This is a genomic window from Streptomyces sp. NPDC012888, from assembly GCF_042900645.1.
GTDB lineage: Bacteria > Actinomycetota > Actinomycetes > Streptomycetales > Streptomycetaceae > Streptomyces.
In genome coordinates this window covers 114,990-171,867 of the sequence record NZ_JBIBBM010000016.1, presented here as the reverse complement: position 1 = coordinate 171,867, position 56,878 = coordinate 114,990, and the positions used below count along the sequence as shown (strand labels likewise).

52 protein-coding genes, 5 tRNA genes and 1 pseudogene (2 of these 58 only partly in view) are annotated in these 56,878 nt (G+C 72.0%); 39 read left to right on the top strand and 19 right to left on the bottom strand.

Annotated features, from left to right (window positions below; translation table 11 throughout):
* On the top strand, positions 1–346 hold the 3' end of the coding sequence (gene cimA, locus ACFY61_RS25965; RefSeq protein WP_389475587.1) for a citramalate synthase. The gene continues 1,277 nt to the left of window position 1, outside the view; only the last 346 of its 1,623 coding nucleotides appear in the window; the start codon falls outside the window, past its left edge; it ends in the stop codon at positions 344–346.
* A gap of 246 nt (positions 347–592) precedes the next feature.
* Entirely contained in the window at positions 593–1,918 is a 1,326-nt protein-coding gene (locus ACFY61_RS25960) for a hypothetical protein (RefSeq protein WP_389475585.1), read from the top strand.
* A 113-nt stretch (positions 1,919–2,031) separates the two neighbouring features.
* On the opposite strand, the gene ACFY61_RS25955 is transcribed toward ACFY61_RS25960, so the two are convergent.
* Complete coding sequence (locus ACFY61_RS25955; protein ID WP_389475584.1) at positions 2,032–2,655, bottom strand: YceI family protein; 624 nt, start codon at positions 2,653–2,655, stop codon at positions 2,032–2,034.
* Positions 2,656–2,903: 248 nt separating this feature from the next.
* Between ACFY61_RS25955 and ACFY61_RS25950 the strand changes: the two genes are divergently transcribed.
* Together ACFY61_RS25950 and ACFY61_RS25945 are read left to right on the top strand one after the other, a co-directional pair.
* Entirely contained in the window at positions 2,904–4,487 is a 1,584-nt protein-coding gene (locus ACFY61_RS25950) for an acyl-CoA carboxylase subunit beta (protein ID WP_389475582.1), read from the top strand.
* Between the two features lie 15 nt (positions 4,488–4,502).
* Entirely contained in the window at positions 4,503–4,703 is a 201-nt protein-coding gene (locus ACFY61_RS25945; protein WP_389475580.1) for an acyl-CoA carboxylase subunit epsilon, read from the top strand.
* Between the two features lie 209 nt (positions 4,704–4,912).
* Here ACFY61_RS25945 and ACFY61_RS25940 read toward each other — a convergent pair whose 3' ends face one another.
* The 8 genes from ACFY61_RS25940 to ACFY61_RS25905 all read right to left on the bottom strand — a co-directional run bounded on the left by ACFY61_RS25940 (position 4,913) and on the right by ACFY61_RS25905 (position 15,351).
* Positions 4,913–5,494, bottom strand: a complete 582-nt coding sequence (locus ACFY61_RS25940; RefSeq protein WP_037792108.1) for an ATP/GTP-binding protein — start codon at positions 5,492–5,494, stop codon at positions 4,913–4,915.
* On the bottom strand, positions 5,475–6,047 hold the full coding sequence (locus tag ACFY61_RS25935; RefSeq protein ID WP_389475578.1) for a DUF742 domain-containing protein: 573 nt from the start codon (positions 6,045–6,047) through the stop codon (positions 5,475–5,477). The genes ACFY61_RS25940 and ACFY61_RS25935 overlap by 20 nt, the downstream gene beginning before the upstream one ends.
* A gap of 92 nt (positions 6,048–6,139) precedes the next feature.
* Positions 6,140–6,553, bottom strand: coding sequence for a roadblock/LC7 domain-containing protein (locus ACFY61_RS25930; RefSeq protein WP_389475576.1), 414 nt, complete (start codon positions 6,551–6,553; stop codon positions 6,140–6,142).
* 10 nt (positions 6,554–6,563) lie between these two features.
* On the bottom strand, positions 6,564–9,728 hold the full coding sequence (locus ACFY61_RS25925) for a nitrate- and nitrite sensing domain-containing protein (RefSeq protein ID WP_389475574.1): 3,165 nt from the start codon (positions 9,726–9,728) through the stop codon (positions 6,564–6,566).
* 297 nt (positions 9,729–10,025) lie between these two features.
* Positions 10,026–10,607 (bottom strand): ATP/GTP-binding protein, encoded by a 582-nt coding sequence (locus ACFY61_RS25920; RefSeq protein ID WP_114054330.1) that lies wholly within the window; start codon positions 10,605–10,607, stop codon positions 10,026–10,028.
* Positions 10,588–10,983, bottom strand: coding sequence for a DUF742 domain-containing protein (locus ACFY61_RS25915; RefSeq protein WP_389475572.1), 396 nt, complete (start codon positions 10,981–10,983; stop codon positions 10,588–10,590). The genes ACFY61_RS25920 and ACFY61_RS25915 overlap by 20 nt, the downstream gene beginning before the upstream one ends.
* 150 nt (positions 10,984–11,133) lie before the next feature.
* Positions 11,134–11,556, bottom strand: coding sequence for a roadblock/LC7 domain-containing protein (locus tag ACFY61_RS25910; protein ID WP_389475570.1), 423 nt, complete (start codon positions 11,554–11,556; stop codon positions 11,134–11,136).
* Positions 11,557–15,351 (bottom strand): nitrate- and nitrite sensing domain-containing protein, encoded by a 3,795-nt coding sequence (locus tag ACFY61_RS25905; RefSeq protein WP_389475568.1) that lies wholly within the window; start codon positions 15,349–15,351, stop codon positions 11,557–11,559.
* 504 nt (positions 15,352–15,855) lie between these two features.
* On the opposite strand from ACFY61_RS25905, the gene ACFY61_RS25900 reads away from it, so the two are divergent.
* From ACFY61_RS25900 to ACFY61_RS25860, 9 genes are all read left to right on the top strand, one after another.
* Positions 15,856–16,026, top strand: a complete 171-nt coding sequence (locus ACFY61_RS25900) for a hypothetical protein (protein ID WP_389475665.1) — start codon at positions 15,856–15,858, stop codon at positions 16,024–16,026.
* A gap of 89 nt (positions 16,027–16,115) precedes the next feature.
* A complete protein-coding gene (locus tag ACFY61_RS25895) occupies positions 16,116–16,892 on the top strand; it encodes a fumarylacetoacetate hydrolase family protein (RefSeq protein ID WP_389475566.1) in 777 nt (258 codons plus the stop codon).
* Positions 16,885–18,360 (top strand): glutamate--tRNA ligase, encoded by a 1,476-nt coding sequence (gltX, locus tag ACFY61_RS25890; protein WP_389475564.1) that lies wholly within the window; start codon positions 16,885–16,887, stop codon positions 18,358–18,360. The genes ACFY61_RS25895 and gltX overlap by 8 nt, the downstream gene beginning before the upstream one ends.
* A 98-nt stretch (positions 18,361–18,458) precedes the next feature.
* Complete coding sequence (locus tag ACFY61_RS25885; protein ID WP_389475562.1) at positions 18,459–19,187, top strand: HAD family hydrolase; 729 nt, start codon at positions 18,459–18,461, stop codon at positions 19,185–19,187.
* A 90-nt stretch (positions 19,188–19,277) separates the two neighbouring features.
* Positions 19,278–19,349: transfer RNA gene (locus ACFY61_RS25880), tRNA-Gln, on the top strand.
* A gap of 21 nt (positions 19,350–19,370) precedes the next feature.
* Positions 19,371–19,443, top strand: a tRNA-Glu gene (locus ACFY61_RS25875).
* 61 nt (positions 19,444–19,504) lie between these two features.
* Positions 19,505–19,580, top strand: a tRNA-Glu gene (locus tag ACFY61_RS25870).
* Between the two features lie 18 nt (positions 19,581–19,598).
* Positions 19,599–19,670: transfer RNA gene (locus tag ACFY61_RS25865), tRNA-Gln, on the top strand.
* A gap of 21 nt (positions 19,671–19,691) precedes the next feature.
* Positions 19,692–19,764, top strand: a tRNA-Glu gene (locus ACFY61_RS25860).
* A 173-nt stretch (positions 19,765–19,937) separates the two neighbouring features.
* Here the strand turns inward: ACFY61_RS25860 and ndgR are convergent.
* A complete protein-coding gene (gene ndgR / locus ACFY61_RS25855; protein ID WP_030304142.1) occupies positions 19,938–20,654 on the bottom strand; it encodes an IclR family transcriptional regulator NdgR in 717 nt (238 codons plus the stop codon).
* Between the two features lie 142 nt (positions 20,655–20,796).
* Between ndgR and leuC the strand changes: the two genes are divergently transcribed.
* The 4 genes from leuC to ACFY61_RS25835 all read left to right on the top strand — a co-directional run bounded on the left by leuC (position 20,797) and on the right by ACFY61_RS25835 (position 24,036).
* Positions 20,797–22,233 (top strand): 3-isopropylmalate dehydratase large subunit, encoded by a 1,437-nt coding sequence (gene leuC, locus ACFY61_RS25850; RefSeq protein ID WP_389475560.1) that lies wholly within the window; start codon positions 20,797–20,799, stop codon positions 22,231–22,233.
* Between the two features lie 2 nt (positions 22,234–22,235).
* Positions 22,236–22,829: a 3-isopropylmalate dehydratase small subunit gene (leuD, locus tag ACFY61_RS25845; protein ID WP_389475558.1), complete on the top strand. Its 594-nt coding sequence runs from the start codon at positions 22,236–22,238 to the stop codon at positions 22,827–22,829.
* Between the two features lie 137 nt (positions 22,830–22,966).
* On the top strand, positions 22,967–23,194 hold the full coding sequence (locus ACFY61_RS25840) for a hypothetical protein (protein WP_150207156.1): 228 nt from the start codon (positions 22,967–22,969) through the stop codon (positions 23,192–23,194).
* A gap of 143 nt (positions 23,195–23,337) precedes the next feature.
* Positions 23,338–24,036, top strand: coding sequence for an HU family DNA-binding protein (locus ACFY61_RS25835; RefSeq protein ID WP_389475556.1), 699 nt, complete (start codon positions 23,338–23,340; stop codon positions 24,034–24,036).
* A 306-nt stretch (positions 24,037–24,342) separates the two neighbouring features.
* Here ACFY61_RS25835 and cofC read toward each other — a convergent pair.
* Positions 24,343–24,961: pseudogene (gene cofC, locus ACFY61_RS25830) on the bottom strand (2-phospho-L-lactate guanylyltransferase); the annotation flags it as partial.
* 180 nt (positions 24,962–25,141) lie between these two features.
* Here cofC and ACFY61_RS25825 point away from each other — a divergent pair.
* The 3 genes from ACFY61_RS25825 to ACFY61_RS25815 are packed head-to-tail and all read left to right on the top strand — an operon-like array spanning position 25,142 to position 28,098.
* Positions 25,142–25,894, top strand: coding sequence for a lysophospholipid acyltransferase family protein (locus tag ACFY61_RS25825; protein WP_389475554.1), 753 nt, complete (start codon positions 25,142–25,144; stop codon positions 25,892–25,894).
* Positions 25,891–26,901, top strand: coding sequence for an NAD(P)H-dependent glycerol-3-phosphate dehydrogenase (locus tag ACFY61_RS25820; protein WP_389475552.1), 1,011 nt, complete (start codon positions 25,891–25,893; stop codon positions 26,899–26,901). The genes ACFY61_RS25825 and ACFY61_RS25820 overlap by 4 nt, the downstream gene beginning before the upstream one ends.
* A 39-nt stretch (positions 26,902–26,940) precedes the next feature.
* Positions 26,941–28,098, top strand: a complete 1,158-nt coding sequence (locus tag ACFY61_RS25815; protein ID WP_389475550.1) for a D-alanine--D-alanine ligase family protein — start codon at positions 26,941–26,943, stop codon at positions 28,096–28,098.
* 67 nt (positions 28,099–28,165) lie between these two features.
* On the opposite strand, the gene ACFY61_RS25810 is transcribed toward ACFY61_RS25815, so the two are convergent.
* Together ACFY61_RS25810 and ACFY61_RS25805 are read right to left on the bottom strand one after the other, a co-directional pair.
* Entirely contained in the window at positions 28,166–28,669 is a 504-nt protein-coding gene (locus ACFY61_RS25810) for a DUF3515 family protein (protein WP_389475548.1), read from the bottom strand.
* Between the two features lie 20 nt (positions 28,670–28,689).
* A complete protein-coding gene (locus ACFY61_RS25805; protein ID WP_366478019.1) occupies positions 28,690–28,923 on the bottom strand; it encodes an Lrp/AsnC ligand binding domain-containing protein in 234 nt (77 codons plus the stop codon).
* Positions 28,924–29,162: 239 nt separating this feature from the next.
* Here ACFY61_RS25805 and ACFY61_RS25800 point away from each other — a divergent pair, with 239 nt between their 5' ends.
* Entirely contained in the window at positions 29,163–30,143 is a 981-nt protein-coding gene (locus ACFY61_RS25800) for a thiamine-phosphate kinase (RefSeq protein ID WP_389475546.1), read from the top strand.
* Complete coding sequence (gene thiD, locus ACFY61_RS25795; RefSeq protein ID WP_389475544.1) at positions 30,140–30,955, top strand: bifunctional hydroxymethylpyrimidine kinase/phosphomethylpyrimidine kinase; 816 nt, start codon at positions 30,140–30,142, stop codon at positions 30,953–30,955. The genes ACFY61_RS25800 and thiD overlap by 4 nt, the downstream gene beginning before the upstream one ends.
* 165 nt (positions 30,956–31,120) lie before the next feature.
* Here the strand turns inward: thiD and rpmB are convergent, their stop codons facing one another.
* Positions 31,121–31,306, bottom strand: coding sequence for a 50S ribosomal protein L28 (gene rpmB / locus ACFY61_RS25790; protein ID WP_064070327.1), 186 nt, complete (start codon positions 31,304–31,306; stop codon positions 31,121–31,123).
* A gap of 221 nt (positions 31,307–31,527) precedes the next feature.
* Here rpmB and ACFY61_RS25785 point away from each other — a divergent pair, with 221 nt between their 5' ends.
* From ACFY61_RS25785 to mutM, 9 genes are all read left to right on the top strand, one after another.
* On the top strand, positions 31,528–33,171 hold the full coding sequence (locus ACFY61_RS25785; RefSeq protein WP_389475657.1) for a DAK2 domain-containing protein: 1,644 nt from the start codon (positions 31,528–31,530) through the stop codon (positions 33,169–33,171).
* Positions 33,172–33,223: 52 nt separating this feature from the next.
* Positions 33,224–35,476 (top strand): ATP-dependent DNA helicase RecG, encoded by a 2,253-nt coding sequence (gene recG, locus ACFY61_RS25780; RefSeq protein WP_389475541.1) that lies wholly within the window; start codon positions 33,224–33,226, stop codon positions 35,474–35,476.
* A 59-nt stretch (positions 35,477–35,535) separates the two neighbouring features.
* Entirely contained in the window at positions 35,536–36,114 is a 579-nt protein-coding gene (gene rsmD / locus ACFY61_RS25775; protein ID WP_389475539.1) for a 16S rRNA (guanine(966)-N(2))-methyltransferase RsmD, read from the top strand.
* A gap of 14 nt (positions 36,115–36,128) precedes the next feature.
* Positions 36,129–36,608, top strand: a complete 480-nt coding sequence (gene coaD, locus ACFY61_RS25770) for a pantetheine-phosphate adenylyltransferase (RefSeq protein WP_389475655.1) — start codon at positions 36,129–36,131, stop codon at positions 36,606–36,608.
* Positions 36,609–36,712: 104 nt separating this feature from the next.
* Positions 36,713–37,732, top strand: coding sequence for a cell division initiation protein (locus ACFY61_RS25765; protein WP_389475537.1), 1,020 nt, complete (start codon positions 36,713–36,715; stop codon positions 37,730–37,732).
* A gap of 106 nt (positions 37,733–37,838) precedes the next feature.
* On the top strand, positions 37,839–38,501 hold the full coding sequence (locus ACFY61_RS25760) for a YceD family protein (RefSeq protein ID WP_389475653.1): 663 nt from the start codon (positions 37,839–37,841) through the stop codon (positions 38,499–38,501).
* 2 nt (positions 38,502–38,503) lie between these two features.
* Positions 38,504–38,677 (top strand): 50S ribosomal protein L32, encoded by a 174-nt coding sequence (rpmF, locus tag ACFY61_RS25755; protein WP_030676011.1) that lies wholly within the window; start codon positions 38,504–38,506, stop codon positions 38,675–38,677.
* Positions 38,678–38,696: 19 nt separating this feature from the next.
* The gene (gene rnc / locus ACFY61_RS25750; RefSeq protein ID WP_389475535.1) at positions 38,697–39,521 is read left to right on the top strand and encodes a ribonuclease III; all 825 of its coding nucleotides are present in this window, start codon (positions 38,697–38,699) and stop codon (positions 39,519–39,521) included.
* 141 nt (positions 39,522–39,662) lie between these two features.
* A complete protein-coding gene (gene mutM / locus ACFY61_RS25745) occupies positions 39,663–40,532 on the top strand; it encodes a bifunctional DNA-formamidopyrimidine glycosylase/DNA-(apurinic or apyrimidinic site) lyase (protein WP_389475533.1) in 870 nt (289 codons plus the stop codon).
* Here the strand turns inward: mutM and ACFY61_RS25740 are convergent.
* Positions 40,505–40,909, bottom strand: coding sequence for a winged helix-turn-helix transcriptional regulator (locus ACFY61_RS25740; protein ID WP_389475531.1), 405 nt, complete (start codon positions 40,907–40,909; stop codon positions 40,505–40,507). The two genes, mutM and ACFY61_RS25740, sit on opposite strands and share 28 nt — an antisense overlap.
* A 139-nt stretch (positions 40,910–41,048) precedes the next feature.
* Between ACFY61_RS25740 and ACFY61_RS25735 the strand changes: the two genes are divergently transcribed.
* Positions 41,049–41,648: a flavodoxin family protein gene (locus ACFY61_RS25735; protein WP_389475529.1), complete on the top strand. Its 600-nt coding sequence runs from the start codon at positions 41,049–41,051 to the stop codon at positions 41,646–41,648.
* 401 nt (positions 41,649–42,049) lie between these two features.
* Here ACFY61_RS25735 and ACFY61_RS25730 read toward each other — a convergent pair whose 3' ends face one another.
* Positions 42,050–42,988 carry a CAP domain-containing protein gene (locus ACFY61_RS25730; protein ID WP_389475527.1) on the bottom strand — a complete coding sequence of 313 codons (939 nt, stop codon included), beginning with the start codon at positions 42,986–42,988 and terminating at the stop codon, positions 42,050–42,052.
* 125 nt (positions 42,989–43,113) lie between these two features.
* On the opposite strand from ACFY61_RS25730, the gene ACFY61_RS25725 reads away from it, so the two are divergent.
* The 4 genes from ACFY61_RS25725 (at position 43,114) to ACFY61_RS25710 (ending at position 49,540) form a co-directional block, all read left to right on the top strand.
* Positions 43,114–43,395 (top strand): acylphosphatase, encoded by a 282-nt coding sequence (locus tag ACFY61_RS25725; RefSeq protein ID WP_389475526.1) that lies wholly within the window; start codon positions 43,114–43,116, stop codon positions 43,393–43,395.
* 305 nt (positions 43,396–43,700) lie between these two features.
* The gene (locus tag ACFY61_RS25720; protein ID WP_389475524.1) at positions 43,701–43,913 is read left to right on the top strand and encodes a hypothetical protein; all 213 of its coding nucleotides are present in this window, start codon (positions 43,701–43,703) and stop codon (positions 43,911–43,913) included.
* A 205-nt stretch (positions 43,914–44,118) separates the two neighbouring features.
* Entirely contained in the window at positions 44,119–47,943 is a 3,825-nt protein-coding gene (locus ACFY61_RS25715; RefSeq protein WP_389475522.1) for an AAA family ATPase, read from the top strand.
* A gap of 169 nt (positions 47,944–48,112) precedes the next feature.
* The gene (locus ACFY61_RS25710) at positions 48,113–49,540 is read left to right on the top strand and encodes a sugar porter family MFS transporter (RefSeq protein ID WP_389475520.1); all 1,428 of its coding nucleotides are present in this window, start codon (positions 48,113–48,115) and stop codon (positions 49,538–49,540) included.
* A 57-nt stretch (positions 49,541–49,597) separates the two neighbouring features.
* Here the strand turns inward: ACFY61_RS25710 and ACFY61_RS25705 are convergent, their stop codons facing one another.
* Positions 49,598–50,587 carry an LLM class flavin-dependent oxidoreductase gene (locus tag ACFY61_RS25705; RefSeq protein WP_389475518.1) on the bottom strand — a complete coding sequence of 330 codons (990 nt, stop codon included), beginning with the start codon at positions 50,585–50,587 and terminating at the stop codon, positions 49,598–49,600.
* Positions 50,588–50,645: 58 nt separating this feature from the next.
* Positions 50,646–52,118: a cytosine permease gene (locus ACFY61_RS25700; protein ID WP_389475516.1), complete on the bottom strand. Its 1,473-nt coding sequence runs from the start codon at positions 52,116–52,118 to the stop codon at positions 50,646–50,648.
* Between the two features lie 177 nt (positions 52,119–52,295).
* Between ACFY61_RS25700 and ftsY the strand changes: the two genes are divergently transcribed.
* Entirely contained in the window at positions 52,296–53,522 is a 1,227-nt protein-coding gene (gene ftsY / locus ACFY61_RS25695; protein ID WP_389475514.1) for a signal recognition particle-docking protein FtsY, read from the top strand.
* Positions 53,523–53,605: 83 nt separating this feature from the next.
* Here ftsY and ACFY61_RS25690 read toward each other — a convergent pair whose 3' ends face one another.
* Positions 53,606–54,274 (bottom strand): bifunctional DNA primase/polymerase, encoded by a 669-nt coding sequence (locus ACFY61_RS25690; RefSeq protein ID WP_389475512.1) that lies wholly within the window; start codon positions 54,272–54,274, stop codon positions 53,606–53,608.
* A gap of 340 nt (positions 54,275–54,614) precedes the next feature.
* Between ACFY61_RS25690 and ACFY61_RS25685 the strand changes: the two genes are divergently transcribed.
* Both ACFY61_RS25685 and ACFY61_RS25680 read left to right on the top strand, forming a co-directional pair.
* Complete coding sequence (locus tag ACFY61_RS25685) at positions 54,615–56,114, top strand: hypothetical protein (protein WP_389475510.1); 1,500 nt, start codon at positions 54,615–54,617, stop codon at positions 56,112–56,114.
* Positions 56,115–56,424: 310 nt separating this feature from the next.
* A protein-coding gene (locus tag ACFY61_RS25680; RefSeq protein ID WP_389475508.1) for an ammonium transporter crosses the window boundary here: on the top strand, positions 56,425–56,878 show its 5' portion. Its footprint extends 893 nt past the window's final position; 454 of the gene's 1,347 nt are visible here — the first part of the coding sequence; it begins with the start codon at positions 56,425–56,427; its stop codon lies beyond the right edge, outside the window.

Sequence of the window (56,878 nt, the reverse complement as noted above, 5' to 3'; positions counted from 1 at the left end):
GCACGCCAACGAGGCCACGGTGAAGCTGTGGGCCAAGGGCGAGCGCATCGTGGCCACCGCCGAGGGCAACGGCCCGGTGAACGCCCTGGACCGGGCCCTGCGCGTGGCCCTGGAGCGGTTCTACCCGCAGCTGGCCAAGTTCGAGCTGGTGGACTACAAGGTCCGCATCCTGGAGGGCGCCCACGGCACCTCGTCCACCACCCGCGTCCTCGTCACCACCACCGACGGCGAACGCGACTGGAACACGGTCGGCGTGGCCGCGAACGTCATCGCCGCCTCCTGGCAGGCCCTGGAGGACGCCTTCACCTACGGCCTCCTCCACGCCGGAGTCCAGCCCGCCGAGTAACCGTTCCGCGGCCGGCAGCAGGCCTCCGCGCGATGCTGCCGGAGCTCCTTCCGGGACATCGCCCGGCGACCGGCCGTTCCAAGTCACCGGCCGCCGGCACCCGACCCGTCCGCGTCGGCGTTTCTCTCGCCCTTCACGAGCTCCACCCCCTCCGCCGGAGCACAGGCGCGCGGGGCGGAAGATGTCGGTGGATTGCTTTATGCACCCTTAACGCCGGAATTAGCCCGTTCGGGTAGCGTCGTAGACATGAGGACCAGGCTGATATCCGCACTTTCCGGTCTGCTGTTGGCGCTTTCCGCGTCCGCCCTCGTCGTGGCGCCGCAGGCGGCGGCCGCCACCGGGACCGCGGCCGTGGCCGAGGCGCTGAAGGAGGGGCCGGTCTACGTCGATCCGCGGGCCGAGGGGCAGCTGTCCGAGGGGGAGGCCAAGGCGCTGGCCAAGAAGATCACGGACGCCGGGAAGCCGGTGTTCGTGGCCGTGCTGCCGAACTCGCCGGAGTTCCCGCCCGAGACCCTCCTGCGGACCCTGCGCACCGAGACCGGCATCACCGGCCTCTACGCCGTCCGGCTGGGCGAGGGCTTCGACGCCGGCGCGGACCGGTCCGTGATGCCCGTCAACGCGGTGCGCAACCTGAGCGACTCGGTCAAGGCGGGCGGCCCTGTGGACGCCGCCACGCAGCTGAACAACTTCGTCGACCAGGCCCTGCCCCAGGTCAAGGGCGGCGCCCCGGCCTCCTGGGGCACCACCGGCGCCGGGGACGGCGTCCCGGTCGGCGGCCTGGTCACCCTCGGCGCGCTGGCCGCGCTCGGCGGGGGCGGCGCGTACGCCCTCGTGCGGCGCAACCGCAAGAGGAGGGAAGAGGCCGAACGAGAGGCCATCGAGAAGCTCCGGGTGGTCGTCGACGAGGACATCACCGCGTTCGGCGAGGAGCTGGAGCGGCTGGACTTCCACCCCGGCGAGCCCGGCGCCGACGACGCCATGCGCGGGGACTACGAGCAGGCCCTGGACTCGTACGACAAAGCCAAGCAGATCATGGGGAACGTGCAGCACCCCCATGAGGTCCAGGGCGTCACCCAGGCCCTGGAGGACGGCCGCTTCTCGCTCGCCGTGCTGGCCGCCCGGCGGGAGGGCCGGCCGCTGCCCGAGCGGCGCTCGCCGTGCTTCTTCGACCCCCGTCACGGGCCCAGTACCGAGGACGCCGCGTGGGCTCCGGCCGGCGGGACCGCCCGTACCGTGCCGGTCTGCGCGGCGGACGCGGTCCGGCTGCGCGAGGGCCGGGAGCCGATGGTGCGTACGGTCGACACCGAGACCGGGCCCCGCCCGTACTACGACGCCGGCCCGGCGTACGGCCCGTGGGCCGGCGGGTACTTCGGCGGCGGCATCCTGCCCGGCCTGCTGATGGGCACCATGCTCGGCTCGATGATGTCCGGCCCGGCCTACGCCGCCGGCTACGGCGGCGACCTCGGCGGGTTCGAGGGCGGGGACTTCTCCGGCGCCGACTTCGACGCCTCCGGCTTCGGCGGCGGCGACTTCGGCGGGGGTGGCGGCTTCGACGGCGGGGGCGGCTTCTAGGCGAGCCCGAGCCCGAGCCCGAGTCAGGCCCCGAGCCCGAGTCAGGCCCCGAGTCCGGGTCACGGCCCGAGCCGTAGCCCGCCCCGCACCGCCCCGCCCTGCCGGCATCCGCTTCAGCCCTGCTTGACGGCCGAGATGTCGAAGGTGAGCTTCACCTTGTCGCTGACCATCACACCGCCGGCCTCCAGGGCCGCGTTCCAGGTCAGACCCCAGTCGGAGCGCAGGATGTCGGCGCTGCCCTCGAAGCCGACCCGCTCGCTGCCGTAGACGTCGGTGGCCGCGCCGTTGAACTCCAGGTCGATGGAGAGGGGGCGGGTGACGTCCTTGATGGTGAGGTCACCGGTGATGCGGTACGCGTCCCCGCCGAGCGCCTCGGCGCGGGTGGACCGGAAGGTCATCCGGGGGAACAGCTCGGCGTCGAAGAAGTCGCTGCCGAGCAGGTGGGCGTCACGGTCGGCGATGCCGGTGGAGACCGACGCGATGTCCACGTCGATGGAGGCGGTGGACCGCGACGGGTCGGCCCCGTCCAGACCCAGGGTGCCCTCGAAGCCGGCGAAGGAGCCGCGGACGTTGGTGACCATGGCGTGCCGGACGGTGAAGCCGATGCGGCTATGCGCCGGGTCGACGGTGTACTCGCCGGTGAGGGCGGCCAGGGCCGGGTCCACGGGGAGGGTGGCGGTGGCGGTGGTGGCGGCGGCCGGGGCGGCGGACTGGCTGCGGCGGTTGAAGAGGCCCATGACGTACTCCTGAGGGGTCGGGCTGGGAAGCCGTTGGTTGAAGGTTCAACGAGAATCACCTTAGGAGCATTCCGTTCAAATTTCAACAGTCTCGCCTCCTTTGTGGACACTCCACAAAGGACCACCCTCCCTCCTGGTGATGTCCTTGCCGGCCCGGCGACTTCTGTCCGGCCCGCACAGCGGATCGCCGCCGAGACTGTGTGGATTCAACGGAGGGTTTCCCTTGCGCGGGTTCGTAAGGTCGACACATGACCGTTGTGGACCAGACTCCGGGCGAGCCGACGGACGCGCGCGGCCGCGTCGCCGAGCTGCACTCCCTGCGCGAGCAGGCGCGGCGCGGCCCCAGTGACCGCGCCACCGAGGCCCAGCACGCCAAGGGCAAGCTGACCGCCCGCGAGCGGATCGCCCTCCTCCTCGACGAGGGCTCCTTCCAGGAGGTCGAGCAGCTCCGCCGGCACCGCGCGAGCGGTTTCGGTCTGGAGGCCCGCAAGCCCTACACCGACGGTGTGATCACCGGATGGGGAACCGTCGAAGGCCGGACGGTCTTCGTCTACGCCCACGACTTCCGGATCTTCGGCGGCGCCCTCGGCGAGGCCCACGCCACCAAGATCCACAAGATCATGGACATGGCCATCGCGGCCGGTGCCCCCCTGGTCTCCCTCAACGACGGCGCCGGCGCCCGTATCCAGGAGGGCGTCTCCGCGCTCGCCGGCTACGGCGGCATCTTCCAGCGCAACACCAGGGCCTCCGGCGTCATCCCGCAGATCTCGGTGATGCTCGGCCCGTGCGCCGGCGGCGCGGCCTACAGCCCGGCCCTCACCGACTTCGTCTTCATGGTCCGCGAGACCTCGCAGATGTTCATCACCGGCCCGGACGTCGTCCGCGCCGTGACCGGCGAGGAGATCACCCAGAACGGCCTCGGCGGCGCCGACGTGCACGCCGAGACCTCCGGCGTGGCCCACTTCGCGTACGACGACGAGGAGACCTGCATCGCCGAGGTCCGCTACCTCATCTCGATGCTGCCCTCCAACAACCGGGAGAACCCCCCGGTCCACACCTGCGACGACCCGGCCGACCGCCGCTCGGACGTCCTGCTGGACCTGGTCCCGGCCGACGGCAACCGCCCGTACGACATGCTCAAGGTCATCGAGGAGCTCGTCGACGACGGCGAGGTCCTGGAGATCCACGAGCGCTGGGCCCGCAACATCATCTGCGCACTGGCCCGCTTCGACGGCCAGGTCGTCGGCATCGTCGCCAACCAGCCGGGCCACCTGGCCGGCGTGCTGGACATCGAGGCCTCCGAGAAGGCCGCGCGCTTCGTCCAGATGTGCGACGCCTTCAACATCCCGATCGTCACCTTCCTGGACGTCCCCGGCTTCCTGCCGGGCGTCGACCAGGAGCACGGCGGCATCATCCGGCACGGCGCCAAGCTGCTGTACGCGTACTGCAACGCGACCGTGCCGCGCATCTCGCTGATCCTGCGCAAGGCCTACGGCGGCGCCTACATCGTCATGGACTCCCAGTCCATCGGTGCGGACCTCACCTACGCCTGGCCGACCAACGAGATCGCCGTCATGGGCGCCGAGGGCGCCGCCAACGTCATCTTCCGCAAGCAGATCGCCGATGCCGAGGACCCCGAGGCCATGCGCGCCCGGATGGTCAAGGAGTACAAGGCCGAGCTGATGCACCCGTACTACGCGGCCGAGCGCGGCCTCGTGGACGACGTCATCGACCCCGCCGAGACCCGCGAGGTGCTGATCAAGTCGCTCGCGATGCTCCGCAACAAGCACGCCGACCTGCCGTCCCGCAAGCACGGCAACCCGCCGCAGTAAGGAGACCCGCCACCGATGAGCACTCCCGCTGACGCCCTGCTCCGAGTCGAGAAGGGCAACGCCGAGCCCGAGGAGCTGGCGGCCATCACCGCCATCCTGCTGGCCCGCGCCGCCTCCACCCCCAGGATCCCGGCCGCCCGCCGCCGCTCCACCGCCGGCTGGCGCCGCCTGGAGCGCACCCCGGGCTTCCGCGCCCCGCACAGCTGGCAGGGCTGAGCGCCCCGGAGCCGCCGGAAGGCCCCGCACCCGACCCCAGGGTGCGGGGCCTTCCGCATGCCCGGAGCGCAACGCCGGAGCCCCACGCCCGAAGGCCGATGCCCGCCGCCCGCCACCCGCCCGCGTCGACCCGGGACGACGGAAACGCCGAACGCCGGTACCCCGAGACGGGTACCGGCGTTCCGGACGGGCGGCGCGAGCCGGGAGTACTACCGCAGGCGGGCCATCAGCGCGTGCTCCACCAGCGTGATGAGGGCGGATTTGGCGTCTGCGCGGTGGCGGGCGTCGGTGGTGATGATGGGTGCGTCGGGGCCGATCTGGAGTGCTTCGCGGACTTCTTCGGGGGTGTAGGGCTGGTGTCCGTCGAAGCCGTTGAGGGCGATGACGAAGGGGAGGCCGGAGTTCTCGAAGTAGTCGACGGCGGGGAAGCAGTCGGCGAGGCGGCGGGTGTCGACGAGGACGACGGCGCCGATGGCGCCGCGGACGAGGTCGTCCCACATGAACCAGAAGCGGTCCTGTCCGGGGGTGCCGAACAGGTAGAGGATGAGGTCCTGGTCGAGGGTGATGCGGCCGAAGTCCATGGCGACGGTGGTCGTCGTCTTGTCCCCGGTGTGGGTGAGGTCGTCGATGCCGGCGCTGGCGCTGGTCATGACGGCTTCGGTGCGCAGGGGGTTGATCTCGGAGACCGCGCCGACGAACGTGGTCTTGCCCACGCCGAAGCCGCCCGCCACCACGATCTTCGCGGAGGTGGTGGAGCGGGCCGCTCCACCGTTAGAGCTTGCGAAGTCCACTGAGCACCCTTTCGAGCAGTGTCACGTCTGGCTGGCCACCCGCGGACTCGTCGCCGCCGGGCTGGTGGATGGCGACAAGTCCCGCCTCCGCCAGGTCGGCGACGAGGATTCGGGCAACGCCGAGGGGGATGGAGAGGAGGGCCGAGATCTCGGCCACCGATTTGATCTCTTGGCAGAGCCGGCAGATGCGCTGGTGCTCGGGCAGCTGCCCTTGCAGGCGGGCCGGATCGGCCGTGGTACTGACCAGCGCCTCGATGGCGAGCTGGTAGCGCGGCCGGGTCCGGCCGCCGGTCATGGCATAGGGGCGCACGAGCGGGTTGTGCGCCTTGGGTGCGGACGGCGCGGCGGCCCTGGAGGGCTGCTGCGGCGCCGCGTAGGGCCGCTGGGGCGGCTGGGGCGGCTGCCCGTACGGGTTGTCGTACGGAGCCTGGTACTGGCCCTGGTCCGCTACGGGACGGCTGGGAGCGGAAGGGAAGTTGAAGCGGTTCTGGTCGTGCCCACCCTGCGGCTGTGCCGCGCCACCATAAGGATGTCCTCCTGCGGGTGTTGTCACGTTTCCTCCTCCGACTCCAAAACGCAGTACTCCCGTTGTAACCGCGCCACCGCACCCTAAGGGGCGGTGACGCGAAACGCACTGCCTGTCTGCTAGCTGAGAAGACTTCCCTGGAGCTCCGCGCGGAGATCGGGCGTCAGCACCGTGCCCGCGCGGTCCACCAGAAGGGCCATCTCGTAACCCACGAGGCCGATGTCGCACTCCGGGTGCGCCAGCACGGCCAGCGAGGAACCGTCGGAGATCGACATCAGGAACAGGAAGCCCCGGTCCATCTCGACCACGGTCTGGTTGACGGAGCCGCCCTCGAAGATGCGGGAGGCCCCTGCGGTCAGCGAAGTCAGTCCGGAGGCCACCGCCGCCAGCTGGTCGGCGCGGTCGCGCGGAAACCCTTCCGACATCGCCAGAAGAAGGCCGTCGGCGGAGACCACCACGGTGTGGGACACCCCGGGGGTGTTGTCCACGAAGTTGGTGATCAACCAGTTCAGGTTCTGCGCCGCCTGGCTCATCCCGCTCACACTAACGCTCCTGGTCATAGCTGTTACTTGACTGCTCCGAACCCGCGGTGCGTCCCTGCTGGACTCCACGTCGCAGGTTACTCAGCCTGCCACGGACGTCCTCCGGGGCGCGGGAGACCTGTGGGCCCCCCTGCGGGGTCGACTCCGCCGCACCCTCGACCAGGTTGGCCTTGGGCACCCGCCGGGGCAGGCCGGACGAGGTGACCCCGCCCGCCTTCGGCTGGCGGAGCTTGCCGGCCTGCTGCCAGCGCTCGTCGTTGGCCGAGCGCCAGTCGCTGCCCTGCTCCTCCTCCCGGGCCGCGGTCGGGGACCGCTGCTCGAAGAGCGACTTGGTGGGCTCCGCTTCCTGCTGCGCCGGCTGCCACTGCTGCTGGCTGCCGCGACGCGGCAGACCCGCGCCGGTCAGTCCGTGACCGGTGTCGGCAGCGGCGTCCGGACGGTCGAAGCCTACGCGTTCCGGGGCCGGTTCGGGAGCGGCCGGGGATTCCGATTCGGTCCCGTACTCCTGCTGGTAGGAGCCCGGATAAGTGTTCTGCTCCGGCCAGGCAGCCTGGTGGGGCTGCTCGGCGTAGCCGCCGTCGTAACCCTGTTCGGCCTGCGGGCCGTCCTGGTACGAGCCCTCCGGATACGCGTAGCCCTGCTGCGGGTAGGCCTCGTAGCCACCCTGCTCGGGCTGTTCGGCGTAGTCGCCGTCGTAACCCTGTTCGGGCTGCTGCTCGTAACCCTGGTACGGCTGGTACCCGTGCTCCGGCTGCGGTTCCGGAAACTCCTGGGGGAAGCCCTGCTCGGGCTGCTGCGGCTGGCCCTGGCCGACCTGGGCCTCCAGCGCCGCCCGGCGCTCCTCGCGGACCAGCGAGCGGCCCACCGGGTCGAGGTCGCGGACGTCGCCGCCGCCCTGGTTGTCGTACCGGGAGTCGTCGAAACCGAGTTCGGCGGCGGTACGCATCGGGGCGGAGTCGAACGCCTGCTGCTGCGGGATCATCGAGGAGACGGTGAAGTCGTCGTCCGGTATGCCCTCGCCACCGCCACCGTGCGTGATGGCGTCGGGCAGCATGACCAGCGAGGTGGTGCCGGCCTGCTCGCCCGACGGGCGCAGCTGGACGCGGATGCCGTGCCGGTCGGCGAGGCGGCCGACCACGAACAGGCCCATGCGCTGGGCGATCGCCACGTCCACGGTCGGCGGGTTGGCCAGCTTGTGGTTGATGTCCGCGAAGTCCTCGGCGGTCAGGCCGATTCCCTTGTCGTGGATCTCCACCATCACGCGGCCGTCCGGGAGACGGGTGGCGTTGACGCGGACCTTGGTCTGCGGGGAGGAGAACGTGGTGGCGTTCTCCAGCAGCTCGGCGAGCAGGTGCACGAGGTCGGTCACGGCCTGGCCGTGGATCTCGGCCTCGGAGACGCCGGAGAGCTCGATGCGCTCGTACTGCTCCACCTCGGAGGAGGCGGCGCGCAGCACGTCGACGAGGGGCACCGGCTGGTCCCAGCGGCGGCCCGGCTCCTCGCCCGCGAGGATGAGGAGGTTCTCGCCGTTGCGGCGCATACGCGTCGCCAGGTGGTCCAGCCGGAACAGGTTCTCCAGCTGGTCCGGGTCGGCCTCGTTGTTCTCCAGGTCGGTGATCAGGGTCAGCTGGCCCTCGATCAGCGACTGGTTGCGGCGCGACAGGTTGGTGAAGATCGCGTTGACGTTGCCCCGCAGGAGCGCCTGCTCCGCGGCGAGCCGGACCGCCTCGCGGTGGACCTGGTCGAAGGCGCGGGCGACCTCGCCGATCTCGTCCTGGGAGTCGATCGGGATGGGCACCACGCGGGTGTCGACCTTGCCCGGGTCGGTCCGGGAGAGCTGGTCGACGAGGGACGGCAGGCGCTGCTCGGCGACGTCGAAGGCGGCGGTGCGCAGCCGGCCCATGGAGCGGCCCATCTGGCGGGCGACCATACCGGCGACGATGAAGGCGGCGAGCAGGGCCACGACCACGATGGCGCCGTTGGTGATGGCGTCGGTGCGGGCGTCCGAGGAGACCGCCATGGCGTCGTTGACGGCCTTGTCGAGCAGTTCCTTCTCGATCTCCGAGTAGCCCTCGAACTTGGCGGTGGCGGCGTACTGCCAGGCGGTGGCGGTGGTGCCGCCCTGCGCCAGCTTCTCCTTGGACTCGCCGCTCGCGATCGCCTCGGTCATGCCGGTCAGCGCCGAGCCGCCCACCACGGGCGGGGCCTTGAAGGTCTTGCCGGCCTGAGCGGCCTGCTGCGCGGCCTCCTTGAGCTTCTCCGCGCCGGCGGCGGACTTGGCGCCCATGACCTCCTTGAGGCGCTCGGTGTCCGCCTCGGTGCCACCCGCGACGTACTCGCCGATGGCGATCTCTTCGAGGTAGGCGTACGAGGAGAAGGCGACGAGCTGGGCCTTGCGGACCGACTCGTTGGTGCTCGGGCGTATGAGCAGGTGCGTGCCGACCGAGCGCTGCAGCGAGTTGGCCGCCTTGGCGAGCTGGATCGCGTAGACCATGCGGCCGTAGCTGGTGACGTTGCCGGTGCCCAGACCCAGTTCGTTGGCGAACTGCATGAGGTAGTGCTGGACCAGCACGTACCCCTCTTCGGTCGGGATCGGCCCCGGCATGTTGTTGGTGAGGTCCTTCTTGGCCGTCTCCAGCTCGGCGGAGTAGGCCTTCTCGCGGACCGTCTGGAGCTTGGGCTCCTCCTGCTGGAAGAGCTGCAGGCGCCGTTCCAGGCCCTGCTCGGCCGGCATGTCCTTGACGGCCTCGGCGAACTTGTCCTTCGCGGCGTCGGTCGCGGAGCGGGCCTTGGCTATGGCCTCGTTGTCGCGGTCGTTGGCGAGCAGCGGGGCGGCGGTCAGGTCGCGCTCGTTGAGCAGCGCCTGTCCGTATTCCGCCGCCGCCTGGACGATGCGGGCGGTCTTCTCGGCGTCCTTGGCCTCGTTCCAGGTGTCGATGGAGCCCTTCACCTGGAAGGTGCCCATCACCAGTCCGACGAGGACGGGGAGCAGCAGGATGGCGTTCAGACGCGTGCGCACACGCCAGTTGCGGGGGGAGAACCGGCTGGTGCTGCCGTTGCTCACGGACTCCACGGGCGCGTCGACGACGGACGCGGCCGCGCGGGGCGGCGGGGTGAAGTTGCCGCGCGCGGGTTCTTCCGCGGGGCTGGAGTTGCTTCGCCTCACTCGACCAACAACCTCTCGGCGGTGCTACTAGCTAGTTCGTTGAATTCCAGCATGGGCAACGGCCGTGTTCCAAACAGTTGAAACCGGCCATTTCCAGAGACTTATGTCTCGCGTAAATCGGACATAAAGAGCGAGCCGCGTCAAAGTCCAGGGAGTTCATGCGCGCAGCGGCACCGGGCGTACGCGCCCTGTGTCCGTCCGCGGCCAATTCTCTGTCGAAACGTTATGAACGACACGGGCGGGCCGTGTCCCACGACACAGCCCGCCCGTAGACATGCGGAGGAATTGTGAACCCTTCTACTTCAAACGCGCCATGAGTGCGTGTTCGACGAGGGTGATGAGGGCGGATTTGGCGTCTGCGCGGTGGCGGGCGTCGGTGGTGATGATGGGTGCGTCGGGGCCGATCTGGAGTGCTTCGCGGACTTCTTCGGGGGTGTAGGGCTGGTGTCCGTCGAAGCCGTTGAGGGCGATGACGAAGGGGAGGCCGGAGTTCTCGAAGTAGTCGACGGCGGGGAAGCAGTCGGCGAGGCGGCGGGTGTCGACGAGGACGACGGCGCCGATGGCGCCGCGGACGAGGTCGTCCCACATGAACCAGAAGCGGTCCTGTCCGGGGGTGCCGAACAGGTAGAGGATGAGGTCCTGGTCGAGGGTGATGCGGCCGAAGTCCATGGCGACGGTGGTCGTCGTCTTGTCCCCGGTGTGGGTGAGGTCGTCGATGCCGGCGCTGGCGCTGGTCATGACGGCTTCGGTGCGCAGGGGGTTGATCTCGGAGACCGCGCCGACGAACGTGGTCTTGCCCACGCCGAAGCCGCCCGCCACCACGATCTTCGCGGAGGTGGTGGAGCGGGCCGCTCCACCGTTAGAGCTTGCGAAGTCCACTGAGCACCCTTTCGAGCAGCGTGACGTCCGGCGTGCCGCCGGCCTCTCCATTGCCCGGCTGGTGGATGGCCACCATCCCGGCCTCGGCCAGGTCGGCGACCAGGATCCGGGCAACGCCGAGCGGCATCGACAGCAGGGCCGACACCTCCGCGACCGACTTGACCTCCCGGCACAGCGTGCAGATGCGCTGGTGCTCGGGGAGCAGGCCGGACAGGTGCATCGGATCGGCGGTGGTGCTGACCAGCGCCTCGATGGCGAGCTGGTAGCGCGGCCGGGTCCGGCCGCCGGTCATGGCGTACGGGCGGACCAGCGGCTGGTCGCCTTCCCCGTACGACGAATCGCCGTACGAATCGGAATAGGCGGGGGGCGGGGTCATGAATCCTCCGGGCTCGACAGCAGTGGTCAGCGTGCCGTCTGACGGTGGCCGGTGGGGGGACGGGATGACGGCCGGACGGTGGTACTGGGTTCCGGGGCCACGGGCCCCGGTCCCCCGGACGGCAGTACCGGCCGGCCGGGGGAGTGGCGGTCAGATGAGCAGGCTGCCCTGGAGTTCGGCGCGCAGGTCGGGGGTGAGTACGTTGCCCGCGCGGTCCACCAGGAGGGCCATCTCGTAGCCCACGAGGCCGATGTCGCACTCGGGGTGCGCCAGCACGGCCAGGGAGGATCCGTCGGAGATGGACATCAGGAACAGGAAGCCCCGGTCCATCTCGACCACGGTCTGGTTGACGGAGCCGCCCTCGAAGATGCGGGAGGCCCCTGCGGTCAGCGAGGTCAGGCCGGAGGCCACGGCCGCCAGCTGGTCGGCGCGGTCCCGGGGGAAGCCCTCGGACATCGCCAGGAGAAGGCCGTCGGCGGAGACCACCACGGTGTGGGACACCCCGGGGGTGTTGTCCACGAAACTGGTGATCAACCAGTTCAGGTTCTGTGCCGCCTGGCTCATCGAACTCAACTAACGCTCCTGCTGGTAAGTGGGGTCGATGTGGTAACTGCCGGTTGCCGGACCGTTGTTCCCGGCCTGGCGGCCCTGCTGGATACCGCGGCGGAGGTTGGTCAGCCGGCCGCGCACGTCGTCCGGGGCGCGGGAGACCTGCGGCCCCGCCTGGGTGTCGGACTGCTGCTGCGCGGTGCCGGCCACCAGGTTCGCCCGGGGCACCCGCTTGGGTAGGCCCGAGGTGGTGACCCCGCCGGCGGCCGGCGTGCGCACGCGCTCGGCCTGCCGCATCAGCTCGTCGTTGGGGGAGGAGCGCCAGCTCACCTGCGGCGTGGCGACCGTGGCCGGACCGGAGTCCGCGGCCGCCCGCTCCTGACCGCGCTGCGGCAGCTGCTGCTGCGCCTGCGGCTGGGCCGGCTGCGGGGCCGGGAGGCCCTGCTGCGGCTGCCGGGGTACGGCCGGTCCCTGCACCGGGGCCTGCGGAGCGCCGCCGGGCTGCTGGGACCAGTTGGACTCCAGGCTGTCGAAGATCGGGCTGCGGGTGTCCGCGGCCCGGCCGGGAGCCGGCGGCAGTGCCTCCGGAGCCGCGGCCTGCGGCAGTCCCGGGGCCTCGGCGCGCGGAGCCGGCGGCATCGGCGTGTGGGGCGCCTGCTGCTGGTTTCCGTACGAGCCGACACCCGGGCCGCCTGCCCGCGAGGGCGGGAAGTCCGTAGGGGCGGACTGGCCGGTCGAGGCCGGGCCGCCGGGGACGGGACCGCGCACGTCGGGGCGCTCGAACTGGCCCGTGGTGCCGCTGTCCGGGGGGAACGGGGAGTCGAAGTCCGGCCGGGCGAACTCGGCCGTCGAGCCGGGGCCCGACAGCTCGTCGTGGCCGCGCGGAACCTCCGGACCGCCGTGGCGGGCCGGACCGGCACCCCAGCTGGTGGTCTGCGCCGGGCCGGCGGGGAGGCCGCCGTTGCCCGGGAGTTCCGGACGCGGGGCGCCGCCGCGCGGCGGCAGCTGCGGACGCGGGCCGCGGCCCGCACCCTGCGGCGCGGCCGGAGCCTGACCCGGAGCCTGCGACTGGGCCTGCGGCTGGGTGTGCGACTGGGCCTGCGGGTGAGCCTGCGCCTGGGCCGGGGCCTGGCGCTGCGGGGCCCCCGGCGCCTGCGGCTGCGGGCGCTCGAAGCCGTTGCCCTGCGGGAAGCCCGCCGAACCGGAGGACGGGGCGGTCGCCGCCGGGCCGCGACCGGGCAGCGGGGCGCCGCCGCCGAAGCCGCCCTGGCCCGCCGCGCCCGCGCCGGGCCCGCCGGACGGGCCGCCGGCGAAGCCGTCGAAGCCGCCGCCCTGGCCCTGCTGCGGCCGGCCCGCGCCGGCGCCGCCCTGCGGACGCCCGCCCTGCGGACCGCCCGCCGGGGGACGCTGCTGGCCGGCACCGTCCCGCCCGGGCAGGGCGGAACGCTGGCCGCCACCCGGAACCTGGCCGCGCTGCTGGCCGCCGCCCATGGCCGGACGGCCGCCGGGGCCGGAACCGGCACCCTGCGCGGCCGGGTTGCCCTGCGCGGCACCGGGGCCGCCGGGGCCCGCCTGGCCGGGAGCCGGCTTGCGGCCGCCCTGGGCGACGTCCACGGGCAGCATGACGAGGGCCGTCGTACCGCCGGAGTCGGAGGGGCGCAGCTGGATGCGGATGCCGTGTCGCAGGGACAGGCGGCCGACCACGAACAGACCCATGCGCCGGGACACCGAGACGTCCACGGTCGGCGGCGAGGCCAGCCGCTCGTTGATCGCGGCGAGGTCCTCGGGGGACAGGCCGATACCGGTGTCGTGGATCTCGACCAGCACCCGGCCGTCGGGCAGGGCGTGACCGGTGACCTTGACCTTGGTCTGCGGGGAGGAGAACGAGGTCGCGTTCTCCAGCAGCTCGGCGAGGAGGTGCACGAGGTCGTTGACCACGCGGCCGGCCACGTCGGTGGACGGCACCGAGGCCAGCTCGATGCGCTCGTACTGCTCCACCTCGGACGCGGCGGCACGCAGGACGTCGACCAGCGGGACCGGGCGCGTCCACCGGCGGCCCGGCTCCTCGCCCGCGAGGACGAGGAGGTTCTCGCCGTTACGGCGCATGCGGGTCGCGAGGTGGTCGAGCTTGAAGAGGGAGGACAGCTGGTCCGGGTCGGCCTCGCGGGACTCCAGCTCCGAGATCAGCGAGAGCTGGCGCTGGATGAGACCCTGCGAGCGGCGCGAGAGGTTGGTGAACATCGCGTTGACGTTGCCCCGGAGGAGGGCCTGCTCGGCGGCGAGGCGGACCGCCTCGCGGTGCACGTCGTCGAAGGCCGCGGCCACCTGGCCGATCTCGTCCCGCGAGTGCACGCCGACGGACTCCACGGAGGTGTCCACGTCCTGCGGGTCGGACTCCGACAGCTGCTTGACGAGCTCCGGCAGGCGGTCCTGGGCGACCCGGGTCGCCGTGTCCTGGAGGCGGCGCAGCGAACGGATCATGGAGCGGGCCATGACGAAGGCGCCGACCAGCGAGACACCGAGGACGAGGAGGATCAGGGCACCGTTGATCAGGGCGTCCTGCTGGGCCTCGTTCTTGAGCTCACGGGCCTTCTGCTCCATCTGGTCCAGCAGCTGGAGCTCGATGTTCTTCATCTGCTGGATCTTGGTGTCGTCCGACTCGTACCAGTCCAGCCAGGAACGCGGCTTCTCGCGGGCGAACTGGCCCTGGTTGCGGAGCACGCGCTCGGCGTAGAGGTCGGCGGACGCGATCTCGACGTTGCCGTCGCTCATCGGCTGGAGCAGTTCCTCGCTCTTGCCCTGGTAGACGAGCGCGAAGTTGGCCTTGGCCTGGCTGTAGTTCCGGAGCGCCGAGTAACCGTAGAGACGGTCGTTCTCCTCCAGCTTGCCCTGCTGGTTGGTGCTCTCCGGGAGCGAGGCGGCGATCATCGCGCGCTGGATGGAGGCGTACTCCTTCATGGAGGAGAACGCCGCCAGCGCACGCGTACGCTTGATCATCTCGGGGCTGGAGGTGGCCTGGGCCATCTCCTGGGAGAGCGAGAGCAGACCGACGATCAGCGAGTTGTACTCGGAGACCGTCTGCTGGGCACCGTTCTTGTACGCGGTGGCCCGGATCTCCTGGATGCTGCGGATCTGCCGGCCGATGCTGGTGACGTTGGAGCGGATGGCCTTGAGGGCCTCGTCCTTGTCGCCCGCGTCGTCGATGTTCGAGGTGGCGTCGAGGAAGGAGTCGGCGGCGCGGTCGGTGGCCTCGCGGAAGGAGGTGACCGTGCTGTCGACCTTCTTGTTCATCAGCGGACCGGCCGACCGGTCGCGCTCCTCCTGGAGCGCGGTGGCCAGGTTGGTGGCCTGCCGGGTCATCGTGGTCAGCAGCTGCATGTGCTCCAGCTGCTCGATGTCGTTGAGCGAGTCGTTGATACGGACGGCGCCCAGCGTGGTGGCCGCGACGACCGGGAGGGTCAGCAGCGACAGCAGTCGCGTGCTGATGCGCCAGTTCTGGAGCGCGAGGCGCGATCCGGGCCCACTGGGGGCCTTCGGTATCGCCCGGTCCAGCTCGATGGAGCCGTCCGCGCCGGAACCGGCGGCGGGGCCGCCCGCGACCGCCTTGCCGGCGGCCTTGCCCGGGCCCTTGGCACCGGCCCGGTCCTTGCGGCCCTTGCCCTTGCCCTTCGCCTTCACGGCGGCGGCAGGGGCGGTGCCGGCACCTTCGTCGCCCGGCCCGCGGTTCTGGGCGTGCTGGGGCGAGGAGCCGCGGTCGGTCCCGCCGCGCGGCTCCTGATCCGCCGCAGCGCTGCCATCCCTCTTGAAACGTCCCTGCACTAGCGTCGCAACCTCTGGACCAGGCGTCCTCCCGGGCGACCGGGCGGACGGTGTCGAGTCATGGGGCGCCAACGGCCCCTGGTGGTCGTCCTGACCGCGCGTCTCCCCTGAATCCCGCGGCGGTCCCGCGAATTCCAGCACAGTGCCGGATCTCCAACAAGGTGCGCGTGTCGCCCCTCGGACTCGGTGACGGCTTGTGACGGACGGGCTACCGGACGTGGAACCGGAATGAGGGCGAATCGGACTTTGGCTCCGTAAACGCCGAGGCCGGGCGGGTGTCCCAGTCGAGATGATCAGCAGCGGAATGAAGCATTCAGTGGCGCAATGTCCGTTTTCCGACTCGGATATGACTGGTCGTTATGTCCATAATGCCCGCTCGCTCGTGAGCAAACTCACATGCTCGTGGCCAATAGTCGATGGTTCTCCGAGGGAAGCGGATGTTTAGCCTGACTGTTTGCAGGCTTCACCCATCCGACCGCCGTCCTACGAGGAAGACCCACCACGATGATGTTCCGCAAGATAGCCAACCCCCGCCGCACCACCCTCGCGCACCTCAAGGACGCGGAGGACATGCAGCCGGTCGAGGCCCAGGAGCACGTGATGGACCTCCCGACCCAGACGGCCAACCCGCGGCGCACCACGCTCATGGACGCGCCCGTCGCCGCCGCGGGCTGACGAGCGCGGTCCGCCACCCCCGGTCGCGTTAGCCTGGACACGCAGACTCCAGCCAGCAGACCAGCAGAACAGAGGGGCAGGCGCGACCCTTGCGCATCGCCAGATTCTCGATCGACGGAAATGTCGCCTTCGGCGCCGTGGAGGGCGATGCCCCCGACGAGCTCGTCATCGACATCATCAAGGGCATCCCGTTCGCGGACTTCGAGCTCTCCGGCACGAAGGTCCCGCTGGACAAGGTCCGGCTGCTGCCGCCCGTGCTCCCGAACAAGGTCGTGGCCGTGGGCCGCAACTACGCGGAGCACGCGGCGGAGCTCGGCAACGAGGTCCCCGAAGCGCCGATCACCTTCTTCAAGCCCTCCACCTCCGTGGTGGGCCCGGGCGACCCGATCGCCTACCCCTCCTTCTCCCAGGAGGTCCACCACGAGGCGGAGCTGGCCGTGGTCATCGGCCGCATGTGCCGCGAGGTCCCCCGCGAGCGGGTCAAGGACGTCGTCCTCGGCTACACCTGCGCCAACGACGTCACCGCCCGCGACGTCCAGCAGCGCGAGAAGCAGTGGGCCCGGGCCAAGGGCTTCGACAGCTCCTGCCCCCTCGGCCCCTGGATCGAGACCGAGCTCGACCCGAGCGACCTCGCCATCCGGTGCACGGTCAACGGCGAACAGCGCCAGCTCGGCCGCACCAGCGAGATGGTCCGCTCCGTCGAGGACCTGATCGTGCACATCACCGAGGCGATGACCCTGCTCCCGGGCGACGTCGTCCTCACGGGGACCCCGGCCGGAGTCGGCCCCCTCAACGTCGGCGACGAGGTCGCCGTCACCATCGAAGGTATCGGCACTCTCGCCAACAAGGTGATCAAGCGTGGCTAACGCCAACGTCCGCGTACGTTTCTGTCCCTCGCCGACCGGCAACCCCCACGTGGGTCTGGTCCGCACCGCCCTCTTCAACTGGGCCTACGCCCGGCACCACGGCGGCACGTTCGTCTTCCGCATCGAGGACACCGACGCGGCCCGCGACTCCGAGGAGTCCTACGAGCAGCTGCTCGACTCGCTGAAGTGGCTCGGCTTCACCTGGGACGAGGGTCCCGAGGTCGGCGGCCCCCACGCCCCCTACCGCCAGTCCCAGCGCATGGACGTCTACGCCGACGTCGCGAAGAAGCTGATCGACGGCGGCTACGCCTACCACTGCTACTGCACCGCCGAGGAGCTCGACGAGCGCCGCGAGCTCGCCCGCCGCGAGGGCCGGCCCTCCGGGTACGACGGCATGTGCCGCGTGGTCACCGAGGAGCAGAAGGCCGCGTACGAGGCCGAGGGCCGCACGCCCATCGTCCGCTTCCGCATGCCCGACGAGCCGATCACCTTCACCGACCTCGTCCGCGGCGAGCTCACCTTCACCCCGGAGAACGTGCCGGACTACGGCATCCTCCGGGCCAACGGCGCCCCGCTGTACACCCTGGTCAACCCGGTCGACGACGCGCTGATGGAGATCACCCACGTCCTGCGCGGCGAGGACCTGCTCTCCTCCACCCCGCGCCAGATCGCCCTGTACAAGGCGCTGATCGAGCTCGGCGTCGCCAAGGAGATCCCGGCCTTCGGCCACCTGCCGTACGTCATGGGCGAGGGCAACAAGAAGCTCTCCAAGCGCGACCCGCAGTCCTCGCTGAACCTCTACCGCGAGCGCGGCTTCCTGCCCGAGGGCCTGCTGAACTACCTCTCCCTGCTCGGCTGGTCCTTCTCCGCCGACCAGGACCTCTTCACCATCGACGAGATGGTGGCGAAGTTCGACGTGGCCGACGTCAACGCCAACCCGGCCCGCTTCGACCTCAAGAAGTGCGAGTCGATCAACGCGGAGCACATCCGCCGGCTCGACCCGAAGGCCTTCGCCGAGGCCTGCACCCCCTGGCTGAAGGCCCCGCACGCCCCGTGGGCCCCGGAGGACTTCGACGAGGCGGCCTGGCAGGCCATCGCCCCGCACGCCCAGACCCGGCTGACCGTCCTCTCGGACATCACCGCCAACGTCGACTTCCTCTTCCTGCCGGAGCCGGTCTCCGACGAGGCCTCCTGGGAGAAGGCGATGAAGGGCGACCCGGCGGCGCTGCTGACCACCGCCCGCGCCAACCTGGAGTCGGCGGACTGGAGCGACCCCGAGTCCCTCAAGCAGGCCGTGCTCACCGCCGGCGAGGCCCACGGCCTCAAGCTCGGCAAGGCCCAGGCCCCGGTCCGGGTCGCCGTGACGGGCCGCACCATCGGCCTGCCGCTCTTCGAGTCCCTGGAGATCCTGGGCAAGGAGCGGACCCTGGCCCGCATCGACGCGGCCCTGGCCAAGCTCGCCGGCTGACCCGCCGAGACGTGCGGCACGTCCCAGGGGGCGGTCGTCCCGCAGTGTTTTCCGCACTGCCCGGACGGCCGCCCCCGCGGCGTTGTAGCGTCGGTCACATGCCGATCCGCGCGGTCCTGTGGGACATCGACGACACCCTCTTCGACTACACCGGTGCCGACACCGCGGGTCTGGCCGCATGGCTGGACGAGCAGGGCCTGGGCGCGCTGTACGGCTCGCCCGCCGAGGCCCTCGCGGCGTGGCGGGCGGCCACCGAACGGCACTGGGCCCGGTTCGCGGACGGCCTGGGCACCTTCGAGGGACAGCGCCGGGACCGGGTGCGCGACTTCCTGGAGCGGCCCGCGATGACCGACGAGGAGGCCGACACCTGGTTCGGCCGCTACCTGGCCCACTACGAGGCCGCCTGGGCGCTCTTCCCGGACGCCCTCCCCGCCCTGGAGGCCCTGGCCGGCACCCACCGGCACGGCCTGCTCTCCAACTCCAGCAGCGCCGTCCAGGAGCGCAAGATGCGCAGCCTCGGCCTGCGCGAACGGTTCGAGGTGCTGCTGTGCGCCGTCGAGCTGGGCACGAGCAAGCCCGAGGCGGGTGCCTTCCTGGCGGCCTGCGCCGCGATGGGGCTGGAGCCCGCCGAGGTGGCGTACGTGGGGGACCACCCGGAGATCGACGGCTGCGGGGCGCGCGACGCCGGGCTGGTCGCCGTATGGCTGGACCGGCGCGGCCGCACCGGGCCGGCGCCCGAGGGCGTGCACCGGATCGCGGGCCTCGCGGAGCTCCCGCACGTGCTGGCCGGGGATACCCGTTTTGGAGCACGGTCAGGCATCCGGTAATGTTCTTTCTGCGCCGCCGGGGCGGGCCAAAAGGCCGAAGACCACGGAGGCGCCACTCGAATGGAAACCCGGCAAAGGGTTGACTTTCAGTGGGGTATGGTGTAATTGGCAACACGGCTGATTCTGGTTCAGTTGTTCTAGGTTCGAGTCCTGGTACCCCAGCGCAGTGCGCATGCAGTGCTTGCCCCCGTTGTGTAGCGGCCTAGCACGCCGCCCTCTCAAGGCGGTAGCGCCGGTTCGAATCCGGTCGGGGGTACAGATCCTTCCCGCGAGGTCTCCTGGGTAGCTCCCGGACGCCTTGATGCAGGATCGCTAGGGCCCCCGTTGTGTAGCGGCCTAGCACGCCGCCCTCTCAAGGCGGTAGCGCCGGTTCGAATCCGGTCGGGGGTACCAACTGGTCTAAGCCACCAGTGGCCTATGGTGTAATTGGCAGCACGACTGATTCTGGTTCAGTTAGTCTTGGTTCGAGTCCAGGTAGGCCAGCGCAGTACAAAAGAAGATCTTGCCCCCGTTGTGTAGCGGCCTAGCACGCCGCCCTCTCAAGGCGGTAGCGCCGGTTCGAATCCGGTCGGGGGTACGCAAGGAAGGGGCCCTCCGCGATCATCGCGGAGGGCCCCTTCGCATGTCCGCGCACACCTGCGGCACGCGCCGGAACGGCGCCGGGACGTAGAAGGGCCCGGGAGCGCGCGTGTGGACGTGTGCGGCGTCGTGCGCGCCCCCGGGCCCGGGAGCTGCTGGGGGATAGGTGGGTCAGCCGGAGCGGCGCAGGGCCTCGGTGAGGCGCGCGGCCGCGTCGATGACCGCCTGGGCGTGCATCCGGCCCGGGTGGCGGGTCAGCCGCTCGATCGGCCCGGAGACCGACACGGCGGCCACCACCCGGTTCGACGGGCCCCGCACCGGCGCGGAGACGGAGGCCACGCCGGGCTCCCGCTCGCCGATGGACTGGGCCCAGCCGCGGCGCCGTACGCCCGACAGGGCGGTCGCCGTGAAGCGGGCGCCCTGCAGGCCCCGGTGCAGCCGCTCGGGCTCCTCCCAGGCCATCAGGATCTGCGCGGCAGACCCCGCCTTCATCGGGAGCGTGGAGCCCACGGGCACGGTGTCCCGGAGTCCGGACAGCCGCTCCGCGGCCGCCACGCAGATGCGCATGTCTCCCTGCCGGCGGTAGAGCTGCGCGCTCTCCCCGGTCACGTCCCTGAGGTGCGTGAGCACCGGTCCGGCCGTGGCCAGCAGGCGGTCCTCGCCGGCCGCGGCGGCGAGCTCCGCCAGCCGCGGACCGAGGATGAACCGGCCCTGCATGTCCCTCGCCACCATCCGGTGGTGTTCCAAAGCCACGGCGAGGCGATGTGCCGTGGGTCGTGCGAGCCCTGTCGCCGCGACCAGCCCGGCGAGGGTGGCCGGACCGGACTCCAGTGCGCTCAATACCAGAGCTGCCTTGTCGAGAACGCCGACGCCGCTAGAGTTGTCCATGCAACGATATTCACGTCTCACACTGTGAAACGCAAGTTCAATTTTTCCAAGAACCCGCCAGTCTGTATGTGCGGGCCCACGAACCACTGGGTTCGGGATCTCTAGGAGCGCCGGACCACACACGCCGGCCGGAGGGAAAGCGATGGGTAGGACACTCGCGGAGAAGGTCTGGGACGATCACGTCGTCCGGCGCGCCGAGGGCGAGCCCGACCTCCTCTTCATCGATCTGCACCTGCTGCACGAGGTGACCAGCCCGCAGGCCTTCGAAGGACTGCGCCAGGCCGGCCGCAAGGTCCGACGCCTCGACCTCACCATCGCGACCGAGGACCACAACACCCCCACGATCGACATCGACAAGCCGATCGCGGACCCCGTCTCCCGCACCCAGCTGGAGACCCTGCGCCGCAACTGCGCCGAGTTCGGCGTCCGGCTGCACTCGCTGGGCGACGTCGAGCAGGGCGTCGTCCACGTGGTGGGACCGCAGCTGGGACTGACCCAGCCGGGCACCACCGTGGTCTGCGGCGACTCCCACACCTCCACGCACGGGGCGTTCGGCGCGCTCGCCTTCGGCATCGGCACCAGCCAGGTCGAGCACGTGCTGGCGACCCAGACGCTGCCCATGGCGCGCCCCAAGACCATGGCGATCACCGTCACCGGTGAGCTGGCCGAGGGCGTCACCGCCAAGGACCTGATCCTCGCGATCATCGCGAAGATCGGCACCGGCGGCGGCCAGGGCTACGTCCTGGAGTACCGCGGCGAGGCCGTCGAGAAGCTCTCGATGGAGGCCCGGATGACCATCTGCAACATGTCGATCGAGGCCGGCGCCCGCGCGGGCATGATCGCCCCCGACCAGACCACATTCGACTACCTGGAAGGGCGCGACCACGCCCCCAAGGGCGAGGACTGGGACGCGGCGGTCGCCTACTGGAAGACCCTGCGCACCGACGAGGACGCGGTCTTCGACGCCGAGGTCGTCATCGACGGCTCCGCGCTGTCCCCGTTCGTCACCTGGGGCACCAACCCCGGCCAGGGCGCGCCGCTCTCCGCGAACGTCCCCGACCCGGCTTCGTACGAGGACGCTTCGGAGCGTCTGGCCGCCGAAAAGGCCCTGGAGTACATGGGGTTGGAGGCCGGACAGCCGCTGCGCGACATCAAGGTGGACACCGTCTTCGTAGGTTCCTGCACCAACGGCCGGATCGAGGACCTGCGCGCCGTCGCCAAGGTCATCGAGGGCCGCAAAGTCGCCGAGGGCGTACGGATGCTGGTCGTCCCCGGCTCCGCGCGGGTCGGTCTGCAGGCCGTCTCCGAGGGCCTGGACAAGGTCTTCAAGGAGGCCGGCGCCGAATGGCGGCACGCGGGCTGCTCGATGTGCCTGGGCATGAACCCCGACCAACTGGCGCCCGGCGAGCGCTCCGCGTCCACCTCGAACCGCAACTTCGAGGGCCGGCAGGGCAAGGGCGGCCGCACCCACCTGGTGTCCCCGCAGGTCGCCGCCGCCACCGCGGTGCTGGGCCACCTGGCCTCGCCCGCCGATCTGCCCGAGTCCTCTGCCGTCCCCACGCCTGCCGGAGTCCGATAACCATGGAAGCCTTCACCACGCACACCGGCCGGGCCGTCCCGCTGCGCCGCAGCAACGTCGACACCGACCAGATCATCCCGGCCCACTGGCTGAAGAAGATCACCCGTGACGGGTTCGAGGACGGGCTCTTCGAGGCCTGGCGCAAGGACCCGGAGTTCGTCACCAACCGTCCGGAGCGGCAGGGCGCGACCGTGCTGGTCGCCGGCCCCGACTTCGGCACCGGCTCCTCCCGCGAGCACGCCGTGTGGGCGCTGCAGAACTTCGGTTTCAAGGCCGTCATCTCCTCCCGGTTCGCCGACATCTTCCGCGGCAATTCGCTGAAGAACGGACTGCTGACGGTGGTGCTGCCGCAGGAGACGGTGGACCGTCTGTGGGAGCTGACCGAGGCCGACCCGACCGCCGAGATCACCGTCGACCTGGTCGCCCGGCAGGTCCGCGCCACCGGTATCGAGGCGGAGTTCGAGCTGGACGACAACGCGCGCTGGCGCCTGCTGGAGGGACTCGACGACATCTCCCTCACCCTCAAGAACGAAGCCGACATCGCGGCGTACGAAAGCGTCCGCCCCACCTTCAAGCCGAGCACGATTCGGGGCTGATTCCAGCCTGAGCAGGGCTTATTCGCCTTCGGTGGATCGCCGTTCCGTGACTGTGCCCCCCGCCTCCCGGCGGGGGGCACAGCCGTATGTTGAGGCCCCGTGAGGCGACAACTCGCCCCAGATGGCACAATCTGTGCATGGAACGCGACAGTCAACTCGAGCTCTACGAGCTCGTCGCGGACCGGTTGAAAGAAGCACACGCAAAGGTGCGCGCACTGCAAGTCCCGGAGGGCGTAAGGATGACGCTGACCCGGAAGCTGTTGGTCGTCACGGCCGCGGCGAAGCACGATCTCGCCGACGCGGCAAGGCGTCTGGACAGGTTGATGAAGGATCTCGACGAGGGTCGATTCCCTGAAGGCGACTGATGCGAAGGAACTCCGCAACGACGTTCGTCGTTGCGGCACTAGGGTGATTAGCCCGTTTCGTGTTTGATTTGCGGTATATATCCGCCTAACGTGCGAAATAGCTTGAACACATTCGTTCTGGCGATGTCTCCGAAGGGGAAGACGTGAACAAGGCGCAGCTCGTAGAAGCGATTGCCGACAAGCTCGGCGGCCGCCAGCAGGCCGCGGACGCCGTGGACGCGGTACTCGACGCGATGGTCCGCGCGGTGGTCGCGGGCGACCGGGTCTCGGTCACGGGCTTCGGCTCGTTCGAGAAGGTCGACCGGCCGGCCCGGTACGCCCGCAACCCGCAGACGGGTGAGCGCGTACGGGTCAAGAAGACCTCGGTGCCGCGCTTCCGCGCCGGTCAGGGCTTCAAGGACCTGGTCAGCGGCACGAAGAAGCTCCCCAAGGGCGAAGAGATCGCCGTCAAGAAGGCCCCCAAGGGCAGCCTGATGGCGGCCGCCGCCGCCGGCGGCAGCCGCAGCACGGTCAAGAAGGCCGCCGCCAAGAAGACCTCGGCGGCGAAGAAGACCACGGCGGCGGCCAAGAAGGCCACCCCGGCCAAGTCCACCGCGGCGAAGAAGACCACCACGGCCGCGGCGGCCAAGAAGACCTCGGCGGCCAAGTCCACCGCGGCCAAGAAGACCACCACGGCCGCGGCGGCCAAGAAGACCTCGGCGGCCAAGACCACCACGGCCAAGAAGACCACCGCCAAGAAGACCGCGCCCGCCAAGAAGACCGTCGCGAAGAAGGCGCCGGCCAAGAAGACCACGTCGCGCAAGACCGCCACCGCGAAGAAGACCACCGCCCGGAAGAAGTGAAGCGGGACGGAAGCAGTCACATGCCGGGCGGGCCTCCCTCAGCCAGGGAGACCCGCCCGCGGTGCGTCCGTGCGGCTCCCGGCCGCCGCCGTCACAGGGTCTGCAGGGTGATCAACGTGATCCGCAGCGCGCTGCCCTCGCCCTCGGTCTCGATCCGTACCCGCTGACCCGGACGCAGCAGCCGCAGGCCGCCCGCGTCGAAGGCCGGCGCCTCGAAGGGCACCGGGGTGCCGTCGTCCAGCAGCACACTGCCGCTGCGGGTCTGCTCGTCGTACGTGAACGCGGTTGCCTGCATACCGGCACTGTATCGGGAGGTGTGGGGGCCCAGACCGAGGGTCGCGGCGGCCCGCAGATCCGCCCCCGTGTCCACGTCCAGCCGTACGCTGTCGACCCCGGACAGGGCGATTTCCACCGCCCCCGAGCCGGAATGCCGGAGCCGGGACGCCCCTCCGAACGCAGGCGCCAATTCCGCGCCCGGAACAGCCGATAGCAGGGTGGTTCCGATTCCTGCCGCATCGGCCAGAAATGCGCGCGGAAAATCCCCCGCCCTTTCGAGCACGCGTAGCAATTCCGGCGGCCGCAGCGCCGGCAGGTCCGCGTTCATCGCGGCCACCGCCGCCCCCGGCCGGGCCGCCCGCACCGTACGCGCCCCGTGGGCCAGCGCCGGGTTGAGCCCCGCGCCCGGGGCGTCCGGCACGATCCGCGCCCCCAGCCGCGCCAGTTCCGCTCCGGCCCTGGGATCGTCCGTGACGACCGCCACATCCCGTACCGCGCCGCAGGCCAGCGCCGCCGCCACGGTGTCCTGGGCGAACGCCAGGGCGAGTCCCGCGCGCTCCGCTCCGGCCGCCGCGGCCAGCCGGCTCTTGGCCAGCGCGAGGGGCTTCAGCGGTATCACCAGGCTCCAGCCGGCGTTCCTGCGCCCCACTTCCCGCCCCGCCCTCCGCTCGGCCTCCGACGGCCATTGTCACCCCCCGCCCGGCAACCCGGGGGACCGCCGCCGTGACCGGGGCGTACGGTGTTCTCGACAGAGACCGGACCCGGGGCGACACTTGTCCGGCCCACCGCGCCCCGCCACCCGAACCGGTCCTAGAGGAAGGTGTTCAGAGTGCCCCGCCGCAGAATCGGCTTCTGGTACCGCCTGGCAGCGGTCATCGCCAAACCGCCGCTGCTCGTGCTGTTCAAGCGGGACTGGCGGGGAATGGAACACATTCCGGCCGACGGGGGATTCATCACCGCCGTCAACCACAACTCGTATCTGGACCCGCTGTCCTACGCGCACTACCAGTACAACACCGGCCGGGTCCCCCGCTTCCTCGCCAAGGCCGCCCTCTTCAGGACGCCGTTCGTCGGGACGATCCTCCACGGGACCGGACAGATCCCGGTCTACCGGGAGACCACCAACGCCCTGGACGCGTTCCGGGCCGCCGTCGACGCCATCGAGCGCGGGGAGTGCGTGGCGTTCTACCCCGAGGGCACCCTCACCCGCGACCCCGAGCAGTGGCCGATGCGGGGCAAGACCGGCGCCGCCCGCGTCGCCCTCATCACCAGGGCGCCCGTCATCCCGGTGGCCCAGTGGGGCGCCAACCTCGCCATGCCGCCGTACGCCAGGGAGAACAAGGTCCGGCTGTTCCCCCGCAAGAGGCTCCGGGTGCTCGCCGGGCCGCCCGTCGACCTCTCCCGGTTCTACGACCGGGAACCCACCCCGGAGGTCCTCAAGGAGGCCACCGAGGCCATCATGGCGGCCATCACCGCCCTGCTGGAGGAACTGCGCGGGGAGCAGGCCCCCGCGCAGCCGTACGACCACCGCAAGGCGCGGGCCGAGCAGCGGCGCAAGGCCGCGGGGGAGGGCACCAAGTGACACGTCCCGTGAAGGCGGCCGTCTTCTCCGCGGGCTCCTGGGGCACCGCCTTCGGCATGGTGCTGGCGGACGCCGGCTGCGAGGTGACCCTGTGGGCCCGCCGGCCGGAACTCGCCGACGCCATCAACACCGGCCGCACCAACCCGGACTACCTGCCCGGAATCGAACTGCCGCCCAGTCTGCGCGCCACCACCGACCCGGCCGAGGCCGCGGCCGGCGCCGACTTCACCGTGCTGTCGATCCCCTCGCAGACCCTGCGCGGCAACCTGGCCGAGTGGGCCCCGCTGCTGGCCCCCGACACCGTCCTCGTCTCCCTGATGAAGGGAATCGAACTCGGCACCGCCAAGCGGATGAGCGAGGTCATCGAGGAGGTGGCCAAGGTCCCCGCCGAGCGGGTGGCCGTGGTCACCGGCCCCAACCTGGCCCGGGAGATCGCGGCCCGGCAGCCCGCCGCCTCCGTGGTCGCCTGCGTGGACGAGGCCGTGGCCCGGCGCCTCCAGGCCGCCTGCCACACCCCGTACTTCCGCCCGTACACCAACACCGACGTGGTCGGCTGCGAGCTCGGCGGCGCCGTCAAGAACGTCATCGGCCTGGCCGTCGGCATCGCCGACGGCATGGGCCTGGGCGACAACACCAAGGGCTCCCTCATCACCCGCGGCCTCGCCGAGACGACCCGCCTCGGCCTGGCGATGGGCGCCGAACCGCTCACCTTCTCCGGGCTCGCCGGCCTCGGCGACCTGGTCGCCACCTGCTCCTCGCCGCTCTCCAGGAACCACACCTTCGGCACCAACCTGGGCCGCGGCATGACCCTGGAGGAGACCATCGCGGTCACCAAGCAGACCGCCGAGGGCGTCAAGTCCTGCCAGTCGGTGGCCGATCTGGCGCGCCGCCACGGCGTCGACATGCCCATCACCGACACCGTGGTCGACATCGTCCACCACGGCAAGCCGCCGCTGGTCGCGCTGAAGGACCTGATGGGACGCAGCGCCAAACCGGAACGCCGCTGACACCTTTCCGTACGTTCGAGCGGGTACCCTCGTGGCGATATGAGCAGCGAGAACCTCCCCCAGACCCCTGAGCAGCAGGGCCGCAAGCCCCGCGTGGCCGTCGTGTTCGGCGGCCGCAGCTCGGAACACGCCATCTCGGTCGTCACGGCGGGCGCCGTGCTCCGGTCCATCGACCGGTCCAAGTACGAAGTCCTGCCGATCGGCATCACGACCGACGGCCGCTGGGCGCTGACCGCCGACGAGCCGGCCCGGATGGCCATCGCCGACCGCGCCCTGCCGAGCGTGTCGGACCTGGCCGAGGCCGAGGACGGCGGGGTCGTCCTCCCGGTCGACCCGGCCTCCCGCGAGGTCGTCTACACCGAGCCCGGCAACGTGCCGAAGTCGCTGGGCGAGGTCGACGTCGTCTTCCCCGTGCTGCACGGCCCCTACGGCGAGGACGGCACCCTGCAGGGCATGCTGGAGCTCTCCGGCATCCCGTACGTCGGCTCGGGCGTCCTCGCCTCGGCCGTCGGGCAGGACAAGGAGTACATGAAGCGGGTGTTCACCTCGTTCGGGCTGCCGGTCGGGCCGTACCTGACCGTCCGCCCGCGCGAGTGGGCCGCGGACGCCTCCGCCGCCCGCCGGCGGATCGTCGACTTCGCCGGCGAGCACGGCTGGCCGCTGTTCGTGAAGCCCGCCCGGGCCGGCTCCTCCATCGGCATCACCAAGGTCGACGACGTCTCAGGCCTGGACGAGGCGATCCGCGAGGCCCAGCGGCACGACCCGAAGGTCATCGTGGAGGCGCTGCTGCGCGGCCGCGAGATCGAGGTCGGCGTCCTGGAGTTCGAGGACGGCCCGCGGGCCAGCGCCCCGGCCGAGATCCCGCCGGTGTCCAGCCACGAGTTCTACGACTTCGAGGCCAAGTACATCGACTCCGCCTCCGGCATCGTGCCCGCCCCGCTGACCGCGGAGCAGACCGCCGAGGTCCAGCGGCTCGCCGTGGAGGCCTTCGAGGCGGCCTCCTGCGAGGGCCTGGTGCGCGCCGACTTCTTCCTCACGGACGACGGCGACTTCGTCATCAACGAGATCAACACCATGCCCGGCTTCACGCCGATCTCCATGTACCCGCGGATGTGGCAGGAGTCGGGGATCGAGTACCCGGAACTGGTGGACCGCCTGATCGAGGCCGCGCTCCGCCGCTCCACGGGCCTGCGCTGACACCCGCCGCCGGCCGCCGTCACCCGGCGGCGGCCGGGCGGCCGGGTCGTGCCCGTACGGGCCCCCGCTAGTACGCGGCCACGCCTTCCGGAACCGTCCTCGCGACGGCGTCCGAGAGACCGACCAGCATGCCCGCGTCCTTGGCGTGGGCCTCGTCCACGTACACCTGGATGTAGGCCAGCCGCATGCCGGTGGTGAACCGGAACCCGCCGCCGGCGGAGTCGGGGAGCTCCTCCAGCAGCCAGGCGACCCCGTTGACGTGGACCCCCTCCTGCTTGGGATCCGCCATCGCGGCGGGCTTGGGGATCCCGCACCGCAGTACGATCGCCGGGCCGCCCCAGGCGGCGGTCAGCTCCGACCGGGGCTCGGTCCCGCTCCGGGCGAGACCGGCCACCCGGTCGGGCAGTTCCCCGTGCAGCGCCGCGCAGAGCTTCGCGACCTCGGCCGGCGGCGCGGGCGGCGGCTCCACCCGTACGTCCGCGTCGCCGGGTGCGCAGCCCGCGACCGCGAGCAGGGCCGCGAGGGCGGTCAGCGCGGGCACGGGGGCGGGCCGGAGGCGGCGGGACTTCACCGGCCTAGAGTAGACGGGGGCTACAGATGCACCACCGGGCAGGTCAGGGTACGGGTGATCCCCTCCACCTGCTGGACCTTGGCGACCACCATGCGGCCGAGGTCGTCCACCGTGTCCGCCTGGGCCCGGACGATGACGTCGTACGGACCCGTCACGTCCTCTGCCTGGATCACCCCCGAGATCTGGCCGATGGCCTCGGCGACCGACGACGCCTTGCCCACCTCGGTCTGAATCAGGATGTACGCCTGTACCACGGAACCTCCAGGGCGGCCGCGAGGATCATTTCCCCGACACCCCCTAATCTTCGGGTGGGACACCCCGGGGGAGAAGGGACGCCACGGTACCGCGTCGCCGAGTGTCACGGGGAGACCCGTGAGCCGGGCGCCGCGCCAAGCGGGGCGTCCGCAGAGCACAAGTTGACGTATCAGTTGACGGTACCCAGAGCTGTGACGGCTCGCGACCGCAAGCGGACTGGGCCAGAAGGAGCACAGCGATGAAGGGCACTGTGGGCGAGCTCGGCGAGTTCGGGCTCATCAGGGAGCTCACCTCCCGGCTCACCAGCACCCCGGCGGTCCGGCTCGGGCCCGGTGACGACGCCGCGGTGGTGTCGGCGCCCGACCGCCGGGTCGTGGCGAGCACGGACATCCTGCTGGAGGGCCGGCACTTCCGGCGGGACTGGTCCACCGCCTACGACGTGGGCCGCAAGGCGGCCGCGCAGAACCTCGCCGACATCGCGGCCATGGGCGCCGTGCCCACCGCGCTGCTGCTCGGCCTGGTGGTGCCCGCCGAGCTGCCGGTGACCTGGCCGACCGAGCTGATGGACGGCCTGCGGGACGAGTGCCAGGTCGCCGGCGCCGCCGTGGTGGGCGGGGACGTCGTCCGCGGCGACACCATCACCGTGGCCATCACCGCCCTCGGCGATCTCCGTAACCACGAGCCCGTCACCCGCTCCGGGGCCAAGCCCGGGGACGTCGTCGCGGTCACCGGCTGGCTCGGCTGGTCCGCGGCCGGCTTCGCGGTGCTCTCCCGCGGCTTCCGCTCCCCGCGCGCCTTCGTCGAGGCCCACCGGCGGCCGGAACCCCCGTACCACGCGGGCCCCGCGGCGGCCGGCCTCGGCGCGACCGCGATGACGGACGTGAGCGACGGCCTCGTCGCGGACCTCGGCCACATCGCGGAGGCCAGCAAGGTCCGCATCGACCTGCGGTCGGCCGCGATCGACATCCCCACCCAGATGTTCGACATCGGGCAGGCGGTCGGCGTGGACCCCCTGCAGTGGGTGCTCACCGGCGGCGAGGACCACGCCATCGTGGCCACCTTCCCGCCGGACGTGAAGCTGCCCGCCCGCTGGAAGGTCATCGGCGAGGTCCGCGGCCCCTCGGCGCAGCCGCAGGTGACGGTGGACGGCGCCCCCTGGACCAGCACGGGCGGCTGGGACCACTTCGGCGCGGACCCGGCCGAGGAGCCGCTGCGATGAGCGCGCCGGCCGTCGCGGCGCCCCGGCTCTGCCTGACCGTCGCGGGGTCGGACTCCGGCGGCGGCGCCGGCATCCAGGCCGACCTGAAGACCATGCAGGCCCTGGGCGTGCACGGGATGAGCGTGCTGACCGCCGTGACCGCCCAGAACTCGACGGGGGTGCACGGGGTCTGGGAGCTCCCCACCGAGGCCGTCACGGCCCAGTACCGGGCCGTGGTGGACGACATGGGCGTCCACGCGGTGAAGACGGGGATGCTGTCCTCCGCCGCGCTGGTGGAGACCGTGGCCGGGCTGCTGGCCGGTACGGACGCCCCCGCCGTCGTCGACCCCGTCGGCGTCTCCAAGCACGGTGACCCGCTGCTGGCCGCCTCGGCCCTGGACGCCGTACGCACGCTGCTGCTGCCGGCCGCCACGGTGGCCACCCCCAACCTGGACGAGGTCGCGCAGCTCACCGGAGTCCGGGTGGAATCCGAGGACGACATGCGGCGGGCCGCGGACGCCGTCCTCGGCTTCGGCCCGCGCTGGGCGCTGATCAAGGGCGGCCACCTCGACGCGGGCGGCGGCGAGGCGGTCGACCTCCTCACGGACGGCACCGAGGAGCACTGGCTGCGCGCCCCCCGCCACGACAACCGGCACACCCACGGCACCGGCTGCACCCTGGCCAGCGCCGTCGCGGCCGGCCTCGCCCGCGGCCTGACGGTCCCGGAGGCGGTCACGGCGGCCAAGGAGTACGTGACCCCGGCGATCGCGGCGGGCTTCCCGCTGGGCTCGGGCATCGGCCCGGTGGACCACGCCTGGCGCTGGCGGTCCTGAGCCGGCCCGCCGTCCGCCCGCGCCCGTACCCCCTGGCGCGGGCGCGCGGGTACGGGCGCGGCTCCGCCGGGCCGACGCCCCGCCTCAGGGAATGGCAAAAGGCCGGCTCACCAGAGGTGAACCGGCCTTCTCGGCAACCGGAAGGGCTGCGCTACGACGGGAGCGTCAGCGCGAGACCTTGCCGGCCTTGATGCACGAGGTGCAGGCGTTGAGGCGCTTCGGCGTCCCACTGACCACGGCACGCACGCGCTGGATGTTCGGGTTCCAGCGACGGGACGTACGGCGGTGCGAGTGCGAGATGTTGTTGCCGAAGCCCGGCCCCTTGCCGCAAACGTCGCAGTTGGCAGCCACAGGTCACTCCAAAGACTTCAGATGCACTTACAGAGAAATCCGGCGCACCGGATCAGGGATCTGAAGTGGTTTGCCGGGGGTATGACCCGACTGTCGTCGGGCAACCGGAGCAGCATACAACGACTGCTCCCGTCGAAGAAAACTACCATGAAGCCCACGGCCGCCGCCCCTCCCCCCGTTACCCTGCGGTGAACCCCAGCCCGCAGGAGGAGGAACCCCCGGTGCCGCACGAGCCGCACACCCTCGACGCCGAAGCGGTGCGCACCTGGAGCTCGCTGGCCTTGGCCTCGCTCGGCCGGGCCCGCGAGGACATCGACGCGATCAACGTCTATCCGGTCGCCGACGCCGACACCGGGACCAACCTCTACCTGACCGCCGAGTCCGCCGCCCGCGAGGTCGAGGCCGCCTGCGCCGCCCCGCCCGGCGACGGCACGCCCGTCTCCCTCGCCCGCGCCGTACGGGCGTACGCGCACGGAGCCCTGACCGGCGCACGCGGCAACTCCGGCACCATCCTGGCGCAGCTGCTCCGCGGCATGGCCGACGTACTCGGCACCGACGCCGAACACCCCGGCACCGCGGCCGACGGCCCCGGCACCCGCCTCGCGCACGCCCTGACCCGGGCCGCCGACTCGGCCTACGAGGCCGTCGCCCACCCCGTCGAGGGCACCATGCTGACCGTCGCCCGGGCCGCCGCCCGCGCCGCCGAAGCCGTGGCGGGACCTCCGGCGGCCGTCGCCCGGGCCGCCTACGACGGGGCCCGCGCCGCCCTGGAGCGGACCCCGGGCCAGCTGGCCGAGCTGGGCCGGGCCGGGGTCGTCGACGCCGGGGGCTGCGGGCTGGTCGCCGTACTCGGGGCGCTCTGGCAGGCGCTCTCCGGCCGCGCTCCCGAGGCGGAACCGGTGCCCGGGCGGCCGGCGGCCGTCCCGGTGCGGCCGGACGCCTGCGCCCAGGAGCACGGCGGGCCCGCCTTCGAGGTGATCTACCTCCTGGAGGCCGGGGACGCGGCCGTGGCGGCGCTGCGCGAGCGGCTGGACGCCCTGGGCGACTCCCTGGTGGTGGTCGGCGGCGACGGGCTGTGGAACGTCCACGTCCACGTCGACGACCCCGGCGCCGCGGTGGAGGCCGGCATCGAGGCCGGCCGGCCGTACCGGATCCGGATCACCCACTTCGGCGACCAGCGGCAGCGGGGGCGCGGCGAGCGCGCCCAGCGGGCCGTCGTGGCCGTGGTCCAGGGCGAGGGCCTGGCCGGACTGTGCGGGGAGGCGGGCGCCACCACCGTGCCGGCCCGGCCCGGACAGCCGCCGTCCGTGGAGGACCTCGTGGACGCCGTACGCCGGGCCCACGCCCGCGAGGTGGTGCTGCTGCCCAACGACGCCGAACTGCGCGCGGTCGCCGCGGCCGCCGCCGGCCAGGCCCGCGCCGAGGGCGTGCGGGCCGCGGTGATCCCCACCCGCTCTGCGGTCCAGGGGCTGGCCGCGCTCGCCGTCCACGACCCCGAGGGCAGCTTCGACGAGGACGTGGTCGCCATGACCTCGGCGGCCGGCGCCACCCGCTACGGCGAACTCGCGGTCGCCGAGAGCCGCTCGTTCACCTCGGCCGGCATCTGCCAGGCCGGCGACGTCCTCGGCCTGATCGACGGGGACGTGGCCGTGATCGGCGCCGACCTCGCCGCGACCGCGCAGGCGGTGCTCCAGCGGATGCTGGGCTCCGGCGGCGAACTGGTCACCCTGGTGCTCGGACCGGAGGTCCCCGACGCCCTTGCGCACCGCCTGGAGGCCTACGTACGGGACGGCCACCTGGCCGTGGACACGGTCACCTACCGCGGTGGCCGCCACTCCGCCCCGCTCCTGATCGGCGTCGAATAGCCGCGGGCGGCGGGAGCCCGGCGGCGCCGCGCTGTCGGCGGCATGGTGTGGAATGGAACACGTGCCCGCGCTCGACGAACCACTGAAGAAGACCCTCGGCCCCGCCACCGCCAAGGTGCTGGCCGAGCAGCTCGGCCTGCACACGGTCGGCGACCTGCTGCACCACTACCCCCGCCGGTACGCCGAGCGCGGCGAGCTGACCTCGCTCGCCGAGCTCTCGGACCAGCTCGACGAACACGTCACGGTGGTCGCGCAGGTCGCCGACGCCCGCGTCCACACCTTCAACGGGGGCCGCGGCAGACGCCTCGAAGTCACCATCACGGACGGCGCCGGCCGCCTCCAGCTGGTCTTCTTCGGCTCGGGGGTGCACAAGCCGCACAAGGAGCTCCTCCCCGGCACCCGCGCGATGTTCGCCGGCAAGGTCGGCGTGTTCAACCGCAGGCTCCAGCTGTCCCACCCCGCGTACGAGCTGCTCGGCGGCGAGGGTTCGGACCGCGAGGCGGTGGACGCCTTCGCCGGCCGGCTCATCCCCATCTACCCGGCCTGCGCCAAGCTGGAGACCTGGAAGATCTCCAAGGCGGTGGACGCCGTGCTGCCCGCCGCCGAAGCGGCCGTCGACCCGCTGCCGCCCGCGCTCCGCGAGGGCCGGGGCATGGTCACCCTCCCCGAGGCCCTGCGGAAGATCCACCGCCCGCGGGCCAAGGCCGACGTCGCCGTCGCCCGGGAACGCCTCAAGTGGGACGAGGCCTTCGTCCTCCAGGTCGCCCTGGCCCGCCGCCGCCACGCCGACACCCAGCTGCCCGCCGTCGCCCGCCGCCCCGTCCCGGGCGGACTCCTCGACGCGCTCGACGCCAGGCTGCCCTTCACCCTCACCGAGGGCCAGCAGAAGGTCTCCCGGGAGATCTTCGACGACCTCGCCACCGAACACCCCATGCACCGGCTGCTCCAGGGCGAGGTCGGCTCCGGCAAGACCCTGGTCGCGCTGCGGGCCATGCTCGCCGTCGTGGACTCCGGCGGCCAGGCCGCCATGCTCGCGCCCACCGAGGTGCTCGCCCAGCAGCACCACCGGTCCGTCACCGAGATGATGGGCGAGCTCGCCGAGGGCGGCATGCTCGGCGGCGCCGAACAGGCCACCAAGGTGGTGCTCCTCACCGGGTCGATGGGCACGGCCGCCCGCAGGCAGGCGCTGCTCGACCTCGCCACCGGCGAGGCCGGCGTCGTCATCGGCACGCACGCCCTGATCGAGGACAAGGTCCTGTTCCACGACCTCGGCCTGGTCGTGGTCGACGAGCAGCACCGGTTCGGCGTGGAACAGCGCGACGCCCTCCGCTCCAAGGGCAAACAGCCGCCGCACCTGCTGGTGATGACCGCCACTCCGATCCCGCGGACCGTCGCCATGACCGTCTTCGGAGACCTGGAGACCTCCGTCCTGGACCAGCTGCCGGCCGGCCGCTCGCCCATCGCCACCCACGTCGTCCCCGCCCGGGACAAGCCGCACTTCCTCACCCGGGCCTGGGAACGGGTCCGCGAGGAGGTCGGGAAGGGCCACCAGGCCTACGTGGTGTGCCCCCGCATCGGCGACGGCGAGGACGACAACGGCAAGGGCGGCAAGGGTTCCAAGGGCTCCAAGAGCGCCAAGAGCGCCAAGGGCATGGAGGGCGCGGACGGTGCGGAGGACGCCGACGAGCGACGGCCCCCGCTGGCCGTCCTCGACGTCGCCGAACAGCTGCGCACCGGCCCGCTCGCCGGGCTCACCGTGGAGGTCCTGCACGGCCGCATGGACCCCGCCGACAAGGACGAGGTGATGCGCCGCTTCGCGGCCGGCGAGACACAGGTCCTGGTCGCCACCACCGTCATCGAGGTCGGCGTCAACGTGCCCAACTCCACCGCGATGGTGATCATGGACGCCGACCGGTTCGGGGTCTCCCAGCTGCACCAGCTCCGCGGCCGGGTCGGCCGCGGCTCCGCCCCCGGCCTCTGCCTCCTCGTCAGCGACATGCCCGAGGCCAGCCCGGCCCGCGCCCGGCTGGCCGCCGTCGCCGCCACCCTCGACGGCTTCGAGCTCTCCCGCATCGACCTCGAACAGCGCCGCGAGGGCGACGTCCTCGGTCAGGCCCAGTCCGGGGTCCGCTCCTCGCTGCGGATGCTGGCCGTCATCGAGGACGAGGAGGTCATCGCCCAGGCCCGCGAGGAAGCCACCCGGGTGGTCACCGCCGACCCCGGCCTGGAGGCCCTGCCGGGGCTGCGCACCGCCCTGGACGCGCTCCTCGACACCGAACGGGAGCAGTACCTGGAGAAGGGCTGACAATGGTGGTGGCCGCCCCGGCGGCGGCCACCACCACCCGCAGACCCGAAGGAACCCAGATGACCCGCGTGATCGCCGGCACCGCCGGCGGGCGCCGGCTGGCCGTGCCGCCCGGCACCGGCACCCGGCCGACCTCCGACCGCGCACGCGAAGGCCTGTTCTCCACCTGGGAGTCCCTGCACGGCCTGGCGGGCGCGCGGGTCCTCGACCTGTACGGCGGCTCGGGGGCCGTCGGCCTGGAGGCGCTCTCCCGCGGCGCGGCCCACGCCCTGCTCGTCGAGGCCGACGCCCGGGCCGCGCGGGCCATCCGGGACAACATCGGCGCGCTGGGCCTGCCCGGCGCGGAGTTCCGGGCCGGCAAGGCCGAGCAGGTCGTCGCCGTCCCGGCGCCGGGAGACCCGTACGACATCGTCTTCCTGGACCCGCCCTACGCCGTCACCCACAGCGATCTTGGCGAGATCCTGCTCACACTCCGCGCCAATGGCTGGCTCACCGACGACGCGCTCGTCACCGTGGAGCGAAGCACTCGCAGCGGCGCCTTCCCCTGGCCCGACGGGTTCGAGCCGCTCCGCTCCCGGCGGTACGGCGAAGGCACCCTCTGGTACGGTCGCGCCGCTCTCACCAGCGAAGACTCATGAACGAGGGAGTTCAGTTGCGCCGCGCCGTCTGCCCGGGATCGTTCGATCCCATCACCAACGGACACCTCGACATCATCGGACGCGCCTCCAAGCTGTACGACGTCGTCCACGTCGCCGTGATGATCAACCAGTCCAAGAAGGGACTGTTCACGGTCGAGGAGCGGATCGAGCTGATCCGCGAGGCGACCGCCGACTACGGCAACGTCCAGGTGGAGGCCTTCCACGGTCTGCTCGTCGACTTCTGCAAGCAGCGCGACATCCCCGCCATCGTCAAGGGGCTGCGCGCCGTCAGCGACTTCGACTACGAACTCCAGATGGCCCAGATGAACAACGGCCTGACCGGCGTGGAGACGCTCTTCGTCCCCACCAACCCCACCTACAGCTTCCTCTCCTCCTCCCTGGTCAAGGAGGTCGCCGCGTGGGGCGGTGACGTCTCCCACCTGCTGCCCCCGCACGTGCACGCCGCACTGATGGAACGTCTCGGCAACCGCTGACCCTCCTGACGTCCCGTCACTCCGCCCCCGGGCCTCCGGCCGTGGCCTTACAGTCGTCCCGTCCGTCTCGGGAACCACCCGGGGCCGAGAGAGTGCGAGCCCGTATGGACGTGCAGAAGAAGCTCGACGAGATCGTCGCGGCGGTCGGCGGCGCCCGGTCCATGCCCATGTCGGCCTCCTGCGTGGTCAACCGGGCCGAGCTGCTCGGCATGCTCCAGGAGGTGCGGGAGGCCCTGCCGGGCTCCCTCGCACAGGCCCGGGAACTGATCGGCGGACGGGAGCAGCTGGTCGAGGAGGCCCGCCTGGAGGCCGAGCGGATCATCGAGTCGGCGCACGCCCAGCGGGGTTCGCTAATCTCCGACACCGAGGTCGCCCGGCGCTCCCGGGACGAGGCGGACCGCATCCTCGCCGAGGCCCGCCGGGAGGCCGCCGAGATCCGCGCCGAGGCCGACGACTACGTGGACAGCAAGCTCGCCAACTTCGAGGTCGTGCTCACCAAGACCATCGGCTCGGTGGACCGGGGTCGCGAGAAACTGCTGGCCGGCGAGGCCACCGACGAGGGCCACGGGTCCGCGGAGGAGTACATCTCCGCCAAGCTCGCCACCTTCGAGGCGGTGCTGGCCAAGACCCTGGAGGCGGTCGGCCGCGGCCGGCAGAAGCTCCAGGGCCGTGTGCCCACCGACGACCTGGGCGCCCACATCGCCGCACGGGACGCCGCCGGTGCGCCGCAGTCGCGCACGGCAGCCGACGCCGACTTCCTGGCCGCGCTGGCGGAGCCGGACCCGGAGCCGGCGCCCGCCCCCGTCGCGCCGGTGCCGCAGCAGCCGGTCTACGACGCGTACGGCTACCAGCAGCACCAGTCGCAGCCGGTACCCGACGGTTACGCCTACCAGGACCCCTACCCCGGCTACCAGCACCCGCAGGCCGACCCCTACGGCGGCTACCCGCAGCCCGGCCAGGCCGACCCGTACGCGGCCTACCAGCAGGACCCGCAGCACCAGGCCCAGCACCACCACCCGCAGCAGCACCAGCAGCACCCGCAGGCGGCGCTCGACGAGACCAGCTTCTTCGACACGAGCATGATCAACCTGGACCAGCTGCGCCAGTACGAACAGGGCCGCTAGCGACGGATCCGGTCCGGATTGGGCTCAGAGCGGAGCGCCGGGTATCCTGGCTCTTCGGTCGCGCGTATGCGCCGCCCTCTCGCGTGCCCAAAAGCACGCGGACACGATCTTCTCGAAAGCAGGAACGGCCCTGAACACCCGCCTCGACCACCGCAACCCCCTCGTGTTCGACACGCACGAGCTGGGTCGGCGTCCTGGTGCCATGCAGCGGCTGTCCCGCGAGATCCCGGCTCCGGCGGACTTCGGTCTCGACGGGGTCATCGGAGTGCCGGAAGGCGCTCCCATCGAGCTCGACCTCCGCCTGGAGTCGGTCATGGAAGGGGTGCTTGTCACAGGCACCGCCCGTGGAACCGTCCAGGGGGAGTGCGTAAGGTGTCTGGAGTCCGTGGAGCGCGAGCTCGACGCGGATTTCCAGGAGATGTTCTCGTACCCTGACGCCGACGACCGGGGCCGCCCCAAGGCGGACGCCGGCGACGACGCCGAGGATGACGAGGGCATGCTCTTCCTCGAGGACGGCTTGTTCGACCTCGAACCCGTGCTGCGGGACGCGGTGGTGCTCGCACTGCCGCTGCAGCCGGTGTGCCGGGAGGACTGTCTCGGTCTGTGCCCCGACTGCGGGGCCAGCCTGAATGACGACCCGGACCACCACCACGACGCCGTCGACATCCGTTGGGCGGCACTGCAGGGACTCGTCGTGACCGATCAGGACGACGAGAAGGACAACATGAGCGGCGCCGCATCCGGCGTCGACGAGAAGCAGGAGAAGTAGCCGTGGCTGTTCCGAAGCGGAAGATGTCGCGCAGCAACACGCGCCACCGCCGGTCGCAGTGGAAGGCTGCGGTCACCCCCCTGGTTTCGTGCGAGCGTTGCCAGGAGCCGAAGCAGCAGCACATCGCGTGCCCGAGCTGCGGCACCTACAACAAGCGCCAGGTCCTCGAGGTCTGAGCGGCTGGTGAGAGGCGCAATGTCTGAGCTTGCCGGCGACAAAAAGCAGGCGGACAGCAACAACGCGGCCTCGTCCCACACGCTTCTGGAAGGGCGGCTCGGCTATCAGCTCGAGTCCGCCCTTCTGGTGCGTGCGCTGACCCACCGCTCGTACGCGTACGAGAACGGCGGTCTGCCCACCAACGAGCGGCTGGAGTTCCTCGGGGACTCGGTGCTCGGCCTGGTGGTCACGGACACGCTGTACCGGACCCACCCGGACCTGCCCGAAGGCCAGCTGGCCAAGCTGCGGGCCGCGGTGGTCAACTCGCGTGCACTGGCGGAGGTCGGACGCGGCCTGGAACTCGGCTCCTTCATCCGGCTCGGCCGGGGCGAAGAGGGCACGGGCGGCCGGGACAAGGCCTCCATCCTCGCCGACACCCTCGAAGCGGTGATCGGCGCGGTCTACCTCGACCAGGGCCTCGACGCGGCCTCTGAGCTGGTCCACCGGCTCTTCGACCCGTTGATCGAGAAGTCCTCGAACCTCGGTGCCGGCCTGGACTGGAAGACCAGCCTCCAGGAGCTGACGGCGGCCGAGGGCCTCGGTGTACCCGAGTACCTCGTCACCGAGACCGGCCCGGACCACGAGAAGACCTTCACCGCTGCCGCCCGCGTCGGTGGTGTCTCGTACGGCACCGGCACCGGCCGCAGCAAGAAGGAAGCGGAACAGCAGGCAGCCGAGTCCGCCTGGCGCGCGATCCGCGCGGCTGCGGACGAGCGGGCCAAGACCGAGGCGGCGGCCGCCGCCTCGGTCGCGACCGCGGACGGCGGCGTCCCGACGCCCGCCGATCCGGCACAGCCGGCCTGACGCCTTCCTTCGCGTTTCCTTCGACGGACCGCCCGCCCCCCGCTCCAGGGGAGGCGGGCGGTTCCGTACGCTCACCCGTACGAGCCCCGTCCGCCCACCCCGTCCGCCACCGGTACGGACGCCAGTCCCGAGGAGCCACCCGTGCCCGAACTGCCCGAGGTCGAGGTCGTCCGGCGCGGGCTGGAGCGCTGGGTGGCCGGGCGGACCGTGGCCGAGGTCGAGGTGCTGCACCCCCGCGCCGTACGCCGGCACACGGCAGGCGGGGAGGACTTCGCGGTCAGGCTGACCGGGCGGACCCTCGGCGTGCCGCAGCGGCGCGGCAAGTACCTGTGGCTGCCGCTGGAGGGGCAGGAGCAGTCGGTCCTGGGCCACCTGGGCATGAGCGGGCAGCTGCTCGTCCAGCCGTCCGGGGCCCCCGACGAGAAGCACCTGCGCATCCGCGTGCGGTTCGCGGACGCCGCCGGGACCGAGCTGAGGTTCGTGGACCAGCGGACCTTCGGCGGGCTCTCCCTGCACGACACCGTCCCCGGAAGCCCCGAGGCACTGCCCGACGTCATCGCGCACATCGCCCGCGACCCCCTGGACCCGCTGTTCGACGAGACCGCCTACCACCTGGCGCTGCGCGCCAAGCGGACCACCCTCAAGCGCGCCCTGCTCGACCAGTCGCTGATCAGCGGTGTCGGCAACATCTACGCCGACGAGGCGCTGTGGCGCTCCAGGCTCCACTACGAGCGCCCCACCGCCACCCTCACCCGCCCCCGGAGCGCCGAGCTCCTCGGCCACGTCCGGGACGTCATGAACGCCGCCCTGGCGGTGGGCGGCACCAGCTTCGACAGCCTGTACGTCAACGTCAACGGCGAGTCGGGCTACTTCGACCGTTCGCTCGACGCCTACGGGCGCGAGGACGAGCCCTGCCGCCGCTGCGGCACGCCCATGCGCCGCCGTCCCTGGATGAACCGCTCCAGCTACTTCTGCCCGCGCTGTCAGCGGCCGCCGCGCACCGCGTCGTAACGCTCCCGGGCCTCCAGCACGCCCGGCGTGCTGCTCTCCAGGAACCGGATCAGGGACAGCAGCCGCTCCGCGACCTCCCGGCCCATCGGGGTCAGCTCGTAATCCACCCGGGGCGGGTTGGTGGGCTGGGCCTCGCGGTGCACGATGCCGTCGCGCTCCAGCGCGTGCAGGGTCTGGGAGAGCATCTTCTCGCTCACCCCGTCCACCCGCCGGCGCAGCTCGTTGAACCGGCACGCCCCGTCGTACAGGGCGCTCACCGTCAGGCTGCCCCAGCGCCCCGTCACGTGCTCCAGCGTCTCGCGGGACGGGCAGGCGCGCGCGAAGACGTCGTAGGCGAGGTCGTCGCTGTCGGTCCCGGTGCGTGTCGTGGCGTCCATACCTCCAGCGTACTCCCGGGCAGCGCCCTCCGACAGGAAGTGCTATCCGAGGGTGAGCGCAATGCGAACGCTTGCGCTTTCAAAAAGTTAGTGCTTTCCTTTCCTCATCGCACTAACCACCCCTGATGGGAGAACGGCCTTGTCCGCGAACACCCCTGTCGTCTCGATCGCCTACCACTCCGGCTACGGCCACACCGCCGTCATCGCCGAGGCCGTGCGCAACGGGGCCGCCGAGGCCGGCGCCACCGTGCACCTGATCAAGGTCGACGAGATCGACGACGCGCAGTGGGAGCTCCTCGACGCGTCCGACGCGATCGTCTTCGGCTCCCCGACCTACATGGGCACCGCCTCCGGTGCCTTCCACGTCTTCGCCGAGGCCACCTCGAAGCGCTGGTTCGCCGACGCCTGGCAGGACAAGCTGGCGGCCGGGTTCACCAACTCCGGCTCCAAGAGCGGCGACAAGCTGCACACCCTGCAGTTCTTCCAGACCCTCGCCGCGCAGCACGGCATGAGCTGGGTCAACCTGGGCCTCAAGCCGGGCTGGAACTCCTCCACCGGCTCCGAGAACGACCTGAACCGGCTCGGCTTCTTCTCCGGCGCGGCCGCCCAGAGCAACTCCGACGAGGGCCCCGAGGCCGTCCACAAGGCCGACGTGGCGACCGCCGAACACCTCGGCCGCCGCGTCGCCGAGACGGCCCGCGTCTTCGCCGCCGGCCGCGCGGCCCTCGCCTCCGCCTGACCACGTCACCGGGGGCGGAAGCAGCAAGAGGAAGGGGCCGGGTCCCAGACCCGGCCCCTTCCCCTGTCACTGCTGCGTGGCAGTGTGCCGGCTTCGACCACGTCGTCGAAGCCGGCCTCGACGTCTCGCGGGGGCGGCTGACGGTCCCGGGGTGCACGGACCACGCGCCGGCCGCGGCGACCTTCCATGTCCTCCCGGGCTGGAACCGCATCCGCGTGTCCCGGAGCAACCTGGCGCGGGCCACCGAGGCGGAAGTCGAACTCCGACAAGAGCCCCGAGACCACCGAGAAGGTCCGCATCCAGGTCTGGCCGGCCCCCGAGGTGCCCCCGCAGGTCATCCAGCGGTGGACGTGAGGCGTCGCCGGTGGCTGGTCCCTGACCCGCGCCACCGGGGGCTGGACTCAGAAGCCGAAGTTCTGGGTCCACCAGGGGCCGCCCTGGGCGTCGTACATGCCGACGCCCAGGGTGCGGAACTCGCAGTTGAGGATGTTCGCCCGGTGGCCGGGGCTGTTCATCCAGGACTTCATCACCGAGGCGGCGTCGCCCTGGCCGCGGGCGATGTTCTCGCCGCCCAGGCCGGAGATGCCGGCCTGGGCCGCGCGGGCCCACGGGGTGTCCCCGTCCGGGTCGGTGTGGTCGAAGAAGCTCCGCTGGGCCATGTCCTTGCTGAACGCCCCGGCCAGCGCGGCCAGCGGGGGGTTGGCCCGGACGGCCGGGCAGCCGGCCGCCGCGCGCTCCTGGTTGACCAGGGCGAGTACGGCGGCCTCCTCGGCGGAGTGGCCGGTGGGCACGGGCGGGGCCGCGACCACGGGCTTCGACGGGGCGACCGACGGGGCGACCGGCGGCGCGACCGGCGGGGTCGGCTTCGCCTTCGGCTTCTCCGGGGCCTTCGTGGAGGGCGCCGGAGCCGGCTTCGCCGGAGCGGAGGCGGAGGCCGGGGCCGAGGGTGAGGGCGACGGGGCCGAGGGGGTCGGGGAGGCCGGAGCCGGGGACGGCGCGGAGGCGGACGGCGAAGCCGGCGCCGAAGGCTTGGGGGAGGCGGCCGCACGGGTGCCGCTCGCCGACTCGGGCGAAGGGGAACGGCCCGAGAGGTTCGCCAGACCGCCCTGCGGGGTCAGGGCGCCGCCGCCCGGGGAGGGCTTGGGCCCGGCCTCGGCGGGACGCTCCTCGTCCGCGCTCCCGGTGCCCACGTACGGGAAGGCGCTGCCGACCGGGACGACGCCCGTGGTCACCGCGGCCGTGCCCAGTACCACCGCCGCGCCCGCACCGAGCAGGCCGTTGCGCACAGCGGTGCCGCCGCGCCGGGTGCGGCGCGTCGCGGGGAGTCGGTGGCGTCCCATGGGGCCGTACCCTCCAAGATCGACCTTTACTCACCCAAACGGGTGAGTTCATTGGTCGGCGACTGTACGCCATGAGGGCCGGGCCCGATGCGACCCGCGGACGAACGCGCGGATAGCGTTCGGGCATGAACGAGGATGTCCGAATGACCGCGTGGGTACGCGGCCGCGTACAGGGAGTGGGCTTCCGCTGGTTCACCAGGGAGAACGCCCTGGAGATCGGCGGACTGACCGGATTCGCCCTGAATCTGGACGACGGCCGGGTACAGGTCGTGGCCGAAGGTCAACGTGAGAATTGCCACCGTCTGCTGGAATGGCTTCGATCTTCCGACACGCCCGGCCGGGTCGACGGAGTGACTGAGATCTGGGGCACTCCGCGCGGTGGATATGACGGATTCGCCATTCGCTGACCTCATCGAATGATCATGTGCTGATCTGCGTATACGTTGCCGCGATCAGGCTTTCGTGGAAGGCTCGTGGCCGAGGGTGATCGCCGAACCCCTCCACCGGCCCGGGATGCCCGCCGATACGGGGCGTGATCGTGTTGACCGTCAAACTTTTTGGTGAGACGCTGGAAGTCCCCGCGCACCTGAGCTGTTTGGCAGTGTCGAGAGTAGTAGCGCAGTGACTGACGGGCACTGCCGGGCACCGCGGGTGCGAACCCTCACGACCCACACCGCTTCGGTCGGTCACTCAGTGTGGAGGACCATCCATCATGGCAAAGGCGCTTCTCGGTTACGTCGGCGGTTCCGACCCGCGACTCCTCGCCGAGATGCGACGGCTTCAGCAGCGCGTCCAGGACCTCGAGTCCGAGCTCGTACGGATTCAGTCCGAGAACGACGCGCTGACGGCCGCCGCTCAGCACGGAGACTCGCTGCTGGACAGCATCGACATCGACGTACCCAAGGCGGAGCCTGCGCTCACCTGATCCGCGCTCTCGTCGTTCGACTCCAGCCCCGAACACAGCACGATCTGCAAGGGACGCCTCGGCGTCCCTTCTTTCTTTTCCCGCTCCCGGCGCCCCGCACGGCGCCGCGCCGCGCCGCCCGCCCGTCCGAGTGATCTCCATTAACGTCGAATGTGCCCTGCACCTTCATGGGTGAAACCGAACGTGAAAGGTAGAGTCCGGCGGCGTGCACCTCAAGGCCCTGACCCTGCGCGGATTCAAATCCTTCGCCTCCGCCACCACCCTGCGCTTCGAGCCCGGCATCACCTGTGTCGTCGGCCCCAACGGCTCCGGCAAGTCCAACGTGGTGGACGCGCTCTCCTGGGTCATGGGTGAGCAGGGGGCGAAGTCGCTGCGCGGCGGCAAGATGGAGGACGTCATCTTCGCCGGCACCACCGGCCGCCCTCCGCTCGGCCGCGCCGAGGTGTCCCTGACCATCGACAACTCCGACGGCGCCCTGCCGATCGAGTACGCCGAGGTCACCATCACCCGCACGATGTTCCGCAACGGCGGCAGCGAGTACCAGATCAACGGGGACACCTGCCGGCTGCTGGACATCCAGGAACTCCTCTCCGACTCCGGCATCGGCCGGGAGATGCACGTCATCGTCGGCCAGGGCCAGCTCGACTCCGTCCTGCACGCCGACCCGATGGGCCGCCGCGCCTTCATCGAGGAGGCGGCCGGCGTCCTCAAACACCGCAAGCGCAAGGAGAAGGCCCTCCGCAAACTGGACGCCATGCAGGCCAACCTGGCCCGCGTCCAGGACCTCACCGAGGAACTGCGCCGGCAGCTCAAACCGCTCGGCAGGCAGGCCGCGGTGGCCCGCCGGGCCGCGGTCATCCAGGCCGACCTGCGCGACGCCCGGCTGCGGCTGCTCGCCGACGACCTCGTCACCCTGCGCTCCGCGCTGGCGGCGGAGGTCGCCGACGAGGCCGCCCTCAAGGAGCGCAAGGAGGCCGCGGAGGCCGAACTGGAGCTCGCGCTGCGCCGCGAGGCCGAACTGGAGTCCGCCGTACGGGAGCTCAGCCCGCGCGTCCAGCGGGCCCAGCAGACCTGGTACGAGCTGTCCCAGCTGGCCGAACGGGTCCGCGGCACCGAGTCGCTGGCCCAGGCCCGGGTCCGCAGCGCCACCGCCGCGCCGGGCGAGGACGAGCGGCGCGGCCGCGACCCGGAGGACCTGGAGCGGGAGGCCGCCCGTGTCCGGGAGCAGGAAGCGGAACTGACGGCCGCTCTGGAAGCGGCCAGCCGCGCCCTGGAGGACACCGTCGAGCACCGGGCCGAGCTGGAGCGGGCGCTGGCGGAGGAGGAGCGCCGGCTGCGGGACGCGGCCCGCGCCATCGCCGACCGCCGCGAGGGCCTGGCCCGGCTCACCGGCAGGCTGGGCGCGGCCCGCTCCCGGGCCGGCGCCGCCCAGGCGGAGATCGACCGGCTGGTGGCGGCCCGCGACGAGGCGGAGGCCCGGGCGGTCGCGGCGGCCGAGGAGTACGAGGCCCTGGCCGCGGAAGTGGAGCCGGACGGCCCGGAGGCGGCCCTGACCGAGGAGTACGAGGCGGCCCGCGCGGCCCTCGCGGAGGCCGAGGCGGCGGTGGCCACCGCCCGGGACGAGGTGACCGCCGCCGAGCGCAGCAGGGCCGCGGTGTCCGCCCGGCACGACGCGCTCGCGCCGGGGCTGCGCCGCAAGGACGGCACCGGCGCGCTTCTCGCGGCCCGGGACCGGCTCACCGGGCTGCTCGGCCCCGCCGCGGAGCGCCTCACCGTGACGCCCGGCTACGAGATCGCCGTGGCGGCCGCCCTCGGCGCGGCGGCGGACGCCCTGGCGGTGGCCACCCCGCAGGCGGCGGCCCTGGCCATCCGGCACCTGCGGGAGACCGACGGGGGCCGTGCCGCCTTCCTGATCGCCTCCGCTCCGGCCGCCGGGGCGCAGCTGCCGGGCCCCGCCCGGCCGCCCGGCACCGCGGCCGAGTCCCCGGCCGGCACCGCGGCCCAGCCCCCGGCCGACTTCGCGGCCCACGCCCCGGCCGACTCCGCCGCCGCAGCCGCCGCCGTCTCGGAGGGCGCCGCCCGGCTGCCCGCCCCGACAGCCGCGGCCACCGGCTCCCCCGCCTCGGTCCCGGGCCTGACCGTCGCGGCCGCCCCGGCCCCGGAGGGCGCCGCGCGGCTGACCGGCCAGGTCGCCGTCGCAGCCGCCGCACCGGCGCCGGCCCCGCCCACCCGTACCGCCACCGCGGAACTGGTCCAGGGCGACCCCGGCTTGCTGCGGACCCTCGCTGAGGTGCTCCGCGACTGCGTGGTCGTCGCCGGCCTCGACGAGGCGGAGGCCCTGGTCCGGGACCATCCCGGGCTCACCGCCGTCACCGCCGACGGCGACGTCCTCGGGGCGCACCTCGCGCACGGCGGCTCCGCCGGGGCGCCGAGCCTCATCGAGGTGCAGGCCGAGGTGGACGCGGCCGCCCGCGAGCTGGCCGGGCTCGACGTACGGTGCGGCGAACTGGCCGGCGTGCTGCGCCAGGCGCAGGAACGGCGCGCCGCGTGCGCCGAGCGCGTGGAGGAGCTGGCCGAGCGCCGCCGGGCCGTGGAGGGAGCCCGGGCGCAGGCGGCCCAGCAGCTCGGCCGGCTGGCCGGTCAGGCCAAGGGCGCGGCCGGTGAGGCGGAGCGCGGCGCCGCCGCCGCGGCGAAGGCGCGGGAGGCCCTGGAGGCGGCGCTGCTGGAGGTCGAGGAGTGCGCGGAGCGGCTCGCCGCGGCGGAGGAGACGCCGGTACCGGACGAGCCCGACACGGCCGCCCGGGACCGGCTGGCCGCCGACGGCGCCAACGCCCGGCAGACCGAGATGGAGGCCCGGCTCCAGCTGCGCACCCACGAGGAACGCGTCAAGGGGCTGGCCGGCCGGGCCGACGCGCTGGACCGGGCCGCCCGCGCAGAACGGGAGGCCCGTGCGCGGGCCGAGCGGCGCCGGGCCCGGCTGCGGCACGAGGCCGAGGTGGCCGCCGCCGTGGCGGACGGCGCCCGCCAGCTGCTCGCGCACATCGAGGTCTCGCTGCGCCGCGCCGAGCAGGAGAAGACGGACGCCGAACACGCGCGGGAGCTGCGGGAGCGCGAGCTCGCCGCCGCCCGCGACCGGGGCCGCGAGCTCAAGGGCGAGCTCGACAAGCTGACCGACTCCGTGCACCGGGGCGAGGTGCTGGGCGCCGAGAAGCGGCTGCGCGTCGAGCAGCTGGAGACCCGGGCGCTGGAGGAGCTCGGCGTGGAGCCGGCCGCACTGGTCGCGGAGTACGGGCCCGACCAGCCGGTGCCGCCCGCACCGCCGGCCGAGGGGGAGGTGCTGCCGGAGGACCCGGGGCACCCGCGCAACCGGCCGGAGGCCTTCGTACGGGACCGGCAGGAGAAGCGGCTCAGGGCCGCCGAGCGGGCGTACCAGCAGCTGGGGAAGGTCAACCCGCTGGCGCTGGAGGAGTTCGCGGCGCTGGAGGACCGGCACAAGTTCCTGAGCGAGCAGCTCGACGACCTGCGGAAGACCAGGGCCGACCTCCTTCAGGTCGTGAAGGAGGTGGACCAGCGGGTGGAGCAGGTGTTCACCGAGGCGTACCGGGACACGGCCCGGGAGTTCGAGGGGGTCTTCTCCAGGCTGTTCCCCGGCGGCGAGGGCCGGCTGGTGCTGACCGATCCCGGTGACATGCTGGCCACCGGGGTGGACGTGGAGGCCCGCCCGCCCGGCAAGAAGGTCAAGCGGCTGTCGCTGCTGTCCGGTGGCGAGCGCTCGCTGACGGCCGTCGCCCTCCTGGTGTCCATCTTCAAGGCGCGGCCCAGCCCCTTCTACGTGATGGACGAGGTCGAGGCGGCCCTCGACGACACCAACCTCCAGCGGCTGATCCGGATCATGGAGGAGCTCCAGGAGAGCTCCCAGCTGATCGTGATCACCCACCAGAAGCGGACCATGGAGGTCGCCGACGCGCTCTACGGCGTGTCCATGCAGGGCGACGGGGTGTCGAAGGTCATCAGCCAGCGCCTTCGCTGAAGCTCTCTTCAAGACTTGAATGATGTCAACGTCAGGGGAACTTGGCTCGCGGTCTTGACTTCAGAAAATGAACACATAAGCTCGCTGCGCTGCCTCCCGGCTCCGAGTGGTGCCCGATCTTGAACTGTGCGCCACTAGGAGAACGGACAAGAACCCCACGGAGCACACCTTGACCAGCACAGCGAAGGCGCCGGCGCCCGGCGGCGGGGGTCCCCACCCCGACCACCTCGGCCACGTCATCTTCATCACCGCGGCCGCCGCCATGGGCGGATTCCTCTTCGGCTACGACAGCTCCGTCATCAACGGCGCCGTCGAAGCCATCCGGGAGCGCTTCGACGTCGGCTCGGAAGCCCTCGCCCAGGTGATCGCCGCGGCCCTGATCGGCTGCGCCATCGGCGCCGCCACCGCCGGCCGGATCGCCGACCGCATCGGCCGCATCCGCTGCATGCAGATCGCCTCGCTGCTCTTCACCGCCAGCGCGCTCGGCTCCGCCCTCCCGTTCGCCCTGTGGGACCTCGCCGCGTGGCGGGTCGTCGGCGGCTTCGCCATCGGCATGGCGTCCGTCATCGGCCCCGCCTACATCGCCGAGGTCTCACCGGCCGCCTACCGCGGTCGGCTCGCCTCCTTCCAGCAGGCGGCCATCGTGATCGGCATCGCCGTCTCCCAGCTCGTCAACTGGGGCATCCTCAACCTCGCGGACGGCGACCAGCGCGGCGAGGTCGGCGGCCTGGAGGCCTGGCAGTGGATGCTGGGCGTCATGGTCATCCCGGCCGCCCTCTACGGCCTGCTCTCCTTCGTGATCCCCGAGTCGCCGCGCTTCCTGGTCTCGGCGGGCCGCACCGAACAGGCCAAGAAGGTGCTGGCCGAGGTCGAGGGCTCCAAGGTCGACCTGGACGCCCGCGTCCACGAGATCGAGCTCGCCATGCGCTCCGAGCACAAGTCCACCTTCAGGGACCTGCTCGGCGGCCGCTTCGGCCTGCTGCCCATCGTCTGGGTCGGCATCGGCCTGTCCGTCTTCCAGCAGCTCGTCGGCATCAACGTGATCTTCTACTACAGCTCCTCGCTGTGGCAGTCCGTGGGCATCGACCCGACCAGCTCGTTCTTCTACTCCTTCACCACGTCGATCATCAACATCATCGGCACGGTGATCGCGATGATCTTCGTGGACCGGATCGGCCGCAAGCCGCTCGCGCTGATCGGCTCGGTCGGCATGGCGTTCTCCCTCGGCCTCGCCGCCTGGGCCTTCTCGTACAAGACCGGAACCGGCGACGACATCTCCATGCCCGACCTCCAGGGCACCGTCGCCCTGCTCGCCGCCCACGCCTTCGTGCTCTTCTTCGCCCTCTCCTGGGGCGTGGTCGTCTGGGTGCTGCTGGGCGAGATGTTCCCCAACCGGATCAGGGCCGCCGCCCTGGGCGTGGCCGCCTCGGCCCAGTGGATCGCCAACTGGGTGATCACCGTGACCTTCCCGTCGCTCTCCGACTGGAACCTGTCCGGCGCCTACGTGATCTACACGATCTTCGCCGTGCTCTCGATCCCCTTCATCCTCAGGTGGGTGCCGGAGACCAAGGGCAAGGCGTTGGAGGAGATGGGGTAACCACTCCCCGCCCATACGCCCCACTCCTCTGCACGAGGGCGCTGCCCCGGCGCGGACCTAGCCGTCCGCGAGCCGGGGCAGCACCTGTTCGCACAGCAGGTGCAGGCTCCGCCAGCCCTCGTCCACCGGCATCCCGCCGCACAGCGGGTGCAGCACCAGGTTCCCCGCCTCGCCGGCCTCCTGCGCGAAGGCCACCGCCTCCTCGGGCGCCAGGATCCGGTAGACCCCCTCCGCGCGCAGTTCCCCGACCGTCCGCGCGGTGGAACGCACCGCCGAGCGGATGTCCTTGGACTGCCAGGAGGCGTACGTGGCCGCCTCGTGCAGGAAGTGCTCCCCGTACTCGGCCCAGGCCCGGTCCGGGTCCTCCGCCACGTGCAGCAGCGGGGTCCGCGCCGCCGGCATCATGCAGAAGCCCTCCGTGCCGTACTCCGCCAGCCGCTCCTGGTAGTACGCCTCCAGCTCCGGCAGGTGCGCGCTGGGGAAGAACGGCAGGCCCAGCCGCGCCGCCCGCCGGGCCGCCGCCTTCGAGCTGCCGCCGACCAGCAGCAGCGGGTGCGGCCGGGTGAACGGGCGCGGGGTGACCCGGACCGTACGGCCGCGGAACTCGAACGGTTCCCCGGTCCACGCCTTCAGCAGGGTCTCCAGCAGCTCGTCCTGGAGCCGGCCCCGCCGGCCCCACTCCACCCCGTGCTGCTCGTACTCCTCCGGCCGGTAGCCGATCCCGGCCACCGTCACCAGCCGCCCGGCGCCGATCAGGTCCAGTACCGCGACGTCCTCGGCCACCTTCAGCGGGTCGTGCAGCGGCCCGATGATCGCGGAGACGGTGACCGCGATGCGGCGGGTCGCGCCGAGGACCGCCCCCGCGAAGGCGAAGGGGGAGGGCAGCCAGTTGTTGTCCGTGCCGTGGTGCTCCTCCGTCTGCACCGTGTCGACCCCGCGGTCGTCCGCGTACCGCGCCATCTCCAGGGCCGCCCGGTAGCGGGCCGACAGGGTCTCGGGGGTGCCGTTCGGGTCGACGAGATTGAACCGGGCCACGGTGATGGGCATGGGAAGGTCCCCCTCCGCCGGGTGTGGGTGGCGGAAGGGGACGTTAGCTGACGTGGCGTCAGTTGGACAGGGCCCCGGCGGGCTCCCGCTCCGCCCGCTCCCCGGCCCCGCCGGCCGGCGCGTCCCCGCCCGCCGCCGCCCGCGGCAGTACGGCGTACAGCGCGCCGGAGGTGAGGATCCCGGCCGCCCAGCCCAGGCCGTTCTCGCCGATCCAGGTGCCGGCCAGCGGCCCCGCGAACCAGTCGACCTTCGTGAACAGCAGCCCCACCGCCAGCGCGGCGGCCCAGGCGGCCATGGCCTGCCAGGCGAACCCGCCCCGGTACCAGTACGCGCCGGCCGGGGTGGTGTCCATCAGCGCCGCGCCGTCGTACGAGCGGCGGCGCAGCATGTCCACGCCGAACACGCCGATCCAGGCGGAGAACGCCACCGCCAGCAGGGTCAGGAAGGAGATGAAGGAACCGAAGAAGCTGGTGGCCACCACCATCAGCAGGAACCCGAAGACCAGGCTGATCAGCGCGTTCACACTCACCGCCCAGGTCCGCGGCACCCGGATCCCCAGCGTCTGCGCGGTGAACCCGGCCGAGTACATGGACATCGAGTTGATCAGCAGCATGCCCACCAGGGCGATCAGCAGGTACGGGACCGCGATCCACGTCGGCAGCAGCTCGCCGATGAAGGACACCGGGTCCTGCGCCGAGGCCAGGTCCGGGGTGCCCACCGCCATCACCGCGCCCATCAGGACCATCGGGACGACCACGACGGCCGCACCGCCGACGGTGGCGCCGACCACGCCCCGGGAGGAGGCGGTGCGCGGCAGGTAGCGGGTGAAGTCCGGGCCGGACGGGACCCAGCTGATGCCGCCCGCCGCGATGGTCCCGATGCCCGCGATCATCATCGCCGTGGAGCCGGCCGGCTTGCCGAACACGGCGCCCCAGTCGGTGTCGACGACCAGGAAGCCCAGGACCAGCACGCTGAACCCGCCGAACAGCCAGGTCGACCACCTCGAGCACACCCGCAGCGCGTTGATGCCCAGCCCGGACACCAGGAAGGTGCAGCCCACGAACAGCAGCAGGGTGACCACGATCAGCGCGGTGCCGCTCTTCACGCCGAACAGCAGGTCCAGGACGGTCAGCAGGGCGTAGGCGCCGCTGACCGCGTTGATGGTCTCCCAGCCCCAGCGCGCGACCCAGATCAGCGACCCGGGGAAGAGGTTGCCGCGCTGCCCGAAGACGGCCCGTGACAGCGCCATGCCCGGCGCGCCGCCGCGCTTGCCCGCGATCGAGATCAGCCCCACGAGCCCGTACGACAGGACCGGCGCGGCGACCGCGACCACCAGCACCTGCCAGAAGTTCAGCCCGTTGAAGATGACCAGGCCGGCCCCCATGGTCAGCAGCAGCACGCTGATGTTGGCGGCCACCCAGGTCGGGACGAGCTCGCGGACGCGGCCGGAGCGTTCCCCGTCGGGGACGGGCTCCAGGCCGCGGGTTTCTATCGCGCCGTCGGCGGCACCGGTGGACGACTCGGCAGGCATGCGTGCTCCGATGGGGGGATCCGGGAGGAGTGACCCATCATCATGGATTTGCCGGGATGAACACAAACAGACGCTTACGACCCTGTGAAATCCCACATGTCCGGATCGCCGGTCCACGGCGGGGCCCGGCCGGGGAAACGGAGGGGCGCCGCCGCGTTCGCGCATACTGAATCCGTTATGGACATCCTCATCCTTGCCGTAGTCATCGCCCTGGTCGCGGTCGGCGCGATCAGCGGGCTCGTGATCGGCAGCCGCAAGAAGAAGCAGCTGCCCCCGTCCGCCCCGACGAGCACGCCGACCATCACTGCCCCGCCCGCCGAACCGCAGGTGGGGGAGGACGCCGCCCCGACGGTGGAAGAGCCCCGCCGGACCGTCGAGGAGGTCGTGCTCCCCGAGGCGGAGGCCGCGGCTCCCGAGGCCCCGGCCGAGGCCGTGCCCGAGGTCGTGGAGGAGCCCGCCGCTCCCGCGATCGAGGTGCCCGAGCCCACCGCCGGCCGCCTGGTCCGCCTCCGCGCCCGGCTCGCCCGGTCGCAGAACTCCCTCGGGAAGGGCCTCCTCACGCTCCTGTCCCGCGAGCACCTCGACGAGGACACCTGGGAGGAGATCGAGGAGATCCTGCTCACCGCCGACGTCGGCGTGGTCCCCACCCAGGAGCTGGTCGACCGGCTCCGCGAGCGGGTCAGGGTGCTCGGCACCCGCACCCCGGAGGAGCTGCGCGGCCTGCTGCGCGAGGAGCTCATCGCCCTCATCGGTCCCGACATGGACCGCGAGGTGAAGACCGAGAGCGGCACGGACACCCCGGGCGTGGTCATGGTCGTCGGCGTCAACGGCACCGGCAAGACCACCACCACGGGCAAGCTGGCCCGCGTCCTGGTCGCCGACGGCCGCAGCGTGGTCCTCGGCGCGGCGGACACCTTCCGCGCCGCGGCCGCCGACCAGCTGCAGACCTGGGGCGAGCGGGTGGGCGCGCGCACCGTGCGCGGCCCCGAGGGCGGCGACCCCGCCTCCATCGCCTTCGACGCGGTCAAGGAGGGCATCGCCGAGGGCGCGGACGTCGTCCTGATCGACACCGCCGGCCGGCTGCACACCAAGACCGGCCTGATGGACGAGCTCGGCAAGGTCAAGCGCGTCGTGGAGAAGCACGGCCCGCTCGACGAGATCCTGCTGGTCCTGGACGCCACCACCGGCCAGAACGGCCTGATGCAGGCCCGCGTCTTCGCCGAGGTCGTGGACATCACCGGCATCGTGCTCACCAAGCTCGACGGCACCGCCAAGGGCGGCATCGTGGTGGCGGTCCAGCGCGAGCTGGGCGTCCCCGTCAAGCTGGTCGGCCTGGGCGAGGGCCCGGACGACCTCGCCCCCTTCGAGCCCGCGGCGTTCGTGGACGCGCTCATCGGCGACTGACCCGCCGTCCCGCCACGCAGTCCAGGGCCCCCGCCGCTCCCGTCAGGGAAGCGGCGGGGGCCCTCGCGTACCCGCCGGGCGCGCTACCGCTGGAAGCGGTGGCAGATGTAGGCCAGCGTGCCCAGCAGCAGCCGGGCCTGCGGCGGGCGCCCCGCGGTGTCCAGGGTCGGCGGGCGCAGCCAGGACACCGGGCCCAGGCCCGCGTGGTCCGAGGGCGGGGCGGTCACGTACGAGCCGGCGCCCCGCGCGCACAGGTCCAGGCCGGCGTCGTCCCAGCCCATCCGGTACAGCAGCTGCGGCAGCTCCTGGGCCGCGCCGGGGGCCACGAAGAACTGGGCCCGGCCGTCCGGGGTCGCGGTCACCGGACCGAGCGGCAGACCCATGCGCTCCAGCCGGACCAGCGCCCGGCGGCCCGCCTCCTCCGCCACCTCGATCACGTCGAAGGACCGCCCGGCGGGCAGCAGCACCGCCGCGCCGGGGAAGTCCGCCCAGGCCTCGGTCGCCTCGTCGAGCGTCGCGCCCGCCGCGAGCTCCGGCGCGAAGGCCAGCGGGTGCGCCCCCGGCGCACTGCACGCGCCGTCACCGCAGGAACAGCCCCGGCGGGGGCCCGCGGCCCGCGCTCCGGGCACCGCGTCCCAGCCCCACAGCCCGGTGTACTCCGCCACCGCGGTGCACTCCGACATCCGTCCGCGCCGCCGGGCGCCGGTCCGGAACTCCTTGGTCACCCGGCTGCCGCCGATCGTGAAGCCCATGCCCATGCCCCCTCCAACGGGTCCGCCCGGCCGGTGGTTACGCGGGCCGCTCCGCGTCTCGCACTGCCCTGCCATGCCAGCCGCGGCGGCCTGACGTCCAGTGAATCGCGCCCGGCGGGTGGCGAGTTCATTCGAAGGGGTGGCGAATGGTGGCGATTCCGCGATCGGCCTCGCCGGAGGGGTGATCGTAGGATTACTTTCGGTGCACGAACCCGCCGGACGGCCCCGATCGTGGGTATGCCGGAGGCAAACGGTGAAGGACCTGTGAAGGTCCGTGGCGGCCCGCGCGGGCCCCGTCAGGGTTTTCGTGTGTGGAGGCAGAGCGGATGGGGGCGTTCCAGTGAGCGGCAACGACGCAAGCGGAACGAACGCGACCGCAGAGCCGTCGGCCCGCAACGAGCAGCTCACGTCCTGGTTCGTGCGAAGCGGCTGGTCCAAGGGCGAACTCGCCCGCCAGGTGAACCGGCGCGCCCGTCAGATGGGCGCCCACCACATCAGCACCGACACGTCCCGGGTGCGCCGCTGGCTCGATGGTGAACAACCCCGCGAGCCCGTCCCGCGCATCCTCTCCGAGCTGTTCTCCGAACGCTTCGGCGCCGTGGTCGCGATCGAGGACCTCGGCCTGCGCACCGCCCACCAGACCCCCTCCGTCTCCGGGGTCGACCTGCCCTGGGCCGGCCCGCAGACCGTCGCCCTGCTCGGCGAGTTCTCCCGCAGCGACCTCATGCTCGCCCGCCGCGGCTTCCTCGGGACCTCGCTCGCCCTCTCCGCCGGCCCCGCCCTCATCGAGCCCATGCAGCGCTGGCTCGTCCCGGTCCCGGCCGCCGACCCCGGACCGCGCGAGCAAGGGCCGGCGGCCTTCGCCGGACACCGCCCGCCGCGGCTCTCCGGACCGGAGCTCGACCTCCTCGAATGCACCACCGTGATGTTCCGCAAGTGGGACGCGCAGTGCGGCGGCGGACTCCGCCGCAAGGCCGTGGTGGGCCAGCTCCACGAGGTCACCGACCTGCTCCAGGAGAACCACCCCGCGCCGGTCGCCAAGCGCCTGTTCAAGGTCGCCGCGGAACTCGCCGAGCTCGCCGGCTGGATGAGCTACGACATCGGCCTGCACCCCACCGCGCAGAAGTACTTCGTCCTCGCCCTGCACGCCGCGAAGGAGGCCGGGGACAAGCCGCTCGGCTCCTACATCCTGTCCAGCATGAGCCGGCAGATGATCCACCTGGGCCGCCCCGAGGACGCCCTCGAACTCATCCACCTCGCCCAGTACGGCAGCCGGGACTGCGCCGGCCCCCGCACCCAGGCCATGCTGTATGCGATGGAGGCCCGCGCCTACGCCAACATGGGCCAGCCCAGCCGCTGCAAGCGGGCCGTCCGGATGGCCGAGGACACCTTCGGGGACGTCGGCTTCGGCGGCGAGACCGAACCCGAACCCGACTGGATCCGGTTCTTCTCCGAGGCCGAGCTCAACGGCGAGAACGCCCACTCCTACCGCGACCTCGCCTACGTCGCCGGCCGCAGCCCCATGTACGCCTCCCTCGCCGAACCCGTCATGGAGCGGGCCGTCGAACTCTTCGCCAAGGACCAGGAGCACCAGCGCTCCTACGCCCTCAACCTGATCGGCATGGCCACCGTCCACCTGCTCCAGCGCGAACCCGAGCAGGCCACCGTCCTCGTCGACCAGGCCCTGGACGTGGCCGGAAAAGTGCGGTCCGAACGGGTGAACACCCGGCTCCGCAAGACCGTCGACACCGCCGCCCGCGAATACGGGCACCTCGCCGAGGTGGTCCGGCTCACCGACCACCTCGCCGCCCGCCTCCCCGAATCGGCGGAGGCCGTCTAGAGACCCCGGCCACGGCGCGGACCCCGTGAAGCCCGATCAGGCTCCCCCATCGCCAGATCATCCAGGGCCCCGCCGCGGCCGGCCCCCCGTGCGCCGCCCGCCGCCGCGCACCCGGCCGCACCCGTTCATGACCCCGTAACAAAGCCGACCTCCTCGTCACCGTCGCGAAACACCGGGCGGCACCGCCGGAAACCGGCCTGCGCGAATCTCATGGCCCATAACCGGCCAGTCCCGCAGTCCGGCCGGAACCGCCGCCGCTCAGGTCCACACGCTCGCCCGCACGCGACGCACCGACGACGAGGAGACGCCGATGGCTCCAGCCATCACGACCCTTGCCGCAGACACCCCGACGCTGTCTGCCGCGAACACCGGGTTCATGCTCATCTGCTCCGCCCTGGTCATGCTGATGACCCCGGGACTCGCCTTCTTCTACGGAGGCATGGTCCGCGTCAAGAGCAGCCTCAACATGCTGATGATGAGCTTCATCAGCCTCGGGATCGTCACGATCCTCTGGGTGCTCTACGGCTTCAGCCTCGCCTTCGGCACCGACCACGGCTCCCTCATCGGCTGGTCCTCCGACTACGTCGGCCTCAGCGGCATCGGCCTCACCCAGCTCTGGGACGGCTACACCATCCCGGTCTACGTCTTCGCCGTCTTCCAGCTGATGTTCGCCGTCATCACCCCCGCCCTGATCAGCGGCGCCCTCGCGGACCGCGTCAAGTTCACCGCCTGGGCCCTGTTCACCGTCCTGTGGGCCACCGTCG

What these genes read in the sequence shown, in the direction of transcription:
- ACFY61_RS25960 (WP_389475585.1), top strand. Translation starts at nt 593, where the DNA reads ATGAGGACCAGGCTGATATCCGCACTTTCCGGTCTGCTGTTGGCGCTT.
- ACFY61_RS25955 (WP_389475584.1), bottom strand. Translation starts at nt 2,655, where the DNA reads ATGGGCCTCTTCAACCGCCGCAGCCAGTCCGCCGCCCCGGCCGCCGCC.
- ACFY61_RS25950 (WP_389475582.1), top strand. Translation starts at nt 2,904, where the DNA reads ATGACCGTTGTGGACCAGACTCCGGGCGAGCCGACGGACGCGCGCGGC.
- ACFY61_RS25945 (WP_389475580.1), top strand. Translation starts at nt 4,503, where the DNA reads ATGAGCACTCCCGCTGACGCCCTGCTCCGAGTCGAGAAGGGCAACGCC.
- ACFY61_RS25930 (WP_389475576.1), bottom strand. Translation starts at nt 6,553, where the DNA reads ATGAGCCAGGCGGCGCAGAACCTGAACTGGTTGATCACCAACTTCGTG.
- ACFY61_RS25915 (WP_389475572.1), bottom strand. Translation starts at nt 10,983, where the DNA reads ATGACCCCGCCCCCCGCCTATTCCGATTCGTACGGCGATTCGTCGTAC.
- ACFY61_RS25900 (WP_389475665.1), top strand. Translation starts at nt 15,856, where the DNA reads ATGATGTTCCGCAAGATAGCCAACCCCCGCCGCACCACCCTCGCGCAC.
- ACFY61_RS25885 (WP_389475562.1), top strand. Translation starts at nt 18,459, where the DNA reads ATGCCGATCCGCGCGGTCCTGTGGGACATCGACGACACCCTCTTCGAC.
- ndgR (WP_030304142.1), bottom strand. Translation starts at nt 20,654, where the DNA reads ATGGACAACTCTAGCGGCGTCGGCGTTCTCGACAAGGCAGCTCTGGTA.
- leuC (WP_389475560.1), top strand. Translation starts at nt 20,797, where the DNA reads ATGGGTAGGACACTCGCGGAGAAGGTCTGGGACGATCACGTCGTCCGG.
- leuD (WP_389475558.1), top strand. Translation starts at nt 22,236, where the DNA reads ATGGAAGCCTTCACCACGCACACCGGCCGGGCCGTCCCGCTGCGCCGC.
- ACFY61_RS25840 (WP_150207156.1), top strand. Translation starts at nt 22,967, where the DNA reads ATGGAACGCGACAGTCAACTCGAGCTCTACGAGCTCGTCGCGGACCGG.
- ACFY61_RS25815 (WP_389475550.1), top strand. Translation starts at nt 26,941, where the DNA reads ATGAGCAGCGAGAACCTCCCCCAGACCCCTGAGCAGCAGGGCCGCAAG.
- ACFY61_RS25800 (WP_389475546.1), top strand. Translation starts at nt 29,163, where the DNA reads ATGAAGGGCACTGTGGGCGAGCTCGGCGAGTTCGGGCTCATCAGGGAG.
- thiD (WP_389475544.1), top strand. Translation starts at nt 30,140, where the DNA reads ATGAGCGCGCCGGCCGTCGCGGCGCCCCGGCTCTGCCTGACCGTCGCG.
- recG (WP_389475541.1), top strand. Translation starts at nt 33,224, where the DNA reads ATGGAACACGTGCCCGCGCTCGACGAACCACTGAAGAAGACCCTCGGC.
- rsmD (WP_389475539.1), top strand. Translation starts at nt 35,536, where the DNA reads ATGACCCGCGTGATCGCCGGCACCGCCGGCGGGCGCCGGCTGGCCGTG.
- ACFY61_RS25765 (WP_389475537.1), top strand. Translation starts at nt 36,713, where the DNA reads ATGGACGTGCAGAAGAAGCTCGACGAGATCGTCGCGGCGGTCGGCGGC.
- rnc (WP_389475535.1), top strand. Translation starts at nt 38,697, where the DNA reads ATGTCTGAGCTTGCCGGCGACAAAAAGCAGGCGGACAGCAACAACGCG.
- ACFY61_RS25740 (WP_389475531.1), bottom strand. Translation starts at nt 40,909, where the DNA reads ATGGACGCCACGACACGCACCGGGACCGACAGCGACGACCTCGCCTAC.
- ACFY61_RS25730 (WP_389475527.1), bottom strand. Translation starts at nt 42,988, where the DNA reads ATGGGACGCCACCGACTCCCCGCGACGCGCCGCACCCGGCGCGGCGGC.
- ACFY61_RS25725 (WP_389475526.1), top strand. Translation starts at nt 43,114, where the DNA reads ATGAACGAGGATGTCCGAATGACCGCGTGGGTACGCGGCCGCGTACAG.
- ACFY61_RS25720 (WP_389475524.1), top strand. Translation starts at nt 43,701, where the DNA reads ATGGCAAAGGCGCTTCTCGGTTACGTCGGCGGTTCCGACCCGCGACTC.
- ACFY61_RS25705 (WP_389475518.1), bottom strand. Translation starts at nt 50,587, where the DNA reads ATGCCCATCACCGTGGCCCGGTTCAATCTCGTCGACCCGAACGGCACC.
- ACFY61_RS25700 (WP_389475516.1), bottom strand. Translation starts at nt 52,118, where the DNA reads ATGCCTGCCGAGTCGTCCACCGGTGCCGCCGACGGCGCGATAGAAACC.
- ftsY (WP_389475514.1), top strand. Translation starts at nt 52,296, where the DNA reads ATGGACATCCTCATCCTTGCCGTAGTCATCGCCCTGGTCGCGGTCGGC.
- ACFY61_RS25690 (WP_389475512.1), bottom strand. Translation starts at nt 54,274, where the DNA reads ATGGGCTTCACGATCGGCGGCAGCCGGGTGACCAAGGAGTTCCGGACC.